This window comes from Paenibacillus sp. OAE614, assembly GCF_040546645.1.
In the GTDB taxonomy this organism is placed as follows: domain Bacteria; phylum Bacillota; class Bacilli; order Paenibacillales; family Paenibacillaceae; genus Paenibacillus_AQ; species Paenibacillus_AQ favisporus.
This window is the reverse complement of record NZ_JBEPOD010000001.1, coordinates 2,665,379-2,723,049: the sequence shown is the minus strand read 5'-3', so window position 1 is coordinate 2,723,049 and position 57,671 is coordinate 2,665,379. Positions and strand designations below refer to the sequence as shown.

Annotated in this window: 48 protein-coding genes and 1 pseudogene (1 of these 49 cut by a window edge); 8 read left to right on the top strand and 41 right to left on the bottom strand. The window is 54.4% G+C overall.

The genetic code is table 11. The features are described from left to right. Positions 1 to 305: 305 nt before the first annotated feature. The 8 genes from ABIE48_RS12665 to ABIE48_RS12630 form a co-directional block, all read right to left on the bottom strand. A complete protein-coding gene (locus ABIE48_RS12665; RefSeq protein ID WP_192714384.1) occupies positions 306 to 2,570 on the bottom strand; it encodes an FkbM family methyltransferase in 2,265 nt (754 codons plus the stop codon). Further along, complete coding sequence (locus ABIE48_RS12660) at positions 2,554 to 3,636, bottom strand: glycosyltransferase (protein WP_192714385.1); 1,083 nt, start codon at positions 3,634 to 3,636, stop codon at positions 2,554 to 2,556. The genes ABIE48_RS12665 and ABIE48_RS12660 overlap by 17 nt, the downstream gene beginning before the upstream one ends. 66 nt (positions 3,637 to 3,702) lie before the next feature. Beyond that, complete coding sequence (locus ABIE48_RS12655) at positions 3,703 to 8,028, bottom strand: collagen-like protein (RefSeq protein ID WP_354518986.1); 4,326 nt, start codon at positions 8,026 to 8,028, stop codon at positions 3,703 to 3,705. Between the two features lie 374 nt (positions 8,029 to 8,402). Continuing rightward, entirely contained in the window at positions 8,403 to 9,527 is a 1,125-nt protein-coding gene (locus ABIE48_RS12650; protein ID WP_354518984.1) for a glycosyl transferase, read from the bottom strand. A 13-nt stretch (positions 9,528 to 9,540) separates the two neighbouring features. Beyond that, positions 9,541 to 10,707, bottom strand: coding sequence for a glycosyltransferase family 4 protein (locus ABIE48_RS12645; RefSeq protein WP_192714386.1), 1,167 nt, complete (start codon positions 10,705 to 10,707; stop codon positions 9,541 to 9,543). After that, positions 10,704 to 11,753: a sugar phosphate nucleotidyltransferase gene (locus ABIE48_RS12640; protein WP_192714387.1), complete on the bottom strand. Its 1,050-nt coding sequence runs from the start codon at positions 11,751 to 11,753 to the stop codon at positions 10,704 to 10,706. The genes ABIE48_RS12645 and ABIE48_RS12640 overlap by 4 nt, the downstream gene beginning before the upstream one ends. A gap of 394 nt (positions 11,754 to 12,147) precedes the next feature. After that, positions 12,148 to 13,089, bottom strand: a complete 942-nt coding sequence (locus tag ABIE48_RS12635; RefSeq protein WP_192714388.1) for a DUF1861 family protein — start codon at positions 13,087 to 13,089, stop codon at positions 12,148 to 12,150. A gap of 108 nt (positions 13,090 to 13,197) precedes the next feature. After that, positions 13,198 to 14,199 carry a BadF/BadG/BcrA/BcrD ATPase family protein gene (locus tag ABIE48_RS12630; protein WP_192714389.1) on the bottom strand — a complete coding sequence of 334 codons (1,002 nt, stop codon included), beginning with the start codon at positions 14,197 to 14,199 and terminating at the stop codon, positions 13,198 to 13,200. 422 nt (positions 14,200 to 14,621) lie between these two features. Here ABIE48_RS12630 and cypC point away from each other — a divergent pair, with 422 nt between their 5' ends. Then, positions 14,622 to 15,878, top strand: coding sequence for a CYP152 family fatty-acid peroxygenase CypC (gene cypC, locus ABIE48_RS12625; RefSeq protein WP_483312685.1), 1,257 nt, complete (start codon positions 14,622 to 14,624; stop codon positions 15,876 to 15,878). A gap of 161 nt (positions 15,879 to 16,039) precedes the next feature. Here cypC and ABIE48_RS12620 read toward each other — a convergent pair whose 3' ends face one another. Beyond that, positions 16,040 to 16,309, bottom strand: coding sequence for a YrhK family protein (locus tag ABIE48_RS12620; RefSeq protein WP_145020359.1), 270 nt, complete (start codon positions 16,307 to 16,309; stop codon positions 16,040 to 16,042). Positions 16,310 to 16,637: 328 nt separating this feature from the next. Between ABIE48_RS12620 and ABIE48_RS12615 the strand changes: the two genes are divergently transcribed. Then, entirely contained in the window at positions 16,638 to 18,374 is a 1,737-nt protein-coding gene (locus ABIE48_RS12615; RefSeq protein WP_192714391.1) for an ABC transporter ATP-binding protein, read from the top strand. Between the two features lie 81 nt (positions 18,375 to 18,455). Here ABIE48_RS12615 and ABIE48_RS12610 read toward each other — a convergent pair whose 3' ends face one another. The 7 genes from ABIE48_RS12610 to ABIE48_RS12580 form a co-directional block, all read right to left on the bottom strand. Next, the gene (locus tag ABIE48_RS12610; protein ID WP_076166519.1) at positions 18,456 to 18,719 is read right to left on the bottom strand and encodes an HPr family phosphocarrier protein; all 264 of its coding nucleotides are present in this window, start codon (positions 18,717 to 18,719) and stop codon (positions 18,456 to 18,458) included. A 3-nt stretch (positions 18,720 to 18,722) separates the two neighbouring features. Continuing rightward, on the bottom strand, positions 18,723 to 20,447 hold the full coding sequence (gene ptsP, locus ABIE48_RS12605; RefSeq protein WP_192714392.1) for a phosphoenolpyruvate--protein phosphotransferase: 1,725 nt from the start codon (positions 20,445 to 20,447) through the stop codon (positions 18,723 to 18,725). Positions 20,448 to 20,510: 63 nt separating this feature from the next. Next, complete coding sequence (locus ABIE48_RS12600; protein WP_192714393.1) at positions 20,511 to 21,650, bottom strand: mannitol-1-phosphate 5-dehydrogenase; 1,140 nt, start codon at positions 21,648 to 21,650, stop codon at positions 20,511 to 20,513. After that, on the bottom strand, positions 21,647 to 22,084 hold the full coding sequence (locus tag ABIE48_RS12595; RefSeq protein WP_145157181.1) for a PTS mannitol transporter subunit IIA: 438 nt from the start codon (positions 22,082 to 22,084) through the stop codon (positions 21,647 to 21,649). Before ABIE48_RS12595 ends, ABIE48_RS12600 begins: the two co-directional genes overlap by 4 nt. A 5-nt stretch (positions 22,085 to 22,089) precedes the next feature. Further along, a complete protein-coding gene (locus ABIE48_RS12590) occupies positions 22,090 to 24,261 on the bottom strand; it encodes a BglG family transcription antiterminator (protein ID WP_192714394.1) in 2,172 nt (723 codons plus the stop codon). An 85-nt stretch (positions 24,262 to 24,346) separates the two neighbouring features. Beyond that, on the bottom strand, positions 24,347 to 25,822 hold the full coding sequence (locus ABIE48_RS12585) for a PTS mannitol transporter subunit IIBC (protein WP_145157179.1): 1,476 nt from the start codon (positions 25,820 to 25,822) through the stop codon (positions 24,347 to 24,349). A gap of 534 nt (positions 25,823 to 26,356) precedes the next feature. Next, the gene (locus ABIE48_RS12580; protein ID WP_145020383.1) at positions 26,357 to 27,106 is read right to left on the bottom strand and encodes an SDR family NAD(P)-dependent oxidoreductase; all 750 of its coding nucleotides are present in this window, start codon (positions 27,104 to 27,106) and stop codon (positions 26,357 to 26,359) included. A 138-nt stretch (positions 27,107 to 27,244) separates the two neighbouring features. Here ABIE48_RS12580 and ABIE48_RS12575 point away from each other — a divergent pair, with 138 nt between their 5' ends. Next, positions 27,245 to 28,138, top strand: a complete 894-nt coding sequence (locus ABIE48_RS12575; protein WP_145020386.1) for a LysR family transcriptional regulator — start codon at positions 27,245 to 27,247, stop codon at positions 28,136 to 28,138. A 99-nt stretch (positions 28,139 to 28,237) separates the two neighbouring features. Further along, positions 28,238 to 28,894: an NADPH-dependent F420 reductase gene (locus tag ABIE48_RS12570; protein WP_192714395.1), complete on the top strand. Its 657-nt coding sequence runs from the start codon at positions 28,238 to 28,240 to the stop codon at positions 28,892 to 28,894. 108 nt (positions 28,895 to 29,002) lie between these two features. Here ABIE48_RS12570 and ABIE48_RS12565 read toward each other — a convergent pair whose 3' ends face one another. From ABIE48_RS12565 to ABIE48_RS12475, 19 genes are all read right to left on the bottom strand, one after another. Next, positions 29,003 to 29,512 (bottom strand): GNAT family N-acetyltransferase, encoded by a 510-nt coding sequence (locus ABIE48_RS12565; protein ID WP_192714396.1) that lies wholly within the window; start codon positions 29,510 to 29,512, stop codon positions 29,003 to 29,005. Between the two features lie 36 nt (positions 29,513 to 29,548). After that, positions 29,549 to 29,860 carry a Dabb family protein gene (locus ABIE48_RS12560; RefSeq protein WP_200630752.1) on the bottom strand — a complete coding sequence of 104 codons (312 nt, stop codon included), beginning with the start codon at positions 29,858 to 29,860 and terminating at the stop codon, positions 29,549 to 29,551. Between the two features lie 112 nt (positions 29,861 to 29,972). After that, on the bottom strand, positions 29,973 to 30,977 hold the full coding sequence (locus ABIE48_RS12555; RefSeq protein WP_354518977.1) for a LacI family DNA-binding transcriptional regulator: 1,005 nt from the start codon (positions 30,975 to 30,977) through the stop codon (positions 29,973 to 29,975). A gap of 13 nt (positions 30,978 to 30,990) precedes the next feature. Further along, entirely contained in the window at positions 30,991 to 31,881 is an 891-nt protein-coding gene (locus ABIE48_RS12550; protein ID WP_145020400.1) for a CehA/McbA family metallohydrolase, read from the bottom strand. A 34-nt stretch (positions 31,882 to 31,915) separates the two neighbouring features. Continuing rightward, positions 31,916 to 32,824: a carbohydrate ABC transporter permease gene (locus ABIE48_RS12545; protein ID WP_116230771.1), complete on the bottom strand. Its 909-nt coding sequence runs from the start codon at positions 32,822 to 32,824 to the stop codon at positions 31,916 to 31,918. 17 nt (positions 32,825 to 32,841) lie between these two features. Then, entirely contained in the window at positions 32,842 to 34,566 is a 1,725-nt protein-coding gene (locus ABIE48_RS12540; RefSeq protein WP_192714399.1) for an extracellular solute-binding protein, read from the bottom strand. A gap of 114 nt (positions 34,567 to 34,680) precedes the next feature. Beyond that, the gene (locus tag ABIE48_RS12535; RefSeq protein ID WP_105443214.1) at positions 34,681 to 35,631 is read right to left on the bottom strand and encodes an ABC transporter permease; all 951 of its coding nucleotides are present in this window, start codon (positions 35,629 to 35,631) and stop codon (positions 34,681 to 34,683) included. Between the two features lie 611 nt (positions 35,632 to 36,242). After that, positions 36,243 to 36,968 carry a substrate-binding domain-containing protein gene (locus tag ABIE48_RS12530; protein ID WP_354520625.1) on the bottom strand — a complete coding sequence of 242 codons (726 nt, stop codon included), beginning with the start codon at positions 36,966 to 36,968 and terminating at the stop codon, positions 36,243 to 36,245. Between the two features lie 28 nt (positions 36,969 to 36,996). Continuing rightward, positions 36,997 to 37,242, bottom strand: coding sequence for a LacI family DNA-binding transcriptional regulator (locus ABIE48_RS12525; RefSeq protein ID WP_354518974.1), 246 nt, complete (start codon positions 37,240 to 37,242; stop codon positions 36,997 to 36,999). A 78-nt stretch (positions 37,243 to 37,320) separates the two neighbouring features. Then, a complete protein-coding gene (locus ABIE48_RS12520; protein WP_145020412.1) occupies positions 37,321 to 38,787 on the bottom strand; it encodes a CoA-acylating methylmalonate-semialdehyde dehydrogenase in 1,467 nt (488 codons plus the stop codon). Between the two features lie 21 nt (positions 38,788 to 38,808). Continuing rightward, positions 38,809 to 39,810, bottom strand: a complete 1,002-nt coding sequence (gene iolC, locus ABIE48_RS12515) for a 5-dehydro-2-deoxygluconokinase (RefSeq protein WP_192714400.1) — start codon at positions 39,808 to 39,810, stop codon at positions 38,809 to 38,811. Then, positions 39,807 to 40,631: a 5-deoxy-glucuronate isomerase gene (gene iolB, locus ABIE48_RS12510; protein ID WP_192714401.1), complete on the bottom strand. Its 825-nt coding sequence runs from the start codon at positions 40,629 to 40,631 to the stop codon at positions 39,807 to 39,809. Before iolB ends, iolC begins: the two co-directional genes overlap by 4 nt. Positions 40,632 to 40,645: 14 nt before the next feature. Next, entirely contained in the window at positions 40,646 to 41,557 is a 912-nt protein-coding gene (gene iolE / locus ABIE48_RS12505; protein ID WP_192714402.1) for a myo-inosose-2 dehydratase, read from the bottom strand. A 24-nt stretch (positions 41,558 to 41,581) separates the two neighbouring features. Continuing rightward, the gene (gene iolD, locus ABIE48_RS12500; protein ID WP_192714403.1) at positions 41,582 to 43,444 is read right to left on the bottom strand and encodes a 3D-(3,5/4)-trihydroxycyclohexane-1,2-dione acylhydrolase (decyclizing); all 1,863 of its coding nucleotides are present in this window, start codon (positions 43,442 to 43,444) and stop codon (positions 41,582 to 41,584) included. A gap of 66 nt (positions 43,445 to 43,510) precedes the next feature. Next, positions 43,511 to 44,536 carry an inositol 2-dehydrogenase gene (gene iolG / locus ABIE48_RS12495; protein WP_192714404.1) on the bottom strand — a complete coding sequence of 342 codons (1,026 nt, stop codon included), beginning with the start codon at positions 44,534 to 44,536 and terminating at the stop codon, positions 43,511 to 43,513. A 333-nt stretch (positions 44,537 to 44,869) separates the two neighbouring features. Next, positions 44,870 to 46,003 carry a Ger(x)C family spore germination protein gene (locus ABIE48_RS12490; RefSeq protein ID WP_192714405.1) on the bottom strand — a complete coding sequence of 378 codons (1,134 nt, stop codon included), beginning with the start codon at positions 46,001 to 46,003 and terminating at the stop codon, positions 44,870 to 44,872. After that, entirely contained in the window at positions 46,000 to 47,103 is a 1,104-nt protein-coding gene (locus tag ABIE48_RS12485; protein WP_354518970.1) for a GerAB/ArcD/ProY family transporter, read from the bottom strand. The genes ABIE48_RS12490 and ABIE48_RS12485 overlap by 4 nt, the downstream gene beginning before the upstream one ends. Before the next feature lie 26 nt (positions 47,104 to 47,129). Then, positions 47,130 to 48,554 carry a spore germination protein gene (locus ABIE48_RS12480; RefSeq protein WP_192714407.1) on the bottom strand — a complete coding sequence of 475 codons (1,425 nt, stop codon included), beginning with the start codon at positions 48,552 to 48,554 and terminating at the stop codon, positions 47,130 to 47,132. Between the two features lie 160 nt (positions 48,555 to 48,714). Then, a complete protein-coding gene (locus ABIE48_RS12475) occupies positions 48,715 to 50,595 on the bottom strand; it encodes a WG repeat-containing protein (RefSeq protein ID WP_192714408.1) in 1,881 nt (626 codons plus the stop codon). A 139-nt stretch (positions 50,596 to 50,734) separates the two neighbouring features. Here ABIE48_RS12475 and ABIE48_RS34460 point away from each other — a divergent pair. Then, a pseudogene (locus tag ABIE48_RS34460) lies at positions 50,735 to 50,872 on the top strand (manganese catalase family protein); the annotation flags it as partial. 316 nt (positions 50,873 to 51,188) lie between these two features. Here the strand turns inward: ABIE48_RS34460 and ABIE48_RS12465 are convergent. Next, entirely contained in the window at positions 51,189 to 51,380 is a 192-nt protein-coding gene (locus ABIE48_RS12465; RefSeq protein WP_105443220.1) for a hypothetical protein, read from the bottom strand. A gap of 323 nt (positions 51,381 to 51,703) precedes the next feature. Between ABIE48_RS12465 and ABIE48_RS12460 the strand changes: the two genes are divergently transcribed. Further along, positions 51,704 to 51,859, top strand: coding sequence for an aspartyl-phosphate phosphatase Spo0E family protein (locus ABIE48_RS12460; RefSeq protein ID WP_076166611.1), 156 nt, complete (start codon positions 51,704 to 51,706; stop codon positions 51,857 to 51,859). 63 nt (positions 51,860 to 51,922) lie between these two features. On the opposite strand, the gene ABIE48_RS12455 is transcribed toward ABIE48_RS12460, so the two are convergent. After that, on the bottom strand, positions 51,923 to 52,675 hold the full coding sequence (locus tag ABIE48_RS12455) for an SDR family oxidoreductase (protein ID WP_192714409.1): 753 nt from the start codon (positions 52,673 to 52,675) through the stop codon (positions 51,923 to 51,925). Between the two features lie 197 nt (positions 52,676 to 52,872). Between ABIE48_RS12455 and ABIE48_RS12450 the strand changes: the two genes are divergently transcribed. Continuing rightward, positions 52,873 to 53,742 carry a pentapeptide repeat-containing protein gene (locus ABIE48_RS12450; protein WP_354518967.1) on the top strand — a complete coding sequence of 290 codons (870 nt, stop codon included), beginning with the start codon at positions 52,873 to 52,875 and terminating at the stop codon, positions 53,740 to 53,742. A gap of 73 nt (positions 53,743 to 53,815) precedes the next feature. Here the strand turns inward: ABIE48_RS12450 and ABIE48_RS12445 are convergent, their stop codons facing one another. The 3 genes from ABIE48_RS12445 to ABIE48_RS12435 all read right to left on the bottom strand — a co-directional run bounded on the left by ABIE48_RS12445 (position 53,816) and on the right by ABIE48_RS12435 (position 56,823). Next, entirely contained in the window at positions 53,816 to 54,127 is a 312-nt protein-coding gene (locus ABIE48_RS12445) for a hypothetical protein (RefSeq protein ID WP_076166622.1), read from the bottom strand. Positions 54,128 to 54,394: 267 nt separating this feature from the next. After that, the gene (gene proP, locus ABIE48_RS12440) at positions 54,395 to 55,894 is read right to left on the bottom strand and encodes a glycine betaine/L-proline transporter ProP (protein ID WP_145020445.1); all 1,500 of its coding nucleotides are present in this window, start codon (positions 55,892 to 55,894) and stop codon (positions 54,395 to 54,397) included. Positions 55,895 to 56,064: 170 nt separating this feature from the next. Then, the gene (locus tag ABIE48_RS12435; RefSeq protein WP_145020448.1) at positions 56,065 to 56,823 is read right to left on the bottom strand and encodes an arylamine N-acetyltransferase family protein; all 759 of its coding nucleotides are present in this window, start codon (positions 56,821 to 56,823) and stop codon (positions 56,065 to 56,067) included. A gap of 216 nt (positions 56,824 to 57,039) precedes the next feature. On the opposite strand from ABIE48_RS12435, the gene ABIE48_RS12430 reads away from it, so the two are divergent. Continuing rightward, on the top strand, positions 57,040 to 57,468 hold the full coding sequence (locus tag ABIE48_RS12430) for a hypothetical protein (protein ID WP_145020451.1): 429 nt from the start codon (positions 57,040 to 57,042) through the stop codon (positions 57,466 to 57,468). A gap of 24 nt (positions 57,469 to 57,492) precedes the next feature. On the opposite strand, the gene ABIE48_RS12425 is transcribed toward ABIE48_RS12430, so the two are convergent. Further along, positions 57,493 to 57,671: the end of an extracellular solute-binding protein gene (locus ABIE48_RS12425; RefSeq protein ID WP_260869177.1), read on the bottom strand. It continues 1,495 nt past the right edge of the window; the window shows 179 of its 1,674 coding nt (coding positions 1,496-1,674); the start codon falls outside the window, past its right edge; it ends in the stop codon at positions 57,493 to 57,495.

The following is a 57,671-nucleotide window of genomic DNA, read 5'->3' as shown; positions in this document are numbered from 1 at the left end:
TCGAACGCTGACAAGACCTCCCCTTTCCTAAAGCGCTTACAAATAACCTTCAAAAAACTCAATGCATCAGTGCCGCATCGCTTTTTTTGGACCTGAAAACAAAAGACCGGAATATAAATGGTGAGGCAGGTCAGAAGAAAATTGGAATACTAGTATAACTAGTATGGTAGTTGAGCTGTTTTTATTGTAATGGACCTTTTCCTGGATTTCAATATTTTTCTTTCGAGAACTTTAAAAAAGGTTATACGGACAAGGACGCAAAAAAACAAAGCCTGTTGGTGCAGGCTTTGTTTGACCAAATGAATTTACAGCTCCATGCCATCAGGGATACAGATGTAATCCCCCTCAAATCCCGGCGGATCGGATTCAGTTGCAGGTCGCCATTCCCCCGTCCACGCCTGCAGCTTATAGAACCTGTACCCGGGCAACAACGGGAAAATATCTTCTAACCGGTGCGTTCCGTAAGTATGAAATTCAAAGGCGATGACCGGCTTGGACCGGGTAATGATGTTCTGAGCACCTCTCAAAACCTCGTATTCATAGCCCTGGGTGTCGATTTTCAACACTCCGACTTCCATCGGATTGAGATACAGCGCTTCATCCAACGGTATAACCGGAATGCGGCAGGCAACAAATTCCTCAGGATCCACACCGGGTCCCAGGCTGGCTCCGGAAAGACCACGGTTATACGCGGTTTCCCTTTGCATATAAAATTCCGTTTCCCCTTCTGAATCGCCAATAGCTTGGCATATAGCCTTAATATTCATGAAGCCGCTCAACTTCACGTTTTCGTCTAAAGAACTGAATATTTCCGGGTTCGGTTCATAAGCAATACATTGTATTTGCTCACTGCTGCTCGCTATGAACAGGGTGTGATAACCGATATTGGCACCAACGTCAACAAACAGCCTCCCTGGTTGCAAAAACCGGATAAGCAGTTTGGCGAGGCCGGGTTCCCACGCACCCTGGTCACGAATCGTCTCCTCAATAAATCCCGGCAGACGCAATGACATACGAAACAAGCTGCCATTAGGCCCTGTAAGTTCCTTCTCGAATCGGTCCACCGACGACGTAATACCGGAAGAGATATGAAGCAGGGATTCCAGAAAAGTTTTGTTATGCTCGACCAATTGGTCTTCCGGCACATACTTGCGTGCCTGCTCATTATAGCGATAGGCCCCTTCGGGATCGCCTAAACGGTAACTGCATACACACAACTGAATATATGGAAGCCACGTCCAACACGATTCTATGTAAAAGCTCCTGTCTTCAGGCCGCTCGATTTGGGTAGCCAACCGATACCAATAGGAAGCTACGGCATATTCTTCCAGCAGCATATACAGGTAGCCAAGCCTGCAGCAGAACTCGGCTCGCGGCGGGGCCAATTCGAACGATCGGAAAACATAACGTTTTTCCTGCTCTTCGTTTCGTCGCAGCCGCCAGATCTCGGCGGCTTCATTGCAGGCATGGAGACGGTCCCCGAGTGACACCTTTTCACTGTCGATAACTGCGTCGCATGCTTGAACCGCCAAATCCTCGCGTTTCAGCTCTTTCCAGCGGGAGATCCCCGCATACTGGATTACATGGGAATCGGAGAGGCGGAAGTACAGGCCCAAATACTGTCTTGCCATTTTCTCATGGGAAAACCGGTCCAATACATAGTTCCGAAGCGCTTCTGCCCCAGGAAATTGACCCGCGAGCAATTTATCTTTCATTTCATCCACGGTACGGCAAACCAGTTCAGGAAACCCGCTTAACACTTCCGGAACGGCTCCGTTGTCCAATGCCAGAACCGGGGTTCCACTGATTAGGGCTTCAATCATCACGAGCCCAAACGCCTCCTCGCAGCAAGTCGGAAACAGCATACAGCTGGCGTCCCTCAGCAGCTCCTTCTTTCTGTCTCCTCCTACTTCGCCGACGTACTCGATATGCGGGTTTCGTTTAAGGACCGGCTCAATGTCAGTCCGAAAATATTCGCTGCTGAATATCGGTCCGGCAAGAATCAGGCGCTGTCCGGTCTCTTCCGCGATTCGAAGGGCGTGCTGAACGCCTTTATGGGGACTGATTACCCCCATAAACAATAAAAATTGCTGTTTGGCTGCAGCATACTCATATTCATTCGGGTCAATGCCATGAAATACGAATTCCCCTTCATTCACACCTGCATGATTGCGTGAGCTGTGGCTGCCGTACACCGGATGCTCGACGCCGTTATCCACGGTGGCGTGCAGCGTGCACAGCGTCGGGACGGGCAGTTTTTCCCGGCCGATCACCGATGTATGCGTATGATCATGAATCACGTCGACGCCTTCGGGCAGCAACCGGATGACGGTATCACGAATCGACTCCGGATGTCCGGGTATATGATGGTATGGAATCAGCTCTGCTCGAGTCACGCTGCCTTCCCGGGCAAACAGGATGACGCGGTGTCCTAGCCGGACCAGCTGTTCTGTCAGCGTATGCACCATGCGTTCGATGCCTCCGTATGCCGGTGGGGGCACGGAATAATAATCCGGTGCCACCTGAACGATGGTCAGTTTGCGATGTTCTTCGTCAAAGGGCTTCATCATGCAGCACACCTTCCAACAATTTACGGTTATGAAGGATATGAGGGTCCTGCGGACGGTACTTGGCGGCCAACTCGTTATGATAGAAAGCTCTGGAATAATCCCCGATTCTGTAATAACAAACGCAGAGCTGAAGGTTCGGAACCCAAGTCCAGTAAGCGTCGTGTATAAAACCCCAACACTCTTCAGGTTTTTCCAGCTTTGCGACGAGCCTGTACCAGAAGATCGCCTGCTGCCACTGCCCCCTTTCCATAAAATAAGCCCCCAGCCTGCAGCAGCATTCGGCGCGCGGTTCCCCATGATCAAAGGTTTGCCATAGGAAGGACAACTGCTTTTCCGGCCGGTTCAGCTGTCCATAAATATCTGCAAGTTTTAGCAGGGATGAAATGATATCCTCTACCCACCCTTGTCCGGTCTGAATAAATCTTTGAAACATTCCGGCCGCCTGCTCCCATCGTCCATGATCCATCAGCTCATTGCCGTAATAATACAGGTCGCGCGGGGAGAAGGATTCTCCCCGTCGCATCCTGGCTTCAAAAATCATCAGATTCCGATCGGACTGGCGATGCACTCTGCGGTGCGTCACAATAATGTCGCTCATGACAATCGATCCGTCCACCGCAAGGTATTCATGGACCGGTCCATGCCAGCAGAAATGCTTTTCCCGTTTGACCAGGCGGTTTCGGCGCAGACTGAGCGTGACGTTACCGTACTCATCGAACGCGTAGTGGTAAATCATCGAGACGGCATCAACGGTTTCGGGAAGCCCTTCCTTCAAACCAATCAGCATAAGCCGGTCCTTCTCCAACAGCACATCGTCCGCATCCAGCCACAGAATATAGTCCCCCGTCGCCTGACGGAAGGAAAAATTCCGGGCTGCGGAAAAATCGTCAACCCATGCAAAATCCAAGATACGGTCGGTATACCGTCGCGCAACAGCCTGGGTGTCATCCGTAGAACCGGTGTCGACGATGACGATTTCATCCACGGCACCTTGGACGGAGTCCAGGCAATTTGCAAGTACAGACGCTTCATTCCTGACGATCAGGCACAAACTGATAGTTGGCATGGCAGATCCACTCCTCCTCCGGCTCCGCTTCAAAACGGACGGCATCGAATGTAGCTTAGTTTTCCTTTATATGGTTGTGCTCAAAAAAACGGAGTAAACCGCGCTTTGACTCGCGTTTGGAACCGAATATAAAGATATGGCGTCGTTACGGGCAACTGGATTTCCAGGAATGTTGCTGTTCCAGCTAATGGTTGCCGGGGCGAGCACATAGGGACTGTTGTTCGAGATGAACACGTTATTCGTAGGGACACCCTCTCCGTCCGTAGGACGGGTTGTGAATTTGACGGTTCCGGTTAAGGTTGCGCTCGTAGTCAGTACGATCGTCGTAACTACATTACCGGCAGCGGGAATGGCCAGGTTGTTCGGTACATTGCTGCAGACCTGGAACGAGTAATTTCCAGCCGCCAAATTGTTTACATTGATGGAGCCGGAAAATCCGACGACGCTTCCGCTCCCCGTAGCTACATAAGGGATGACATTGGATGCAGCTCCGGGAGACCCGGATATGCGCTGAAATCCGGTGTTCGCCCCGCCGAATAGAATCGCTTTGGTGGCCGTCGTAGCCACGGGCCCGGTTGGCCCTGTGACTCCCGTTGCTCCCGTCGCACCCGTCGGGCCGATCGCACCCGTTGGACCCGTCGGACCTGCAGGACCGGTCGGACCTTGCACGCCGGTCGCTCCGGCTGCTCCTGCCGGACCGGTCGGACCCTGAATGCCGGCAGGACCCGTGGCGCCGGTAACGCCGGCAGGGCCTGTGGCTCCCGTAGGGCCAAGCGGTCCTGTCGGACCCGCGGGACCGGTGGCACCGACCCCGGTCGGCCCCGTAGCTCCCTGCGGGCCTGTGGGGCCAAGCGGCCCTTGCGGTCCCGCCGGGCCGGTAACGCCGGCTGGACCCTGCGGGCCGGTCGGTCCGATTGCCCCGGCTTCGCCAGTCGGACCTGTGGGGCCGGTCGGGCCCGGAGCACCTGCCGGACCGGTGGCTCCCGGTCCTCCGGTCGGGCCGGTGGCACCTTGGGCTCCTGCGGGTCCGGCAGGTCCCTGAATCCCCTGCGGGCCAGTCGGGCCTGTCGGACCCGGCGGACCGGCGGCGCCCGGAATGCCCGTGGCTCCGGGCTCTCCTGTCGGTCCGGTCGGCCCTTGAATCCCCTGCGGTCCGAAGGCTCCCGTCGGGCCGATCGGGCCGATTGGACCGGTAGGGCCCTGTTCTCCCGTCGGGCCCTGAACGCCCTGGAACCCGGTCGGTCCCGTCGGGCCGACGGGGCCTTGCGGGCCGGTGGGGCCTACGCCGCCAACGGGGCCAGTGGCACCTGTCGGACCTGCGGGTCCCTCCGGACCGGCCGGACCGGGTTCACCCGTGGGCCCGGTCGGGCCAATGGGGCCTTGCAGGCCCGCTGGACCGGTAGGGCCGGCGGGCCCGATCGCTCCCGCGTCTCCCGGAGGCCCTGTCGGTCCGGTCGGTCCCGTCGGACCATCCGAGCCGTCGGGACCGATAGGACCGGCAATGCCTTGGGGTCCGGCCGGGCCGGTGGGGCCCGTATCGCCGGCTGGGCCGGTCGCACCCTGCACGCCTGTGGGTCCGGCCGGACCCTGCGGCCCTGTCGGGCCCGTGACGCCGGCGGGGCCTTGGGGCCCCATTGCCCCTGTCACGCCCGTAGCTCCCGTTGGACCAGCCGGTCCCGTCGGACCCGTTGCCCCAGCCGGTCCCGTCTCTCCTGCCGGACCCGTCGGGCCGACCTCTCCTGCAGGGCCCGTTGGCCCGGTTGGACCCGTTGGGCCACCGGCCGGACCTGGCGGTCCCGTCGGACCGGTCACGCCCGTAGCTCCGGTTGGTCCCGGGGGACCGCCGGCAGGGCCCGTCGGCCCCGTCGGGCCGGTTGGGCCGGTGTCGCCTTGGCTCCCGGCTGGTCCGGTCGGGCCGGTAACCCCAAACCCCGTGGGGCCGGTCGGGCCGGTCGGACCCGTATCGCCTGGGACGCCCGTAGCGCCGATCGGGCCGGTCGGACCCGTTACGCCAGCCGGCCCCAATGGTCCGGTCGGGCCTGGCACGCCGGTGGGGCCGGTTGGACCCGGGTCTCCTTCCGGTCCAACCGGACCGGTCACGCCAATGGGTCCGGTCGGACCCGTGGGACCCTGCTCCCCGGTCGGGCCTTGCGGACCGTCTGCACCCGCAGGGCCCGTTACGCCGGCTGGACCGGCAGCCCCCGTCGGGCCTTGCGGGCCGGTCACACCGATGGGGCCCGTGGGGCCGGTCGGGCCGATGTCTCCTTCCGGCCCGGCCGGACCGGCAGCCCCCGTCGCTCCCGCGGGACCGGCAGGACCTACAGGGCCAACTGGACCCGCAGGTCCAATTGGCCCTGTAGGGCCGGTGATCCCCTGCGATCCTGCTGGCCCTGTTGGCCCCTGCGGGCCGGCGGTTCCCGTCGGACCTGCTGCCCCTTGAGGGCCAGCGGGACCCGTTGGGCCTGCATCTCCTTGTGGACCGGTCGGGCCCGGGTCGCCTTCAAGCCCTTGAGGGCCGGTTGGCCCCTGCAAACCCGCCGGCCCTGTCGGGCCAGGGACCCCGGCGGGACCTTGCGGTCCGGTTGCCCCTGCATCGCCCGCAGGGCCCGTTGATCCGGCAGGGCCAGGCAAGCCGTTTTCACCGGTCGGGCCTGTCGGCCCCACAGGACCTTGCAGGCCGGTTTCACCGGTTGGACCGGCGATGCCCTGCGGCCCCGTTGGTCCGGTTGGGCCGGCAGTTCCTGCGGGACCGGTTGGGCCCTGCAATCCCATCGGCCCCGTTGGCCCTGCGGCGCCTTGAGCGCCGGCCGGACCGGTTACACCGGCCGGTCCTGTCGGACCGAGGCTGCCTTGTGGACCTGTTACGCCCTGGGGACCTGCAGGGCCGATCTCACCCTGAGTCCCGGTCGGGCCGGCAATACCCGTAGGTCCTTGAGCTCCCGTCGCTCCGGCGCTACCCTGCGGACCTGTCGCGCCTGCTTCGCCCATCGGACCAACCGGACCTGCGGAGCCTGTCGGGCCAGCCGGCCCAACTGGCCCAGCTGCACCCGTGGGTCCTTGGGGGCCGGGGAGCCCTTGCGCTCCAGGTGCTCCCGTTGGGCCGGTGGCTCCGGTGGCTCCGGCTGAGCCTGTTGGTCCTGTAGGGCCAACAGGACCTGCCGACCCTACCGTTCCCGTTGGACCGGGCTCGCCCTGGGGTCCGGTTGGTCCTTGAATCCCCGTCGGTCCTTGAATACCAGGCGGTCCCGCCGGGCCAGTTGCTCCAGCCATTCCCTGGGGACCGACCAGTCCGGTCGCTCCCGCAGGTCCGGCGGGACCCGTTGCACCTATGGGACCCTGTTCACCCGCCGGACCTTGAGGTCCGGTCGCTCCTGCGGCGCCTGTAGGGCCCGTTGGACCCGTTGGACCGCCAGCAGGTCCTGGTGGGCCTGTTGGTCCCGTTGGTCCTGGTGGGCCAGGCGGGCCTCCCTCAGGCCCCGTTGGCCCTGTCGCGCCCATCGGACCTTGAAGCCCTTGTGGACCGGTGGGTCCCGTCGCTCCGATGCCGGTCGGACCGGTCGGTCCGGCCGGTCCCACAGGGCCTTGAACACCCGTGGCTCCGACAATTCCAGCCGGTCCAGTCGCTCCTGCGGGGCCAGGCGGGCCGGTCGGACCCTGAACACCGATCGGCCCCGGCGGCCCAACTGGTCCTTGGGCTCCCGCAGGTCCGATTGGGCCCTGTACTCCCTGCGGTCCTGTCGCTCCAGCGGGACCGGCTGCCCCCTGTGGCCCGACATCCCCTGGAGGGCCTGATGGACCAATCGGCCCCACTTCCCCGGTCGGCCCCTGAGATCCGGTCGGCCCCGGTGGGCCCGTCGGACCCGTCGATCCTGCAGGTCCCGTCGGCCCAAGCCCACCTTGAGGTCCCAGGCTCCCTTGGGGCCCCGTTACGCCTTGAACCCCTGTGGGGCCGGCAACACCTGTAGGACCAGGATCTCCTTGAATGCCGGCCGGACCCGTTGGACCTTGCAGCCCAGCTGCTCCCGTCGGACCTGATTGCCCCGTCGCTCCGGTCGGTCCCGTTGGTCCAGGCGGACCGATGGGGCCGGTTACGCCGGGTAGCCCAGCCGGCCCGGTCACACCCGTCGGCCCGGAGGGGCCGGTCGGGCCAATGCCGCCTCCCGAAGGACCTGTTGGACCTGTTGGACCGGAAGTTCCAGCTGGTCCCGGTGGGCCTTGAATGCCCTGTGGACCCTGGACGCCCGAAGCTCCGGTCATTCCCGCAGCTCCGGCCGGGCCTGGTTCACCGTGAGGGCCGCCTGCACCCGGTACTCCTGCCTGTCCGGTCAATCCGGAAGGGCCAGGCGGTCCTGGTGGTCCGGTTGGACCTGGCAATCCGATTTTTGTGATCACTCGATGCACGGTCCGGATTTTTCGTTTGCCGCTCTTTTTACCCCCTCTAACTGCTGACCGAAGTGACTTTACGGATCTTCTTAAAGTCGAAAACCGTCTCCTTCTTTTTGATCGGGCTAGCTTTTTTCTTCTCCACTTATCGCTTGAAGTCGGCATCCCCGTCACCTCCGCTCAGTCTGCTCCTTTATTAGATATGTCATCGGGAAATGCTAAATTCCTAATACCAACCGTAAAAAAGCGTCAGCCGTGACATATCACAGCTGACGCTTCATATGAAACATTCGCATATTCCTGCTTCTCTTCGGCATGATTACCTTGTTCGTTAACCTGGGATTTCCATTCCAGATGGAGACTATGGATTTGCAATCAAATGTCTATAGATTTAAATTTTCCAGCACCTCGACACGCTTTTCAAAATCGATTTGACCAGAATTCAACTCGGCATACATATACTCTGTCATCAAAAAAGAAATCGTGGATTCCGCCCCCTTGTTCCGGTTCGGCCCGTTCGGCGTCAGTCCGTCGCAGCAGCTGCCGTCTGAAGGATCGGCGAGCGGACGGCGGCAGTCATTTTCTCCGTGGAACCACTCCCGGCAGCGCCGGATAAGCTCCTTATATTCCTGACTGCCTTCCACACGATATGCCTCCATGGCGGCCAAAGCCAGTTTCATCACTTCGAGCGGCTGTTGATCCCACTGGCTGCGGTGGCCGCGGTCGGCCCAGCCCCGGTTGCCGATCGGCCGGATCCATCCTTCCTTTGCCGTCATTTGTTCGGCCAGAAAATCCAGGGATTCCTTAGCCACCCGCCGGACGGTTTCGCGTCCCGTTGCTTGATAGGAGGAATAGAGTGCCCATGGAAGTACGCCGTTTCCGTAGGTCATCTGCGGCTCGAACCAGTGCCAGCCCGGTTCAGCCGACGTGGAGTAGAGGTCCATCAAATTTCCCTCTAGACGCTCGATCACCGTCCACGCCTGAAGCTTCTCGAGCAGCTCCGGCCTTGTCATTCGGAGCGGATAGCATTCCTCCACTGTCCACAGCCGGGAGTAGGCCGCAAGCGTATACGCCCATCCCCGGGGGAACTGCAGCTGCTGCGCGGCAGCGGCCGACCGGAGCAGGATCGTTTCGGCAGCCCACCTGCTTCCCTCATCCGGCAGCTCTGCCCATGCATTCACCGCAGCCCATACGGCGCGGCCGTGGCAGTCATCCGATGCCGTTTCCGGTTCTGGAGAACGGTCATAAGCAACATTGTTATGGAACGTTCCGTCCTCTTTTTGAAGCCACAGCAGAAAAGCCAGGTAGATGTCTGCCAGCTTCAGCCAGCGCTCGCTGGCATCCGGTTCCATGCGCTGAATAACTGAACAAGCCCAAAGGGCACGGGCATTGTCGTCTGTTGTATATCCTTCCTGTCTCCGGGGAACCGAACCCAAGGCATGCTCGAGCAAACCTGTATCATCAGTCATCCTTTCCAAATGTCTAGGACAGATGCGGTAACTATTCAAGGGTCCCCCTCCCTCAGTTCGCTTTCATGATTTCCGGAACGGAAGCGGCCAATCCGTTGAACAGCTCCAGATGGAGCTGACCGACCTTGGACCAATGCATGTCCGCTCCAATCCGCCCCATTTCCCGCTCCCATCTTTTCGCCGTTTCCTCTTCGGAAAGAATAGCTCCCATTTGCTCCGACCATCCCTGTGTATCATCAAAAGGAATCAGCAGCTCCGGATAATCCCCCAGCAAGTCCTTGGCATAGGCATACGGCGTCGTCAGAACCGGCCGGCCCAAACCGACCGCATAAGCGAGCGTTCCGCTTGTAATTTGCTGCATGCCCGGATAAGGCGTAACGTACAAGTCGGCGGCCGATAACAACCCGGCCAGTTCGTTCTCTTCCACAAACCTGTCGATCATGACGACATGGCCATCCACTCTCAGCTCACGGGCAAGTAATTCGAGCTCCTGCCGATATGCCTCGCCTTCCCATTTGCGCACTTCAGGATGCGTCTGCCCCACGATGGCATACAAAGCGTTCGGAACTTTTCGAACGACATCCGGAAGAGCACGAAGGATCAGCTCAAAACCTTTCCCCCGGCTGAGAAGGCCAAACGACATCATGACCTTGCGTCCGTCCCAGCCCATGGATTGCCGCGTCCGTTCGCGCACACCGGCCGCAGGCTCCGGTGTTCCATGAGGCACGCAGCGGATTTTATCCATCGGCACACCCATCGATCGGTGGAGGTAGCCGGCAGCCAGCCGGTTCATAACCAGTATCAGATCGCTCCGCTGGGCAATCCGCTTTTGAATGCTTAAATACGGCTCTTCCGGATGTTCAAATACGGTATGGAAGGTAACAGCAAGCGGCTTATCGAGATGATCGACCAAATCAAGCACATATTCTCCGGCTTCCCCGCCGAAAATTCCGAATTCGTGCTGAAGCGAAACGACGGAGACGTCGCTCCGGTTCAACCGCTCGGCAAGCTTTCGGTATGCTTTGCGGTCCTCCTTCTCGACTTCATGGATCATCGGATCCGTATCACCCAACAAACTGAACGCCGGCTTGACGGCGTAAACCTCATCTTGGCCCTTCCAGCCTCTGGCCCCGTTCACGCTTTGCCGCAAGTGATGCGTATAGGTGGCAATCCCGCATTTTTGAGGCACATAAGTGCCTATATAAGCGATCCGATTCATACCGTAATCTCCTCCTCCTCTTTGATGCGGTGCGCAAAAGCTTCGTAAAGGATATGCCGGGATCCGATTATCGAGCCGAACCCGAATACGCATTGGTACAGCTGTGCTCCTTCCCTTACGTGACAGCCGTCCCACAGAATCGTCTCCGATAACCGGGTGTTATTGGCAATCCGGCAGTCGTCCCCGATGACCGTATACGGTCCGATGATGGCTTTATCGCCGATTTGCACGCGGTTTCCGATCACGACCGGCGGGATCAAAAGGGCACCGTCGCCGATCCGGCAGCTGTTCCCGGTCCAGATTCCCGAAGTCTTCTCTTTACCCGGCAAAGGCAGCTTCAATTTGCGATCCAGAAGGTCCCAATGAACCTGCCGATAACGTTCCCGGGTGCCCATATCGAGCCAATATCCGGTCATCGTGAAGCCATACACGCCTTCCCCTGCTTCGATGAGAAGAGGGAAGGTTTCCCTTTCAATCGATACCTCTCGGCCTGCCGGTATGTAGCTCAAGGCTTCTTTGTTCATGATATAGATTCCGGCATTGATCAGTTTCGAAGGTGCTTCCCCCGATTTCGGTTTTTCCACAAACCGGGCTATGCGGCCTGTTTCCGAGATGTCTACAACGCCAAAAGAACTGGGATCCTCTACCTCGGTCAGCCCGATGGTAACGGTCGCCTGCCGTTCCTGATGATATTGAATAAGCGGTTTAATATCCATATGCTGCACGATATCGGCGTTAAACACCAGGAAGCAGTCGCCAAGCAGCGATTCCGCGTTTTTAATGGCGCCGGCAGTACCCAGCGTCTCGTCCTCTATAACATACTCGATGGAGACCCCCCATTTTTTGCCGTCTCCCAAATGGTTTCGAATCAGATTCGGGTAATGCTTGAGCGCCAGGACAAATTCCCTCACCCCTTGATCTCTAAGCTGCCTTACCAAGTGTTCGATCCAGGGACGATTTCCTACTGGCGCCATCGGTTTCGGCATTTGTTCGGTTAACGGCCGCAGACGTGTGCCCAGTCCCCCGGCCAACAGCAACGCTTTCATCGGTTGATCACCCTCCAGTTCGGTTTTCGGTCATAAAAAAAGAAGCCGGCGCATGGCGAACCTTTTCTCGATCATGGCACCATGAGCGTAAAAAATTCATTCATCAACGACTTCTGTTTTGGAGTTGTCTGGTCTTCAGCCGCTATACGCTAAAGCCCGTCCACTATGACCTTTTGCCCCTTGGCGGGATCAAGTGCCGCATCATCGAAAAGAATGGTCATATAAATATAACCCCCTCCCGCTTCTGATTATTAGCACTCACCTAAATAGGCTGCTATTAATACTAATAACGAATTTTTCCCTGGCTTTCAATAGCGAATACTCGCGGAAGTGAATGAGTATCCGCCATGAAAGCCAATACATGGGATACTTTCGCCAGTTTTTTCAAATTTCCTCATTCATACGCCAGATATGGATCGGGGATGACAATATAATGCGCCTCCGCATCACTGATCCCTGCATAAAGAGCTGCCGTACCATCGGCTAAGCGAAGGATTCCCCCGCTGAACACGACGTCCTCAAGGTCAGTCCGTTTCGCGGGACCCGGGGCGAAGCTGGCTCGAACTGCGATTACTTTCATGTCGGTGTACTGTCCTGAATTCGGATCCCGCGCAAATACCATAGGATAATAATGACGCATGCCCTTCCCGTCGAAACGGGCGATGTGGCCCAGTACGCCCACCCATCCGTTCGACAGTATTCGAGCCTCATTGACCCCACCCCATTCGTCATCCGCGAACTGCTCCTTAAGCAAAGGAGCGTTGGCTATAGCCTCCACCGTAAGCCTGTCCAGGGACGGAATCCGAAAGAAGCCGATTTTACCCAGCCCGCCGATTTCGCCCTGCGGTCTGGTAAAAATACCGATGTCCCCTTCCGGGAGGCCGACCATTCGGACATCCTTCATGCCGTCCGGTCCGGTAAAAAAAGCTTCCAGCTGGTCAAGACGATCCCCTTTATAGAACACCGTTCTCCACGAGAGCCTGTCCTTGCGCAGCGGATCCGGAAAGGTCTCTACGCCTCCTATAATGAGCCGGTTCCCTATTCTTGTCACGAACGGATCCTGAAGCTTTAGAATCGGAGCCCGGTCCAAAGGATGCCATACGCCGTCCCGCTCGGCAAAAAACATCACCTGCGATTGTTCGCTGTCACGTGATTCTACCCTGCCAGCCAGTACCTTCACGCCTTCATCTTCAAAAGGAGCCGTTATGTTGTATACATCTTTACCGTTAACTCCTGTAAAAATCAGCTTTTTCCTCTCTAGGACAGGCACTTCCTTCACATGAAATTCCCTGAGGAGCACGTCACATGTTCGTATGGTACGCTTCTCCACATTCATGCTGATAAGTCTCCTTTCCTATGCTGCCTTGATGATTTCCGAATCCTATTATTATCAAAACGCTCAAAAAATCAATAGAGTATTGTAAACTCGATAGGGAACGAGTATTTATGGTTCTACGATGACCCTATTATTTACGCTTAAAGTGCGCTCAAGCTTGCTGAGGACGCTGTCTGTAACCGGAATTCCCAGCTGCTCCATTGCATACAAGAACGAGCCTACAGCGGGAGGAAAATGCGGATCCACCAAACGGAATGGTCTTCCCGGATCATCTGTAGAGATACGCTTAAGCTTTCCCTGAAAATAAGTGCTGTTCGCCACGCTCCCGATGCACGCGACCCGCAGCGTTTCGGCCTGAAAATGCCGTCCGAGCAAGCGGATGCCAACCACGATCTGGTGAATGGACCGGTCGCAAACCGCTTGGGCTAATGAACTGCCTGCCGCTGCCGCCTCCGTAACATAAGGAGCAAAGGCTCCAAATACCCGGTCCCTTTCGCGGCGGTCATCATGGAAACCGTTCCTGCCCAGGAGTGCAAGTTCCCCAAGATCGGCTGCATTCCAATGCGAGAGCATATCATGAACCAGACGCCCGTCAGTTTCGTCCGTATGTCCGGCAATTGCTTCATAAACGGCGTCATAGGCCAGAAACCTGGCTGCGCTTGCAGCATACTGATGATAGTCGTAATTACGTATGTATTGCCCTTCTTCATTGATACCGAAAATAATTGAGCCTGTACCGGAAATCACCACGACGCCTGGCTTTGCCATCAATGCACCGTAATGGGCGGCGACCGCATCGTTTACGTGCCATTTGGGGCATGCTATTTCCGGTAAATGGGTCAGTTCCTTCACCCACTCTAAATCCTGATCCCGGTCGTAACCGGCGATGCCTGCGGCCATGCCGCAAATTTCCCCAGGAGAACACCCCGCGACGGAAAGGGCTTTGCGGATCGCCGTCTTGACATTATCCGTAGCCTGGTTATCCCGATGCTGCGATGCCGCTTTCTGATCCTCGATGTACGCAGCGATGTTTCCTTCCGGACTTGCGATGATCACTCTGGTATTGGAGCCCCCTCCGTCGATACCCATAATCAGTTTCCTTCCAGCCATATAATCCCCTGCCCCCTTATCTCTACCATCCAATCGCTAACCCGAGAAGAACTCCTGCATTCATGGAAGTTATTTACTAGTTAGGTTTAATTCGACAAAGTTCTCTATAAATCCTCCTCTGTTGTATCGATTGTACGATAGGAACAATGATCCAAGTTCCTCGCAAGGAAGCAGCAAAAAACCGACCAAAAACTCCATCAGAACGACCCAGGACTCCGGATCATTCGGGGGTCCTTGACCGCTTCCTCCAAAGCATCTTGGTTTGCAGCTGCCTTTTATCCTTCGGTGAGAATGGGAATACTTTGATTCGTACCCTTGTTTATCTAAATTCTTCTTATGTCCATGCCGGGTACGATCAATCGAGTACAGTTCGGGTATGTATATATGATGCGGTTTATTAGTAAAAGGAGGTTGCACTCATGTTGGAAGAAAACAGACCGATGCCGGCAGAAGAAGGCTTGGATCATAGTTTAGCTTTTCTTAAAGAAGGCTATTTGTACATCACGAACCGAACCCTCGGATTTCAATCGGATGTATTCGAGACGCGTTTGCTTGGCGAACGGACCATTTGCATGCGCGGGGAAGAAGCCGCCAGGCTGTTTTATGACGGGGACAAATTTATCCGGTTCGGTGCGGCACCCAAACGCGTGATTAAAACGCTGTTCGGTGAAAACGGAGTTCAAACGCTGGACGGCGAAGCCCATCGCCACCGGAAAGCGATGTTTATGTCACTCATGACCGACGACGCGATGCAGCGTATACGGGAGCTGACCCGAAAATATTGGGAGATTGCAGCGAAAAACTTTGAAACGCGGAAAGAAGTCGAGATTTACGAGGAAGCCAAGACATTGTTATGCCGGGTTGCCTGTGAATGGGCAGGGGTCCCGCTTGCACCCGAAGAAGTGCAGGAGAAAACCGGCTGGTTAGGCGCGTTGTTCGAATCTCCCGCCTCCATTGGAATCACTTATATGAAAGGCCGGAACGCCAGAACCAAGGCGGAGTCCTGGATCAGCGGCCTGATTGAGGACGTGCGCGCCAACCGTTTCACAGCGCCGGAACATTCGGCACTTGTCGTCATCTCTTTTCACCGGGATCTGAATGGCCAGCTGCTCGACTTAAAAACTGCCGCCGTAGAAATGCTGAACATTATTCGCCCGATCGTCGCCGTTTCCATCTACATCGCCTTTACCGCACTGGCCGTCATTCAGCAGCCTGAAGAGCGGGAAAAGCTGGCCGGATCAGATGAAGTGCGGCTTGGCCACTTTATCCAGGAGGTCCGCCGCTTCTATCCTTTCTTCCCCGTGACGGCAGCACGGGTGGCAGAGGACTTTGTCTGGAACGGCTATCGGTTTGAGCAAGGGACGTTAACCATGCTGGACCTGTACGGCACCAATCACCATCCGGACCTGTGGGACAAACCGGAGAAGTTTATGCCGGACCGTTTTCATCATTGGAGAGGATCCCCTTTCAGGTTTATTCCTCAAGGCGGAGGCGATCATGATACAGGGCACCGGTGCGCCGGCGAATGGCTAACCCTGGAAATTATGAAGGAGAGCCTCGACTTCCTGGCCAACCGGATGAGCTATGACGTGCCACAGCAGGATTTAAGCTACAGCTTCAGCGATATTCCGTCGCTGCCCCACAGCAACATTGTCATTCAGAACGTCCGAAGTGTTTAGATATGAATTTCCTTATGTTCCACAGCCCATGCTTTCCCTGAACAGAGAAAAAGCCGCAGCAATGCGGCTTTTTAACTTGCATCGAAATGATCACTTTTTCGGGATCCATGCACAAGGACCTGGATTCACATGGCAGCCAGACCTCTTTTTTGCGTAATGACTTAACGCTGTTTCCAATCGATTTTGCCCAGAATGCGCAGCACGCTGCGGACAAGCATTTGGCAGCTGCCCATGACGAACAGCCACACGCCCGCCGTTTGCGTCGACTCCTGAAAAAACAGCATGCTGCCGCCGATGTAGCACAGCGAAATGATGATGTCGCTTGCGATCCGCAGAACCTTGCCGGGTTCATGGACCACAAGCCGGTGGTGCCGGAACTTGACCACCCAATGCCAATGATGTTCATCCGTCTTAAGCTGCTCAAACTCCATGAGATGATGGCGGATAATAAATCAGCTCCTTTCGTAACACAAAGAGGACTGCCTGCACAGGAGCCCGCATCTTTTTATAAGAAAGTGCGTTTTATTTCATTACCCGCCCCATCCTTCATGAATCAATCCCATGAGCCGTTAATAAAACGTACCCACACCGCAGTAATTTTTAGATATAGGCAAATTTTACTCCTAAATGGAAATCTGTTCGGATATGATGAAAGTAATTCTTATGGAAAGGGTGTTTTCTATGAAAAAAATCGCCGTCTTACCTACAAACGGGAGGGCGACTATACTTTAACCCTCCTGCACTACGGGAGGAATCCAATTGAATTCCAGAATCAAAAAATTCATTTCCTACTATAGACCCTACAAGGGACTGTTTGCCGCCGATATGGCATGCGCTTTTATTTTGTCGGCGATAACGCTTGTTCTTCCGCTCGGCGTCCGCTACATTACCTCCGAGCTGCTTGACGGTGCTCATTCTGACTCGCTGTCCCAAATCTATGAGGTCGGTGCAGGGATGCTCGCATTGGTCATTCTCCATATTGCCTGCGAGGTGTTCGTGGATTACAAAGGCCACATGATGGGCGCGATGATGGAAGGCGACATGCGAAGCGAACTGTTCGAGCATCTGCAGAAGCTTTCGTTCCGTTTTTACGACGAACAAAAAACCGGCCAGCTGATGACCCGGACCACAAACGATATTTTATCCCTTGCCGAGCTGTACCATCACGGACCGGAGGACCTGCTCATCTCGCTCTTGAAATTTACCGGTGCGTTTATCATTTTGATCGCGATCGACGTTAAGCTGACCGTGATCGTCTTTCTGTTTTTGCCGGTGATGGCTGCGTACGCGTTTTATTTTAACCGGAAAATGAATGCGGCCCTGCGAATCAGCCGGGACCGGATCGGGGACATCAACGAGCAGGTGGAAGACTCCCTCGCCGGTATCCGTGTGGTCAAATCGTTTACGAACGAGCACGTGGAGATCCGCAAATTCGCCCGGGCCAATGCCCGCTTTCTCCAGAGCCGGAGCGACGGGTACAAGAGCGAAGCCACTTTCTCCGGCGGAATGATCGGCTTTACACAGCTGATTACCGTCGCCGTTATCGTCTTCGGCGGTGCCGCTATCCTCCACTCGTCGATGCAGCTTCCGGACTTGCTGACCTTCTTTTTATGCATTAGCATTCTGATCGAGCCCATTCAGCGGATGGTGAATTTCGCAAGGCTGTATCAGGAAGGTATGACGGGGTTTGACCGGTTCATGGAGATTTTGGAGGTAGAGCCGGATATCTGCGACGCGCCAAGTGCGGCAGAACTCGGCCATGCCGAAGGCAAGGTGGAATTCCGGCAGGTCTCCTTCAAGTATAAAGATGATCACCGGGAAGTGCTGACCGACCTGTCTCTTACCATCGAAGCCGGCGAATACGTAGCCATCGTCGGTCCTTCCGGCGTCGGGAAAACGACGCTGTGCTCCTTGATCCCCCGATTTTATGAAGTCAGCGGAGGAACCATTCTTCTGGATGGCAAAGACATCCGCGGATTAACTTTGCGGTCCCTCCGGCGGAACATTGGCATCGTCCAGCAGGATATCTATTTATTTGCTGGCACAGTTATGGATAATATACGTTACGGCAATGTGGAGGCGACCCGCGAGGAAGTTATCGAGGCGGCGAAAAAGGCCCATGCCCATGATTTCATTATGGGGCTGCCGAACGGCTATGATACCGACATCGGCCAGCGCGGAATCAAGTTATCCGGCGGTCAGAAGCAACGGCTCAGCATTGCACGCGTGTTTCTCAAAAATCCTCCCGTGATCATCTTTGACGAGGCCACCAGTTCCCTTGACAACGACAGCGAGCAGGCAGTACAGTCGTCGCTGGAGAAGCTGTCCGACAACCGTACGACGTTGGTGATCGCCCACCGGCTGTCTACGGTCCGGAATGCACAGCGGATCATCGTGCTGACCGATGACGGGATTGAGGAACAGGGAACGCATGAAGAGCTTTTGGCACTGGGCGGCACCTATGCGCATTTATACAACATGCAGCTTAAGTTGTGACCAGCTGCTCCCCTACAATAAAACCATCCAGTCCAACAGGGATTTCTCCCTGAGGCTCTGGATGGTTTTTGCTGCTTCAGACTACTCTTCGTAAATTTTGGTGAGCATTTGGCCCAGCTCCTGCAGCGCCTGCTCTTCCTGCTCACCGTCGGCTTCCAGCCGGATTTCATCGCCAGCGGCGATGCCCAGGGTCAACAGCCCGAGGGAGCTTTTGCCGTTGGCTTTTTTCTCGCCTTTGAACAGCGTAACTTTACAAGGAAACGTATTTGCCTTCTCTACGAACAGTTTCGAAGGTCGGGCATGAAACCCTTGCGGGTGGATGACGGTAAAAGTTTGGGATACCATAGCTTATGCTTCACTCCTTAGTTGTTGGTTGACAAAATCAAGCACCTCTTGCTGGGTGCTCATGCCGATCGCCTGCTCGGCCAAGCCTGCCCATTCCTCTCTGGACAAGCGGGAAATCAGTTCTCTGGCCGGGAGTACGGACGAGGCGCTCATGCTGAATTCGTACAGTCCGAGTCCGAGAAGAAGCGGAATCGCTGCTGAATCTCCGGCCATTTCACCGCACATGCCGGCCCATTTGCCGTGGCGGTTAGCTGCCTGGATCACAAGCTGCACCAGACGGAGAATCGACGGATGATGAGGCTGATACAGATAAGCGACCGATTCGTTCATCCGGTCCGCCGCCATCGTGTACTGAATCAGGTCGTTCGTGCCTATGCTGAAAAAGTCCACTTCCTTCGCCAACACATCGGCGGCGATCGCTGCAGCGGGAATTTCGATCATAATACCGACTTCAAGCGTATCGGACACCTTCGTGCCCTCCTGCTCGAGCTTGGCGCGTTCTTCCGCCAGAATCCGCTTCGCCTCACGAAGCTCGCCCAGGACGGCGATCATCGGGAACATAATGGCTAGCTTGCCGTGCATGCTGGCCCGAAGCAGCGCCCGAAGCTGGGTGCGGAACAAATCCTCCTTGTCCAGGCATAAACGGATGGCACGCTGGCCCAGAAACGGATTCATCTCTTTCGGCAGCTGAAGGTAAGGCAGCTCTTTATCGCCGCCGATATCCAGCGTACGGATGACGACGCGCTTGCCGTTCATTTTCTCCAATACATGCTTGTATACGGAATACTGCTCTTCTTCGGAAGGAAACGAGCTGCGTCCCATATACAGAAATTCGGTACGGAACAAGCCTATGCCGTCCGCCCCGTTCGCCAGCACCTTCTCCAGATCGTCAATGCCGCCGATATTGCTGGCCAGCTCTACCTGAACGCCGTCTCCGGTGACCGACGGCCGGTCCACGTAGCTGCGCATGCGGGTCTTATACTCTTCATATTCTGCCTTACGAGTGGAATAATCGCGGAGCTGCTCATCCGACGGATTGACGATGACCTGCCCGGCCGTAGCGTCAAGAATGATCATATCACCCGTCCGAATCGCAGAAGCATCCGCACCGGTCCCGACGACGGCAGCCAGCTCCAGGGAGCGGGCCATGATGGCGGAATGCGACGTCCGGCTTCCGATCTCCGTGACGAAGCCCCGGACGAATTCCAGATTTAACTGGGCCGTATCCGACGGGGTCAAATCTTTGGCAATCAGAATCGTTTCGTCGCTCAGCTCGGACAGCGCGCTGTGCTCCCGTCCCTCCAGCTTGCTGATGACCCGTCCCGTGATATCCTTAACGTCCGCCGCGCGTTCCCGCAGCATCTCGTTATCCATGGACTGCAGCGCTTCGATGATGCTGGAAGCCACTTCGTACAAGGCATATTCCGCGTTGACGCCGTCGCTCTCAATCTGGTCCAGCGTCGTGTCGATCAGGTCCGGGTCGTCCAAAAGAAACAGGTGAGCTTCGAAAATCTCGGCCTTCTGCGGTCCAAGCCGCTCCAGTGTCGTTTCCCGAATCCGGTCGATATCAGCCTTGGCCTCATCCACGGCGCTGCGAAGACGCTGTATCTCGGCCGCAGAATCATCGACCTTTCTCTGCTGCGGGATGGACTCCTCCGCTTCCAGTCGGTACGCTTTGGCAATGGCGATGCCCGGTGATGCGGGCACGCCGGTCAGCAGTTGGCTCATGGGCCATACCTCCTTATTTTACGTTGGAATTCGTCTATCGTGAACATGCTAGTTTTCGATCGATTATTGATGATTGTAGGCCTTCAACACTTTCTCGGTCAGCATATGGTCTGGATCAAGACCGCTTACTTCGGCAAAAGCCTGGCGGGCGCCTTGATCCGCGATCAGGCTCTGCAGCTTCACGGCCTCCGGATCTTCTGCGAAGTCGAATTTAAGAGCCAGCGCCATGACCTCGGTCAAATGCTCGAAGCCACCGCCCTGCTCCCAGGCACGAAGCGCCGGCCGGACCAAGCGGTCATCCGGGGACAGCTTACGGATCGGCGACCGGCCGACCCGGACAACCTCGTCGCTCAAATACGGATTGCGGAAGCGGTCCATGATCGTACGGATATAGTTCTCATGCTCCGCAGGATCAAAGCCGTAAGCGCGCACGAGCATGCTTCCCGTTTCCTGAAGCGCACCGGTAACCAGCCCGGCGACTTCCTCGTCCTTCATCGCTTCCTGGATGGTCGCATATCCTTTCCGGTATCCGGCATAAGCCGCGCTGCAGTGACCGGTATTTACTGTGAAAAGCTTGCGCTCAATATACGGAATCAAGTCGTCAACGTAATGAACGCCTTGGATTTCCTGGGAGCCGGAGAACATTTGGGATCGATTGATCACCCATTCGTAGAACGGCTCCACCGTGACAGCTAGCGGATCCTCATGATGCTGCAGCGGCACGATACGGTCTACCGCAGAATCCGGGAAGGCTGCAAAAGAAGCCGCTTTTTGCTGCTCTTCGAGCGACAAATGGCCCATGACGTGTTCTCTCAACTGGGTGCTGGCGCCGATGGCGTTCTCGCAGGCAATAACATGCAGCGGAGCTGCTCCGCGTTCCATCCGAAGCTTCAAACCAGCTGCAATCCCCGGCGCGATATGTTTCAGAATGTTGACACCGACTGCCGTCGTAACCATGTCGGCTGAAGCCACTGCTTCCGCCACCGCTGCGGGATCCCGGCCGTCAATGGCGTTAACGCCCTCTACCGGGATTTGCTTCCCGCTCTCGTCGGCAATGGTGACCGTGTAAGAACCGCGCTGCTGGATTGTTTGCACCAATGACTCGTTCACATCGGAAAATACGACCTCGTAACCCGACTGCGACAGCAGCAAGCCGATAAATCCCCTTCCGATATTTCCTGCGCCGAAATGTAGAGCCTTCATTCTTCCATCCCGCTTTCAAAGATGCTCAAAATTTCCTCGGCGGTCTTCGCCGTACGGATGCCTTCCATGCTGTCCTCATCCGAGCAAACCATGGCGACACTGGTCAGAATATCCATATGCTCACCGTTCTGGGCGGCAATCCCGACGACGAGTACCGCCGGCTCATCCCCGCCAAAATCGACCCCATCCGGAATTTGCAGCACGGCCAGTCCGGTCGACTTGATCATTCCTTTGGCTTCGTTGGTCCCATGGGGAATGGCCAGGCCTGCGCCCATATAAGTGGACAAGGCGTTTTCGCGTTCAATCATCTTGTCGACATATTCCTGATCCACATGTCCGGCATCAACCAGCATTTGTCCGGCAAGGCGAATGGCCTCATACTTGTCGGATACTTTAACGTTCACTCGAATTTGATCTGCGGATAAAATACTCATGGTGATCACTCTCTTTCCAATTTGTTTTTTAAGTAAGCACGGAGATGGGCGGACAATAGTTCCCTGATGCGCCCTTCATCCCCCTCCGCAAGGGCTTCAATCATATCCGTGTCCAGCAGTGTTGCGCTGATTTCGCTCAGCACCTCCAGGGTTTCCCGCTCGAGCTGCCGCGGAGCCAGCATCAGCAAAAAGCGCGACAGCTCAACGTCACCTGAGTCATCCAGCCTGAGCCGCTGATCCAGTTCAAAGAGCATCAATGCCGGCCGTTTCACCGCATTGCTGCGCGTATGAAACAGCGCCAGCTCCGTGCCGGGAATCAGCTGGGTCCCGTGCTGTTCCCGCTGCAGCAGCAGAGCCGCGACCGCTTCCGGGTCGATGATCACATCCCGGAGCATCGGCGCTGTGCAGGCGGCAAGCAGCCATTGATCAAGGCTCGGCTGCCCTTCGATCCGCAGCGGCAGCACGCGAAAAGCTTCCAAGAGCTCAATGCTTTGCTGGAGGGTTTGGTGTAATGAACGCAAGCCGTCGATGTCGGCTGTGCCGGCGGCTTCCCTGCTTCCGGCAGGCCACTTTCTCAGCTCCGGTGCCAAATCCTCCAGCAATCCTGGCAGCGGCTCGGCATCCGCTGATAACGCGTCCGGCAGCGGCTTCACGCCGCGGTGCCGGATATAATCCCGGAGCTTCTCCGCTTCGGATGGGGTAAGCAGCGGGCTCAGCTTCAAATATTGTTCCTCCGGCAGCGGCAAATCGACGGTACTGATGATTAAATCGTAGTCCGTTCTCGGTATCCTTGCAGCCTCATACCATGAAGCTTGTTCAACGATTTGGAGCTGCGGAAATTCTTTGCGCAGCCGAACTGCCAGCATTTTCGAAGAGCCGATTCCGCTCGTGCATACGATCACCGCACGCATATGCTGGGGGATCTGGCCGATACGCTCCCGCGCGGCTCCAAAATGCATCACCAGAAAAGCGATCTCCTCGTCCGGGATGCGGGCGGAAGGAAAAACGGCGTCCGCTGCCTGCCGGACCCGGCCGAACAGCTCGGCATAGTCCTTGCGGATCGTATCCAGCAGCGGATTCCGGATCCGCTGCCCTGCTGTGATTCGTTCCATCGCCGCTTTCAGATGCATGAACAAACCGTCCCGAAGGGAGCGGTCAGCGGTGTAGTCGTTCGCATCCAGTTCCCTCATTTTGCGGATGAGTGACCGGACCGTGCCGGCAAGCTCCAGATCGTCCGCCGGAAGCATTCCTGTCGAGTGAGCCAGGGCTCTTTCAAGAAGTTCTGCGGTATACCTCACTTCAGGCAGCGAATATTCCATGTTCAGAACTTCACTCAACTCATCGCATAAAAGTTCAGCAGACTTCATTTTATGGTCTTGAGCCGGCATAGCGGATGGCCGGTCAAACCGCCGCAGATTGATGAGGCGGTCGGCTTCCGCTTCAGTGACTGTGATGCCCTTGCGAATGCGGGCTGCCGCGATGGACAGCCGGATCAGCAGATCGGTATAGGCTTCCTCACTGAAGGATTCTTCCTGATGCCGTTCCTCCCACTTCCATAAGGTTTCTTCGATCGCCGAAATGCGGTCCGCCCCCGCCATGGAGGCGATTCGGGCATCCACAGGATGATGCGGATTCTGCTCCGAATACCCGATAAGCGACAAGTCATCCAGCCGGAAGCGGACGAGCGTACGAATCGCCTCGCGGATCAAGGGTTCCGAGCCGGTAATTTCCACTCCATAGCCTCGCCGGCGGATCAGCAGCAAGCCTTGTTTGCCAATCCAGTCGGTCAAATCGTCCAGATCCGCTCCTACAGTCGGTACCGTGACCTTCATCTCGTGGGCAAGCGTAAACAGCTTCACCGGTTCCCGCGAACCAAGCAGCCGGGCAAGGAGGTATACCTGCCGCTCATCCGCCGAATATTCGATCTCGGCGGGCATGAGCAGCTCCGAGCGGACTTGTTCAATTTGAGAAGGGTCACCTTCTACACTGAGGCCGGAACCAGCTTTCCGGTGAAGCGTAATCCCGTGCCGATGCAGATAACTCTCGACCGTGTCCAGCTCCCTGTGCACCGTCCGCGGGCTGACCCGAATGCTGCTGGCGATTTCGGCAACCGTACTCTCCGAAGGGCTGCGCAGCAGCACATCCAAGATCTGTCTTACACGGTGTGACAATTCCATGCCCCTAAGCCTCCATAACGGCCGCAAAAGGCGCTTGGATGCCGGCCCATATGCCCGCATCCATTCGCCTCAAGCGTTTTTATAGTTATTTCAAGCGTTCGACCAGCTCGTCATATTCCGGACTCTTCAGGAAGTTGTCGATAGAAATATGCTCTGCTTTCGGCGCTACGCCGCGAGCACGGTCTGTCAACGTTTTATGCGTGACAACGATATCCGCGTCGGACGGAATGTCGCTGATCGCCGTGTTCGTGACCTCGATCGGCGATCCGGCGGCTTTCATCTTCTTGCGAAGGATGGAAGCACCCATGGCGCTGGAGCCCATGCCGGCGTCGCAGGCGAAGACGATTTTGTGAACCTCGTCTTTGCTCTTCTGCCCTTCAGCAGTGCTTGCCGCCGAAGGAGCCGTTGCTTCTTTCGCCCCTTCTTCCGCAGCGGCCGCCGCAGCAGCCGGAGTTCCTGCAGCTTTCATGTCTTTCATACGTTTCGTTGCTTCTTCAAGATCGTCCTGGTCTTCTTCCGTCTTCTTGCTGGTTTTCAGCAGAAGCGCAGCCACGACGAAAGATACGATCGCAGCGGTGATGACCCCGCTCAGTACGGGAAAAATTTCTCCCCGCGGCGCCATGGCCAGGTAAGCGATGATGCTGCCTGGAGATGGCGGGCCAACAAGCCCCGCGTTCAGCAGCGAGAACGTGAATGTGCCTGTGACGCCGCCGGCCATTGCCGCCAGAATGAGGCGTGGATTCATCAGAATGTACGGGAAGTAAATTTCATGAATCCCGCCAAAAAAGTGAATGATCGCCGCACCCGGAGCAGATTGACGTGCGGATCCCCGGCCTACGATCATGTAAGCAAGCAGGATGCCGAGTCCGGGACCCGGGTTCGATTCGAGCATGAACAAGATGGATTTGCCTGCGCTCTGCGCTTGTTCAATCGCGATCGGGCTCAACACCCCGTGATTGATGGCGTTGTTCAGGAACAGCACCTTCGCCGGTTCGATCAAAATGTTGACGAGCGGAATCAGGTGGTGATGAACCAGAAACTCGACGCCGGAGGAAAGCACGTTCGTGACGGCTTCGATGATGCGTCCCACGATCGAATAAGCGATCAGGACGAGCACACCGCCGATAATGCCGAGCGAGAAGTTGTTGACGAGCATTTCAAAGCCGGACTTGATTTTGCCTTCGACAGCTCTGTCAAACTGTTTGAGCACCCAGGCAGCTCCTGGACCGACGGCCATCGCGCCGAGGAACATCGGAATGTCGGTTCCGATAATGACGCCCATCGTGACCAGGGCGCCGATCACGCCGCCGCGCTGCTTGTGCACCATCGTACCGCCGGTGTATCCGATCAACAGCGGGAGCAGGTACTTGATCATCGGGTCGACCAGCTTCGCGAGATACTCGTTCGGAATCCAGCCGGTCGGTATGAACAGTGCCGTGATCAAGCCCCACGCGATGAACGCTCCGATGTTCGGCATGACCATGCCGCTCAGGAAGCGCCCGAATTTTTGAACTCCGACCCGGGCGGCACCGGATGCGGAGGAAGATGTGGATTGGGCCATGAGGATAACCTCCTTGTAAACTTTTGTCGAACGGTATTTTGCAATACGTCGTTCGTCCTATATCCATCCTAGCCGACATCAACCTGACACTCAATAAAATGAAAACGCTATATTGTCAGGAGCCCTGATGACAAAACTTTATGAATCCTGCATAAACCCTTGATGTATCAGGCTTTTGCAGACCCAGTGAGGATGACATGCGGGGGAAACATACAGGCTAAGTTCACTCCGGTCAGCTGTGACTGCATTCGTTTAATCTGTAATTTTCCCAGATAAAGTTTTCCTTTCTGGAACCTGATCATGGGTAGCTTTTCCCATTAAGTGGACCTGATTCAGAAATTACCGATTTTTCACAAAATAACAAAAACGTCTTTCGACGTACCTTCACAGAAGACAGACCGCCTCTAAAGGAAGTTTTTCTTGCAATATCAGGAAGCCATGGTTCTGGAGTTTATACTTTCTGATATTAAAAAAAGCGCCCTGGTTTAAGGCGCTAGCGTGCGTATGTGTTGGCCATATCCGGCATAAAAGACGTCATCTCCCAAAAAGCCATCCGCCATTGACGTTCAGAATTTCTCCAGTGACATAAGATGCATCCGGCGAAATCAAGTATAAGACCGCGGCAGCTACCTCGTCCGGCGTCCCCGGACGCCCGGCGGGAATATTCGGGATCAGCTGCTGCAGTTTATCTTCACGGTGGCCAAAACCGGTATCCGTAATCAAGCCTGGAGCCACGGCATTAACCGTTATCCCTTTGACGCTCAGCTCTCGGGCTGCAGCGTACGTAAGGCCATGAAGCCCGGATTTCGAGGCGGCGTATGCCAGGGATCCGGGGCCGCTTCCACCTGTAAACGCCCCGATCGAGCTGATATTGACTATCCTGCCGCCCGGACTTGCCAGGTATGGCGCGGCGGCAGCCGTCATCAAAAATGCCCCCTTCAAGTTCACGCCAATAATGTCATCCCAGAACCGTTCGGAATCTTCAAGAGGCACTCCGGTAGAAACGGCATCACCCATAAGCCCCGCATTGTTAATGACTATATCTAAACGTCCGTTTTGGTGGACTACCTCCTCGACGGCCCGCTGTACATCTTCACGGCGGCGTACATCCGCTTGTACCCATGAAGCGCCTTCGCCCAGCCGCTTACATGCTTCCCTCAGGGAAGCTTCGTGTCTCCCTAGGATCATGACACCGATTTCTTCTTGTATGAGCCTTTGAGCAATCGAGAATCCGATTCCACTGCTTCCGCCAGTTACGATCGCTGTACGTTTCATTGGAGTCATCTTGATCACCTTTCCCTTCGCCATGTGTGTGACATTGGATGAATTCTATTGTAATATCAATCCGTTCATAAGCGAAATATCGGTTTTATATTTCTGTAATAAGTTTTAATTATTAAAAAAGGGAATTGGAGGATCGTTATGGAACTGCGGCAGCTCAAATATTTCGTCACTTTGGCCGAAGAACTGCACTTCGGACGGGCAGCCGATCGGGTGGGAATCGCCCAGCCTGCTCTTAGTCAGCAGATACGTCAGCTCGAACAGGAGCTTGGCGGGGCCTTGTTTATCCGTACCAAACGAAGTGTTTCGCTGACATCGGCCGGAATTTTATTTTATGAGGAAGCCAGAAACTTGCTCCACCACGCGGATCGTGCCGTGGACAAGGTTAGAAGCGCATTTTCGGGGATGATCGGAGAACTCAGGATCGGATTCGTGGAATCCGCAACTTGGGACATTCTTCCTCAGGTCATTTCTGCGTACCGTCAAAGATATCCCGAAGTCCAAATCACACCATGCCATTTACATTCATCTTCCCAAATCGAAGCTCTGTTGGATGGCACGCTTAGCATCGGTATTACAGGCATTCCCGTGAACGAGCCGCTTCTTATGTCATACTCCATCCGGAGCGAGCCTTTCTGGGTCGCACTCCCTCACGAACATCCTTTGGGTAACCGCCATACTGTGCATATCGGCGAATTAAGCAGGGAATCGTTTATTACTACCAACCGGGAAGTAGGAAAGGTTTATTATGATACCATGATTCAAATATGCATGGAGGCAGGGTTCAGTCCAGCCATTGTTCAAACAGCCGACGAAATGCATACGTTGTTGTCGCTCGTTTCATCGGGTCTCGGCATTGCCCTGATTCATGAATCTGCCCGGCATTTACGCACCGATCTCACATATAAGCCTGTACTTGGAGTTAGCCAATCCGCATACAGGATGTCTTTTGTATGGAAAAAGGACCACATCTCTCCTCTATTGCGAGGCTTCTTGGATACCATGCAAAAGCTCTACCCGCAGCAGGATCATTAATTTGGAAAAAAATAGTTTGCAGCGCTTTACATCGATAACTGTTTTTGTTACAGTTTATTTGATGATATACAACTAATTCGGGAAAGGAAGTCGGAATAAATGAAAATTGCGATTATCGGTGCCGGAAATATCGGAGGAAATCTCGCCCGCCGCCTGACCAAACTCGGACATGAAGTGTCCATCGCCAATTCGAGAGGCCCACAAACCTTGGCTGCACTTGCCGAAGAAACTGGAGCAGTACCCAAGGAAGTCACGGAAGTGGCTCAGGGTGCAGAAGTGGTCATTGTGACAATTCCTCAGAAAAACATTCCTGACCTTCCTGCCGGAATCCTCGACCATACCGCACCAAATGCTGTGATTATCGATACGGGGAACTATTACCCTCGCCAGCGCGACGGGCTCATTGCAGAAATTGAAGCAGGCCTGCCGGAGAGCCGCTGGGTGGAACAGCATTTGAAGCGCCCGGTGAACAAAGCTTTTAACGGCATATCCGCCCAAAATCTGCTGGAACGCGGCCTGCCGAAGGGCAGCCCTGGACGTTTGGCGCTGCCGGTGGCTGGAGACGATCCCGCCTCTAAGCAGGTTGTGCTTGACCTGATTGAAGAACTTGGCTTTGACGCCATCGACGCCGGCGGACTGGATGAGTCCTGGCGCCAGCAGCCGGGTACGCCAAGCTACCGCGAGCACGACGCCGACAGCCTTCGCCAAGCGCTGGCGGAAGCCAGCCCGGAGCGCACAGCTGATTTTAAAGCTTAATCGCCATATAAGCAGAACAATAAACAGTACAAAAATCCCCTTAGTCTCCACCGTACGGAGAAAAGGGGATTTTTTCTTTATGCCGGTATCGGATTACCTTGCCGAAGACTATACAAACACTTTTTCAAAAGCCGGAAAGCCCGCTTCCCGTCCCGGGTAGTTCACTTCGCCCCGCTGATCGTAGCCGAGTCCCCGGTACAGCTTGAGGGCCGGCGCGTTCTTGGCGTATGTATCGAGCCGGATGCTCTTGTATCCATTCTCTTGGGCAAACTGTTCCGCAAAAGCAACCAGCTTACGCGCGATTCCTTGTCCTTGGGCCATCGGATCCACCGCGATCCGGTGCATCATCAGATGCGGCCCCTCGGTCTCCGTCCAATCGATCTTGTCATACTGCTCGTCTTGATGCTGATCCAGCACCATGATGCCAAGAATCCGTCCGTCGTCTTCCGCTGCGAACAGCGTCCCCCGGCTCAAATCTTCCCCGATGACATCCCGGTTCGGATACTCCTCGTCCCATTGGTCGCTGCCGCCTTCCTGCATGACCTGAACGCATCTGGAGATCAATTGCATGATCTCTTCCATCTCATCTCTCCGGCCTGTTCGAATTTGAATACTCAAAGCTTGCACCATCCTCGTCCTATCGAAAATCTAACCTCAATGCTCATATCCGGCATAATCGATCTCGAGAAACTGGATCACTTCCGGATCCCAACGGTCCCTCACAAAAGCCACGTGCTGCGGATGAGCGTTATAGGCTTCATAATCCTCACGGCTGTCAAACCTCATGGAAAAACCAAAGTCATATGTATTCTTGGGACTGATTTCCCGGAATACTTGAAATTCCTTTACCGTAGGAATCGAGCTGAGTGCAGCCCTGCCGTCCTCCAGAAATCGCTGTTCAGCGGACGAACCCTTTTCATGCTTCAGCGAAAAGATGACCGAATGGATGATTGCGCCGTCTTTCACGTTAACACTCCTTTTTTTCATCGAAATGACAAACGAGTCTTTTACTATTATAAAGGCTAACCAAAGAGATGGACAGCTTCAAAGCACCCCGGTTCTTGGTTGTTCACAACCTTCACAGAGGTCTGCAGCTGTCGCGCACCGCTAACCGATGACCCAAAATGATATCTTCCGCTGTTCGCTTTTCTCCTGCAATGAACTGAAGCAGCGTTTCGACCGTCACCTCGCCCATGCGCTGAATAGGCTGCTCCATAGACGTGATCCGCGGCCGGACGAGCTCCGTCATCTGGCTTCCGTCAAAGCCGATCACCGAAATATCCTCAGGAACCTTCAGGCCGTGATCGATGATGCAGTTGACTGCCCCGATCGCCATATCGTCGCTGACGGCAAAGACCGCAGTCGGTTTATGTTTGTAACGCAGGAACTCACCCATCAGTGCATAGCCGCTGTTCACCTTGTAATCACCGAAACGGACAAGTTCATGGACAAATCTAATTCCATGGTCCGCCAAAGCATTCCGGTACCCGCTGTATCGGTTTTGGCCGGAAGTCATATCCCGCATGTCCCCGCCGATAAAAGCAATCTGCTGATGCCCGAGTCCGATTAAATATTTCGTTGCGTCATACGCTGCGGCATAATCGTCCACGATGACCGATACGAAGGATTGGTCCATCGGTTTCACGCTGGAGAAGATGACGGGGATTTTTAATTTCTCGATAAAATTCCGGATATCCTCATTGATCTTCTCGTGCATGATAATAATGCCTTCCACGCGCATTTCCTTGAAAATGTTCAGGTATTTGAACTCCTTGTCAATGTCCTCGCTGATATTGCAGACGAGTAGATTATAATGATTGGAGGCAGCGGTCTGCTCGATGGAGCTCAGAATGGTCGAATAAAAGCTGGAGGTCAGATCCGGCACGATGACCCCCAGCAGATTGGTTTTGTTCCTGACCAGGCTTCTGGCAATATGGCTGGGCGCATAACCCAGGTCTTCAATGGCCTGGTTAACGCGGTCCTTCAGTTCTTCCCTGACGTATTTTTCCCCGTTTAAAACACGGGAGACCGTTGTCGTAGAGACACCGGCCCGTTTGGCAACATCCTTGATTTTAACGCTCATACCCATCTCATCCCTAACGTTGATTAATGAACAAGGGTTGAGAGAACGCCGCATAGCCTCCTTCAATATAGGCGCTGACGCGGACATACCCTTCGTCTCCCATACACGAATAAGTCACTTCCGTAATCCGTCCCGTTTCCTCATGCAGCACCCTGCCGTCTTTCCCAAACAAGGTCACGTATTTATACATCCGGTCCAGCAGTTTGTTCGACTTCAGGCGGATGCAGATCTGACGATCTTCGGTCTGAATCGATTCAAAACCAAAACCAGTGGAGACATAAAAACTGCCGCTTCGGATCGCGTCGAGAATGGACTGCTGCGAATTTTCTTCGGCAAGCACGACGTTCCAGGCCTGCTTCTCTTGTCCGTACACATGGGAATCGTCGTTTCCGAAGCCCCATACCCGCCGTCCAGCCGAAAGCATCGCATCCCATTTATCAAACGCGATATCGTATTCGATGTTCCCGTCCCCGTTGTAAACCTCGATTCCGGTCACCCGCTCCATCCGCAGCATGTCCTCCAGGTTCCAGTAATTCGAAAAATACCGGTTCGGGTGCACGAGAACGCAGATTCCGCCATTATCCAAGGTCACATCAGCCAGCCTTTGGTAATTTCCTATCGAAAACTCACTGCTGTAGCCCTCCATTATGGAACGTGGAGGTGCTACGAGAAGCATGTGAGGCTGGCGGCTGCTGACCTCGATCGCTTCAAAAACCGTGGGGATGCTGCATTCTCCAGCCAAATCAGTAATTTTGTCATGATCCGAAATCGCGAGAAAATCATAATCGGCGTACATCCGATATACCGTTTCCAGCGGAAACCAGCCGTCGCTGTTGTTGGTATGATTATGAAAACTCCCGCGAAGCCACGTTCCTCTTTTATCATAAGGGTTTTCGATGCGCATGCCAAATCCTCCCTAGTTGATCATCGTTCTGCAATTATTCCTTAATCGAACCGATCATGACGCCTTGGGCGAAATATTTTTGAATGAACGGATAGATGATGATGATCGGCGCTACGACAATGATGATCGTGGCCATCTTCATGGAATCGCCCGTTACCTGCATTTTCTCCAGCGCGTCATATTGGTTCATGCCTGCGGCGGATTCCAGCTTGCTGCGCATCGCTTCCGCCCGCGTGAGCATCTCTTGCAGCAGTGTCGATAGCGGCCGCAATTTTGCCGAACGGACATAAAAAGCGCCCGTAAACCAGTCGTTCCAGTGACCGACGGCGTTGAACAGCGCGATGACGGCGATCACCGGCTTGCTGAGCGGCATTATGATCCGCATAAAGATGGCGAAGTCATTGTAGCCGTCCATCCGCGCAGACTCTTCCAGGCTGGGATGAATTTGCTGAAAGAACGTCCGCATGATGATCAGGTTCCAGGCGCTGTACAAGCTCGGGATAATATATACCCAGATCGTATTGGTCAAATGCAGCGATTTCAGCAGCATATAATACGGGATCATTCCCCCGCTGAACAGCATCGTAAAGAAGATCAGCAGCGTGAAGAAGCGTACTCCGGGCATCGTCCTGCTCTTCAGCGCATAGGCGCCCATCGCGGTCAGAAATACGCTCGCGACCGTGCCAACCACGGTTCGAAACAGCGAGATGCCGAAAGCCGTTACGATATTCGAGGAGGCGAACACCTCCTTGAAATTTTGGATCGACCATACACGGGGCCAGAAGTAAATCCCACCGCGCTCAGCATCCTTCCCTGCGTTGAAGGAGAGCGCCAATATGTTCAAAAACGGCAGGACGATGGACAGGCACAGCAGCGTGATCAGCAGGTAGATTACGAAGATATATACTTTTTCACCCAGCGGCGTCCGGTAAAATGGCTTCATCCGCATGATCCTCCCATTTAGAATTTCAAATGCGTTTTGGCGTCGGCATTTTTCTGCTTCAGCAGATCAAGGAACGCCTGCAGTCCGGAGGCGTCCAGCTGCTTGGAAGCGGAGTCCAGGATCTTCTTCGCCTCATCCAGGTTTTTTGCGTAATACGCCCGAATCAGACTGTCGTCATAATTTTCGAACGCCGCCTTCAGCTCGGTTCCCTGATCAAATTCTCCGATGAAAGATAAAGGTGTGTAGCCGTCCACAACATTCGCACGTTTGCGTTTGTCATCCCAGCCCCAGTAATCGGCGATTTTCAGCGCGCCCGCATTCACTTCCGGAGCAACCGCATCGCCGTACTCCATTTCCCCGAAGTCGGCCATCCGGTCAATATCCGTCGATCCCAGCAGCTCACCCCAATAGTTGCCGACACCCGCAAAGCCAAGCTTCTTCGCTTCCTCGGGATTGCTTTGCTTCAAATCCAAAATATCTTTGTTGGCCAGAGGGTTCCCCTTGGCATCCAGGGTGTAATCCCTCCCTTCAATCCCGTACTGCCACAGCAGCTTTCCTTCCCGGCTTGCCAGGAAGTCCGCCAGCTTCATGATGTCTTCCGGATCTTTGGTCGTTGCCGGAATCGCCCAGGCCGAGTATCCAGATTTATAATCGACCTGCATTTGGTACGGACGGTCAACGTAATTGATCGGTCCCAGCGGCAGGTAATGCATATCGCGGTTAAATTCCTGATAATTGTGCATATCTCCGATAATTCCCCACGTTCCATTCAGGGCGCCTTCCGTCGCCCGGCTTTCGTCCATCGTGAAAAATTCGGGATGCAGCAGTTTCTCGCTCAGGAGCTTTTGCACATACTCGACTTTTTTCAGTGCATATTCGGTCTGGCTTTCATGCAAAATGTTACCTCCTGCATCCTTATTGATCCGCTGGTCGGCGCTGCCCCACTCCAGGTCGTTAAACAAGGCGCCGACCTCCTTGCCTCCCCAGTAAGAAGGACCGATCGGAACGACGTCCTTGCCGTTCTTGTCCTTAAACCCGCCTGCCTTGATCTTTTCCGCCAGCTCATACAGCTTCTGGGTCGTATCGATGGTGCGCGGATCCACATGTAGGGCGTCGGCAATATCCTTACGGATATAAGGACCGCCGGCATATTTACGCGTCGAGTACCCGCCTTGTCTGGCGATGTTCATATGGATGAAATAAGACGATCCGCCGAACTCCGGCCGGAACATGACGCCATACTTCGTGTCAAGCGGGAGGTAGTCGTCCTGCAGATATTTGCTGTAGATCTTCGTGTCCTTCATCAGCGGCGTAAGGTCCGTAAACATTTGCTCTCTGGCTGCTTTCAGCACGACCTGCATTTCGGGCCGGCCGCTGTTGTTAAGATAGAACGTTATAAAATCGGGCAGATCGTTCGACGCCAGCCCCGCAATGAGTCCGTCGATGGAATGGTCCGCCACCATGATTTCGATCTCCAGGTCAATGCCTGTCATCTCCTTCAGCTTGGCTTTGATCTCCGCATTCATATCTTCCGTGTAGTCATCCGTCCCCATAAAGACAAGCCCTTTGACTTTGCGGTCCGCAATCCAAGTCGCAGGGTGAATTGCCGTATCCGTATCCTGATTAGCCGCCGTCGGTTCGCTGTTTGGACCGCCTGAATCATTTCCGCTGCACCCAACCAGAAGCATGGAGGCGATCAGCGGCATGGACAACATTTTGAACCACGTTTTCCCTTTCAGCATTTCGGCATCCCTCTTTTCAAATAATTGGTCAATGGCCTTTCCCCTGTCTTTACATGGATGCAATCATAGATTCGATATGGATGCAATAGCATTGTTGCAAAGCATATGGTATCGCTACCATACCGATGTGTCAGAAACTCTTCTTGAGATACGGTTGGCAGTAACGACAAGGATCAATCCGATCAAGCCCTGCATTAATCCCACGGCCGTTGCATATCCGTATTGGCCGCCCTGAAGACCGATGCGAATGACATAAGTATCCAGAATTTCAGAGAGCTGCATGTTTCCCGGAGTTCTCAGGAGGTACAGCTGATCGAATCCGGCGGACAAAATATTGCCCAGTGAAAGAATGAACAAAATGAGGATCGTTGGGCGGATGGAAGGGAGTGTGATGTACCAATGTTCCTTCCACTTGTTCGCCCCGTCGATTTTGGCCGCCTCGTACATATCCGGGTTGACGCCGGCGATCGCCGCCAGATAGATAATGGAGTCCCATCCGATTGTCTTCCATAAATGGCTGCCGAACATAATGGAATAGAAATAATTCGGTTCCATCATATAAAAGGTGCTTCCGTCTCCGCCGAAATAAGACACGACTTGGTTGAGCAATCCGTTATCCGGAGCTAGCAGGCGTTGAGCAAGCCCCACGACCACTACCCAGGACAAAAAATGCGGGAGATAGGCGATACTCTGGGCGATGCTGCGAAAATAACGGTTGCGGATCTCGTTGAACATCAAGGCCAGAAGGATCGGAAAAGGCAGGCCGATAAACAGCTTCATGCAGGAGATGATCAAGGTGTTCTTGATGAGCATTGCGCTCTGATAATCATTGAAAAAACGCTCAAAGTACTTCAGACCGACCCACGGGCTTCCAAGGATTCCCGTATTGAACTTGTATTCCTTGAAGGCCAGGATCAGGCCGACCATCGGTATGTAGGAAAATACGATAAAAAAAGCAAGGCAAGGAAGCAGCATGATGTAGAGGTATTTATGCAGAAGAATGTTTTTCCATCGTTTGCCGGGTGTCTTTCCAGGTACAGCTGCTGTTTTCACCTGGGTTTGCATGGACTGGGATCACCTTCTTTTTTGTGGATGATTGCTGATGAACCGAAGCGGTGTCTTGCATGCCGCCCGTCACTCTTAACCGATGTCATGATCACTTTATATCTGTTATCCTAGGGCTGAATCCCCCCTTTTTACTAAAAGAATGGCTTTTCATTTCGGCTTTAATTGGAATATAGTCTCTCAAGATGAGGTGTAAATCAAAAATGGTTGCACTTTTTGTAAAATATTACATTTCTGTGGTTGAAACCAAGAGCCGAATCCGATCCCGATACGATTGTTAGCATCAATATCTAAATCGTTATTCAGTGCGTATGGTATCGATACCATATTAAGACTCTTCTCTTCTTCTTAAAGCTTAGTAACATAAACTCGAGGCGAAACAGGTTTTAGACTCTCCCTATATGTCCTGTGTCGTAACATGAGGCTGGAAATATGAGGTAAGCGCTTTACCTTGATGAAATTATAATCTACTCCGGTATGAAAGCGCAATCATTATTTTTGTAATAAAATGTCTTCGTTTGTAAAATGGTTGAAACTCCCTCATTATGTCGGGAAAAGCGATGAAATCATCGGGTGATCCACAATGGGAATCAACAACAAAAAAAGCGCCGTTACACGGCGCTGGTTGTTCCACGGACCACGAGTTCCGGCAGCAGAACCAGGCGCTGCTTGGAGGGCTTGCTTCCGTCGATTTCGCCTGTGATCAGCTGGACGATTTCTTTTCCCATTTGCTGAACGGGCTGGGCCACTGAAGTGAGCGGCGGATCGATAATCGTCGCCAGCACCGTGTTGTCAAAGCCAACGACCGAAACATCCTCAGGTACGCGCAGGCCAAGCTCCCGGGCAGCCTGCACGACTCCGATCGCCAGCAAATCGTTGCATCCGAAGATGGCGCTTGGCGGGTTGGACCCGCTGAGCAGCTCCTTGGCTGTCGCCTTCCCTCCCTCTACATGAAACGGACTGACAGCCACCAAATTCTCGTCAAAGGGAATCCCTGCTTCTTCAAGGGCTTTCTGGTAACCGCGAACCCGTTCCTTCGAGCTCATCACAGCCAAGTCCTCCGCAATCACGGCAATATTCCGGTGTCCGAGCCCAGTCAAGTGAGACGCAGCCAGATAGCCGCCTAAGTAATCGTCCACGAGCACTGTATCCACTGCAAGCAGCGGCATTTCCCGCGCGATGACGGCAACCGGAAGCTTGTATTTCATCAGCTGCTTCATCATGGCGTCGTTGCGGGCGCCAGTGGCGATGATGATCCCGTCGGCGCTCTTTTGCCGGAGAACGTTGACATACCTTTCTTCCCGGGTCAAATCGTTGTCCGTGCTGCATATGACCAGGCTGTATCCAAGCTCGTGGGCATGATCTTCAATGCTGCGGGCCAGCTCGGCTAAAAAACGGGTTCGCGATATCCGGGATCAGGAGCCCGAGCGAATACGTCCTTTTCTTGGTCAAGGCGGATGCGACGACGCTCGGCTGGTAGTCGATCCGCTTCATCACGTCCTGCACATGCTTTCTTGTCTTGTCGCTGATCCGGCCGGTCTGGTTGATGACCTTGGATACCGTGGCAATGGACACGCCGGCTTCCCGGGCGATATCGTATATCGTCGCCACCCTCGTTCCCCCTTCCTTAACGCTGCTCTGTACTCTAAGTATAGGGAAAGTTCCAGTCTGTGGCAATTTGCTCCATGATCAATAGCGGGCCACAACCATTTTCTTTCGGGTGTAGAATTCCACCCCGTCTTTGCCGTTGGCGTGAAGGTCTCCGTAAAAGGATTTTTTGTAGCCGGAGAACGGGAAAAATGCCATGGGTGCCGGTACGCCTACATTGACCCCGAGCATGCCGGCGTCGATCGATTCCCTAAACTCTCGAATCGCTTTGGCGCTGTCCGTGTAGATACAGGCCCCATTGGCAAACTCGGACTTGTTGGCAATCGCTACGGCTTCCTGAAGGCTGTTTACCCGAACGACCTGAAGTACAGGCGCAAAGATTTCGTCCGTCCAAATGTTCATACCGGGAGCGGCGTGGTCAAAGATCGTCGGGCCAAGAAAATAACCTTCTGCGTTGGCCAAGGCATGATCCCTGCCGTCCAATACAAGCTGCGCCCCCTCCTGTATCCCCTTCTCAATATATCCAATGGTCCGGCTCTTATGGGAGTCCCGGATCACGGGTCCCAGGAAGGCATCCGGTTCCATACCGTCGCCTACGGGGATATTCTTGGCGGCCTCGGCAAGTCCGCTCACCAGCTCGTCGGCGATATCGCCGACGGCCACGACGACCGAGCAGGCCATGCAGCGTTCGCCTGCGGAGCCGAAGGCCGCGCTCGTGATCTCTTTCACCGCGAGCTTGAGATCGGCATCCGGCATGACGATGGAATGGTTTTTTGCGCCTCCCAGCGCTTGTACCCGTTTACCGTGAGCCGCTGCCGTCTTGTACACGTACTCGGCCACAGGCTGGGAGCCGACAAACGAAATCGCCTTGACGTCTTCGTGCTCAAGCAGGCCGTTAACGACGTCATGCGCACCGTGAACGATGTTGAACACGCCGTCCGGGAGCCCAGCTTCCTGGAGCAGCTCCGCCAGCCGGTTCGCGAGCAGAGGCGTCCGTTCGGACGGCTTCAGCACGAAGGTGTTGCCGCAAACGATCGCTAGCGGGAACATCCAGCTCGGCACCATCATCGGAAAGTTAAACGGCGTGATGCCGCCGACGACGCCGATCGGATAACGGTACATGGCCGACTCCAGTCCCGAGGCAATATCCGGCAGGTTGCTGCCCATCAGCAGTGTCGGAGCGCCGGCTGCGAACTCCACACATTCGATACCGCGCAGCACCTCGCCATATGCTTCCTGGTAGCTCTTGCCGTTTTCCAGCGTAATCATCCGGGCGAGCTCTTCCCAGTGTTCCGTCAAGAGCTGCTGGAACTTGAACATGATCCGTGCCCGGCGCGGCACCGGGGTGCCGCTCCAGGACGGGAACGCCTCCGCCGCCGCGGATACGGCGCGGTTCAGATCGTCCAGGGTGGATAAGGGGACGCGGGCGATCTCTTCCCCTGTGGCCGGATTATAGACCGGCTCCGATCTTCCTCCGCCCGAAGGAACCCACCGGCCCCCGACGTAGTTGTGAAGCTGCTGCACTTGATCTTGCACTTGATCCGTCATGTAGATACCTCCATCGTTTGGTCAAATTCCTTGCTGCACAAAGCGGTCGATCCGCTCCTGGATTTGCGGGGCTGTCGGCATCGCGTCGGAGCAGCTGTGGCTGGAGACCACGATCGATGCTGAGGCACTGCCGAACTGCTGGCACCGGTCGATACTCCATCCCTGCATCAAGCCGTAAATAAAGGCACCTGCAAAGGAGTCACCCGCGCCGAAGGTTTTCACCACCTGTGCCGGAAAAACGGCACCTACGTGCTTCTCTCCGTCCGCCGAAAATGCCGTCGACCCATCGCCGCCCCGTTTGACGACCACCAGCTTGGCCCGGTGCTTGAACCACTGCTTCGCGGTGGCTTCATCGTCCTCCACAAGCGGGCCGTCCAGCGCTTCGATCAGGTCGAACTCTTCGCGTCCGCCGATAATAATATCCGATTTCTCGGCGGCTAGACGGTAATACGTGCCGATCTCATCGGCCGAGGTCCATGTATACGGACGGTAATCGATATCAAAAACAATGACGACTCCGTGTCTTATGGCCAGTTCCATCGCTTTAAAAGCCGCTTCTCTGGACGGGCTCTTTGCAAGGGCTGTACCTGAAATGAGCAGCGCTCTGGCATTTTGGATATAATCCTCGCTTACGTCGCCAGGCTCCAGTTTGAGGTCCGCTACGTTATCCCTGTACATCAGGATGCTGCAGTCCGTCGGCGACTTGATTTCCGTAAACGTGAGTCCCGTGACGCTGCCCGACCGGTCGACGATAACGTGTTTGGTGTCGATGCCTGCGTCCTGCAGGTACCGGGTGATGAAACGGCCGTGGGCGTCATCGGACACCCTGCCGATGAAACCGGTTCGCAGCCCCAGCTTCGCCATGGCGATCGTAATGTTGGCCGGGGAACCGCCGACATATTTCGTAAAGGTGACCGTGTCCTCCATCGGGCGATGGATTTCGTTGGCGTTCAGATCGATGCACAGCCGGCCCAGTCCGATAAAGTCCAGGGAACGATCGTCTGGAAATGAAATCGTGGTCAACGCTTAGACACCTCCTGTCCAGGGGTCATCAGCCATTCATGCTGAGGGTCGTTATGGAACTTCCATGTGCGCACCGGCCCAGCCATGACGTTAAGGTAATACACGTCGTACCCGGGAGGCGCCGATACCGGATGGTAACCGCGGGGAACGAGGACGGCGTCCCCGCTCTTCACAGCCAGCGTTTCATTCAGCGACAGGTCGTCGGTATATACGCGCTGCAGAGCAAACCCCTGACCCGGGGACACCTTGTGATAATAGGTTTCTTCCAGCAGGGACTCATGCGGGAGATCGAGTTGGTCATGTTTATGCGGAGGATAACTGGACCAGTGCCCGGCCGGCGTAAAGACTTCCACGACGAGCAGACTTTCCGCTTCCTCCTGCTCCGGCAAAATATTGCGGACGGTCCGCTCCGTATAACCGGAGCCCCGCTGCTCCGCCCCGATCTTCTCCGGCGGGATGAGCCTTGCTTCGAGCCGCCCTTGGCCGGGAGCGCTGCATACGGCCACCTCCGTTAAGGTAACGGCTTCCAGCCGGAAACGGTCGTGCGCAGGAACGTATACCGCATAAGGGGCAACCGGCTCAAACACGCTCATCCGGCGGCCGATCCGCTCATAGCTTTGTCCGCCTGCATCCACATTCGCCAGCCCGCTGAGCAGCACGAGGCAGACTTCACGTTCTCCCGTCTCCTGCTCGATTGTTTGACCGGGTTCCAGCCGGTACGCTTCAAAACCTACGTACTCCCACCCCGCCGATTCGGGCGTGATGCTGAGCAATCTGCCGTTCTCGTCCGGCTGTCCGCCGGGTACGATAAGCTTGGACATGTTCCTTCCTCCCTTCAGGCGTTCAATTCCTGAACAATTTGAGCGAGATACTGCTTGGACTTGCTGGCGTATTCATAAGGATTCGCTTGGCCGGGATCCTGCTCCGCCTCCAGAATCATCCAATCGTCATAACCATGCCGTACGAAGCTGCGGAAAATCGGCGCAAAGTCGATGCATCCGTCGCCAGGTACGGTAAACACGCCCTGGATTACCGCTTGCTGAAAAGGGATCCCCTCCCTCTTCACCCGATCCAGCACATCGTCCCGGACATCCTTCAAATGAACGTAGGCAACGCGATCCGCATATCGTTCATACAGCTCCAGCGGGTCGGATCCGCCGTAATAGGCATGCCCCGTATCAAGCAGCAAATAAACCAGCTCGGGATCTGTCGTCTCCATCAGCCTTTGAATTTCATCCGGCCGTTCGACCACAGTTCCTATGTGATAGTGGTATACGAGTTTCATCCCGTTTCGTTTGCATATTTCACCGGCCTGATGCAGCCCCTCGACCATGTGGCTCCATTCCTCGTCTGACAGGGGATGCACGTCCTGCACACCTTTCGGTCTTCTCGGGTCGCCGATGATCGAACCCCCAAGCTCGCAGGTGACGACATGGCGGCTGCCCATCGACTTTAAAAATTCAACATGCTGCCGGTACGATTCCAGCTCGGACGCCCTGCGGCGCGGCTCGGAGAACAAGACGCCTTTCCACTGTGAAGCCATCTGGAGTCCATGCCCAGCCAAAGCCTTCTTGAGAACGGCGGCGTCCTTCGGGAATTTCCGGCTGTTTTCCGTTCCGGTGAACCCGAGCTGCGTGAAATCCCGCATCAAGTCGTCGAACGTATAATGGTCGCCCAGTTCAAGCACATCTTCATTAACCCAATTGATCGGTGAAATGCCCAATTTAATCGATCGGATATCCGTCATCTACGTCGTAACCTCCCTTTGGACTTAGATTTTCAGCGCCTGCTGCACATGTTCGTTCATCGTTTCCCTCGCGGCTCGCACCTTATCGCTGGTCGACACTTCCGGAACATCCACCCTCCACCAGGATTCGTATCCGCCCGACTGGGTGCCCGGCAGCACCTTGATTTCGATCAGGGTAGAGCCTTTCTCCTCCCCGGCCTGCCGGAGGGCTTCCTTCAGCTCATCCACACTGGTGGCGGAAAATGCCTTGATTCCCATACTTCGCGCATGGGCCGCATAGTCGACTGGCACGTAGTCCCCCGTCAGGCGCCCCGTTTCCGGGCTGCGCAGACGGAATTCGTTGCCGAAGCCGTCGCTCCCGTTTTCACGCTGCAGGCTGTGTATGCACTGGTATCCGTGATTGTCCAGTAGGATCACGTTCACCTTTGCGCCTTCCTGGATGCTGGTTAAAATCTCCGAATGAAGCATGAGGTAGCTTCCGTCGCCGACGAGCGCATAAACTTCCTTGTCCGGCTCGGCGAGCTTCACGCCTAAGGCCCCGGCAATTTCGTACCCCATGCAGGAAAAGCCGTATTCCATGTGATAGGATTTGGGCGCTTCCGATCTCCACAGCCGGTGTAAATCGCCGGGAAGACTCCCGGACGCCGCAACGATCACTTCGTTTGCCATGGAACGGTTCAGCTCACCGAGCACGCGGGTTTGCGCCAAGCCTTCTTCCGACTCCAAGCCGTACAGCCTGTCGACCTCCCGGGTCCATTCGGCTTTCAGTTTGGCAAGCTCTGGTCCATTATGAGCAGACATGTAGCTCCTTGCCTGAAGTGCGGAGGTTAATTCTTTTAACCCTGTTCCAGCATCTGCCACCACCTGGCACGCATTCAGCTTCGACGCGTCAAAACCGCTCACATTGATATGAATGAATTCTGCTTCGGGACGCGTAAAAGCGGTTTTGGACGCGGTCGGAAAATCACCCAGCCGGGTACCCACGCAAATGACGGCATCCGCTTCTCTGGCAAGCCGGTTCGCGGCAAGGGATCCGGTCGCGCCGATCGCTCCCATATTCAGCGGATGGTCCCATGGGATTGCGCTCTTCCCTGCCTGGGTCTCGGCCACGGGAATGCCGAACGCTTCCGCGAACTGCCGCAGCTCTTCATAGGCCAGGGAATAATGAACGCCGCCGCCGGCGATCAGTAGCGGCTTTTGCTTGCGCGAAATCAGCTCCGCAGCCCGCTCGATCGCTGCCTGGCTTGCCGGCTTGCGGTCAAGGTAATGCACCCTTTTCCGGAAAAAATCCTCAGGATAATCGTACGCCTCCGTCTGCACGTCCTGCGGCAGGCAGATGGTGACCGCGCCGGTTTCGGCAGGGTCAGTCAGTACGCGCATCGCCTGGATCATCGAGCTCATCAGCTGTTCGGGACGCGTAATCCGGTCCCAGTACCGGCTGACCGGTTTGAAGGCATCGTTGACGGACACGGTATAATCCATCGGATGCTCCAGCTGCTGCAGGACCGGGTCCGGCTGCCGACAGGCGAAAATATCGCCTGGAAGCAGCAGCACGGGTATCCGGTTGACCGTCGCCGTCGCGGCGGCCGTGACCATATTCAGCGCCCCCGGGCCAATGGAGGAAGTACAGGCGAAGATTTCCAGCCGGTTCTTCTGCTTCGCGTACGCAACGGCGGCATGCGTCATGCCCTGCTCATTTTTTCCCTGGATGAACCTGAGGCTGCCCGGCTCCCGCTCTAATGCTTCACCGATGCCCAGAACGTTGCCGTGACCGAAAATACCCATGACACCCTTAACGAACTTATGCTCCTTTCCGTCCAGCTGTACATACTGCTGGTCCAGGAAGCGAAGCAAGGCCTGAGCCATCGTTAATCGAAGTACGCCCATTCATAACCATCCTTTCGCAGAATATTTCATTAGGTTAATCGCTTACCCTAAAGACAAACAAAAACCTCATGATGTAGACATCGAATACTCGGACAAGCTGACGGGTCTCTTCTCCAGCCATGACTTCCTGGCCGCATCCGCCAGCAGCTCCGCCTGATACCCGTCCTCTCCGCTGACAGGTACGTCCTCATTGTTCACGATCGCTTGGACGAAGCTCTCGATTTCAAGCCGGTACGCTGTTTCATAACGCTCCAGGAAAAAATGCTTCGGCTTATCCCGGTACACGCCGCCGGCTGTGCTGATTTCCGCCGAGTTCGGAAAATCGTTCTGCACGTTGACCTGGCCAAGCGAGCCGAACACTTCAACGCGCTGATCGTACCCGTAAGCGGCCTGCCTCGAGTTGTCGATGACACCGATCGCACCGTTCCGGAATCTCAGCATGATGACCGCCGTGTCCACGTCTCCGAGCTCTCCGATGACCGGATCCACCAGAACCGCCCCTTGGACATACACCTCATCCACCTCGCTGCCGCTCAAAAACCGGGCCATGTCAAAATCGTGAATCGCCATGTCCATAAACAGCCCGCCGGATACCTTGATGTAGTCATGTGGAGGGGGGCTTGGGTCGCGCGAAGTGATCTTGATCAGATGGGGATCTCCAATCTCGCCGGAAGCGACGATTTCCTTGACTCTGCGGAAATTCGGGTCGAATCTGCGGTTGAAGCCAAGCTGAAATTTGACGCCTCCGTCGGCAGCGGATTGCAGCGCACGAAGGGTTCCCCTGACATCGAAGGAGATCGGCTTTTCGCAGAAAATGTGTTTGCCTGCCTTGGCGGAGCGTACGATCATGTCAATATGGGTATTGGTCGACGTGCAGATAAAGACGGCATCGATGCCCGGATCGCCTAAGATTTGTTCCGCATCCTGCGTCAGCATAGGGATCCCCAGCCCTTCGGCCCAAGCCCTGGCATGATCGATCTGCAGGTCTGCAATCGCTTTCACTTTAACCTGAGGATGCTTGAGCAGATTTTCGGTATGCAGCCTGCCGATCCTTCCTGCTCCGATCACGCCGATATTCAGTTGTTTACTCATGGACATTCCACCTTGTTCTCACGATATCATTTCAATAAATCACTTTAGGGTAACCGCTTTCCTTGATCGGATTATAACACCGCTCTGGACCTTTGCATACCCTTTTTTGTTATTTAATCCCACATATTTTTGCCGGTCACTATATGATTGGCTCTAAACCCTGCTTTCTGTCTGGTCATCAGAATCACGGTTTCCATGACATATATATGAGTTTCCGCAAGTTAACATTCTATTTCCAGTGAATTGGAAAAATAAAAAATGCGGTTGGCCGCAGACGGCCAGACCGCAAAATACCGTTCATTACCGCATCCCAAGCGGCATGGACATCAGCTTTTATTGAATGACCCCGGTATCGATAATGGATACCTGGACCTGGGTATGAAACTGAACGTTACGGTACTCCTTGTTCCAATCGATCCGCTTCCACAGTTTGGGATGATAGGCCATCAGCTGCCTGCCTACCCCAAAAATGTCGCAGTTCGCCTGCTGCAGCTCCCGCACGACCTCCCTGGCTTCCTGAGTCATGATGGACGACAGCTCCCGGTTCACCCGCGTCACGGCCTTTTCATCCAGCAGCTGCGGTCCGGTGAATTCCTCGATGACCGCTTGAAGCTTTAGGCTCAGCGTCACGTGAACATCGCCGTCCCGGGCGACGCTCACGTGAAACTCACGCTTCCTCTTTTTATTGCCGACGTTGTAGCTGATCGATCCGCGAATCGGCTTGGTTGTATCCAGATTCACGGTTTTGGTAAATCGGGCATTGCCTCCCGACTTTCCTTTCATCAGAACCAGCATGATCGACTGATCCTTGCCTAGCGATCCGCTGAAGCTCTGATCATGGAACAAGGCGACCCCCTTCGCAACGATCTCGGAGCCTTGTACCCCGATATAAGGCAAAGCAAAATCCTGGCCTGGGTCTGTCAAGGAGCGGAAAACCGTATTCACGGTTTCGGGCGGGTAAAACAGGCTCATTTTCTCCAGGCTGCTGATCTTCTGCGTCAGGAATTCGCCGATTTGCAGCTCGCCTATTTTTTTCATTCCGATAATTTCGGATGCATCATTCTCCGTCACGACCAACCTTACGTCGGAAGAGGGGTTTTTGGGGTCTCTAAAATTGACGTCCATGGGTGCCTTGATCCCTTCTTCGGCCAAGGATCTACCGATCAGCTGCACGCTGTTCTTGATCACCCGCATATTCCCTCTTACGCGAGCCCGGAGGATGTTGCTCGCCCCGCGTGTTGACAAACCCACTGCCGAATGAATTTCATTTGTCGTGGCGCTCTGTTCGGTTTTCGGGGGAATGATTAGCTCAACGGTTTCCTTGATCTTATGATCCTTGGTCAGATCAAAACCTGCGCTGTAGGCCAAATTCAAGTCTTTCAAATATTCCCGGTCCCAGCATCCGGTCAGCAGCGCCGTGCTCAGACCCAGCATGGCGCAGCAAAGTGCCCCACGGCATCGTTTCATACGGCTCCACCCGCTTTCTTTTTGACAAATAAAGAGAACAGCATTAGCAGGAAGGGAATGCCCGCAATGAACACGTACGCAGCATATTCGGAAATCTTGTTGATCCGGTCGATCGCCATCGGCGTGGTCGGCAAAAGAGCGATTAAAAAAAAGGCTACACTAACAAAGGGGTCAAACATTTGATGGATCTTTTTTCTAAACAGGACCGCAAGCCCATCGGCAGCCGCATAAAAGTAGCTGGTGATGGAACATACCAAGGTAATCGACCAAATCGACAGGAACAGGATGTCCGCCCGGTCGATGATATAAAAATTTAGCGATTTGACCAGGTAAATGACAGGTTCCGGGATCATCGCCAGCTGCGTCTGGTTAAACACCATGAGACAGGTGCACACGACAAACCCGTAGAACAGTGTAACGAACAGATTCGACAAGCTGATCATTTTCAATTTCTTGGCGTCAGATGCATCAATGAACGGAAAGATGATCAAGAACATTTCGAACCCGTACATCGAAATCGTCGTATCCTTGGTTCCCTTCAGGATGTTGATCAGGCCTGCTTCGGTTAACGGCAGCATATATTCGATCCGTGCTTGTGTCAGGCCGTAGCTGACAAAAATGATCAAAGGAATGAACAGCATCGATGACAGGCTGTAAAACCTAGCCAAAACCGTGAGCTTTTCCTTGGCCAGGTAATACGTCATGATACAGAACAGAAGGAGTACCACCCACTTTGGGGTGGATTGCAGAATCCAGCGCTGGAGTACCATGTAGGCATTCAGCAAAACATTGCTGCCGAGCAAAATATAATATCCGACGTAGCATGCGATCAGCAGCCTGCCTATAACTGGTCCGCCAAGCCGGGAACAGATCTGAAAAAGGTTCATCCCGGGAAACTTACGCAGAAGAGTCCACATCATCAAAATGATGATTTGGGTAATCACTCCAGCGATCACAACCGATATGCCCCCGCCGCCTTTCGCCGTCTTGGTAAGGTCATAAGGAATCGAAAGCACGCCGACCCCGATTTGAGCTTGGATAATGAACAAAAACAGCTGTTTCGGGGACATTTTTTTCTCAGCCTGTACCACCTTGGCCACCCCTCCCGGATCCGTGTCAACTGATGTTAGTTGTGCTTTTTCTCGCCATGCTTGCCGCGGATCGTCCAGATCGGAAACCGAAGAAACGCATCCTTGAAGCCTTTTATTTTCAATGGGGCCAGCGGCGACAGGTAAGGCTTCCCGAACGACTCCAGCTTGCACAGATGAATGAACAGGATCGTTAGTCCGAAAGCAATGCCGATAAAACCGAAAATAGATGCGCATATCATCAGCGGGAACCGCAATATCCGGATCGCCGAGCTCATCTCATTGGACGGTATCAAAAACGACGAAATGGCGGTTAAAGCCACAACGATAATCATCGTATACGACACGAAACCCGCCTTGACGATCGCATCCCCGATGACCAGACCCCCAACAATGCCGATCGTTTGCCCTACTCGGCTTGGCAGCCGGAGCCCTGCCTCCCTCAGCAATTCGAAGATCAGCTCGAGCAGCATCGCTTCAACGAGCGGGGGATACGGTACCCGGGTCAATGAACCCTGCACAGTAAAGAACAGCTGAATAGGCAAAATATTCGAATGAAACGCTACGATGGCGATATAGAATGCCGGCAGCTGAAAAGCGGTGATGAAGCTGAGCAGCCGGATAAACCGCACAAACGATGCGATCATCCAACGGTTGCTGTAATCGTCAGGGGTTTGATAAAAGCAGAAAAAGCTCACCGGGATGATCAAGGCCGTCGGATCACCTTCGAGCATAATGACCACATGCCCGTCGAGCAAATACGCGCCCGTATGGTCCGGCCGTTCCGTATTCAAAAACTGGGGAAAGATCGAAAACGGCTGATCCTCCATATATTCTTGGATAAAGCCGGTCGAAATGACGGAATCGAGCGTGATGCCCTTCAGCCTGCCTTCCACTTTTTTGATTACGGCTGGGTCCGCCAGGTTATTCATGTACATTACCGCCACTTTGCGGGGAGCCGTATTGCCTATATTGTGATAATGCACCTTCAGATCCGTAGAGCTGATCTGCTGGCGAATCTGATACAAATTGACCGTTAAATCCTCGATAAAACCGTTGTGTGCCCCGCGGATAATGCCTTCGTTTTCCGGCTCCGTAATGCTGCGTTCATATTTGGCCGGCGTGGTCAAAACGTAGAACTGCTTCATATCATCCTGGGTGAAAAACAAGCAATTGCCCGACAAAAGGGATTGCGTCCCCTGATCCAGCTTGTGTTCGGTTTCGAGCCGGAGCGTCAGGAACAGCTGGGACAAGTCCTCGTCTCCTCCCTGCCGCAGAGGACGGATGACGTTACGCTCGATCAGGGTTGGGTCCACCGTAGATTCCAGATATACCAGCGCCGAAGATTGTCCGCGGTAAGTTAGGTGCCTGACCTTCAGATCGTCGGTGTGACACAGCTTGTCCCGGATGTAAGAAATGTTCCCGTCAAGCGAAGGATAGATCGTTTGCTCGGATGAGGTCACAGCCTGCCCTCCTGCCATAACTAGTTAGATTGCGGTTAATTTCCCCCATCTCATGTAAAATTATTCCCAATCAACCCTGAACCTTCCAATCCAAAAAACCGCTTGCCTTCACGGCAGCGGTTCTTCGAATTCAAGGTTTATTGTGATTGGCGAGCTGAAGTCATTTGGGAGGATCCTGGTCCCGCCAAATGGTTCTGCCGTCACGAGTTACATACGACATCCGCCGGTCAACTTGGACTTCAATTAGGCCGTCTCCCTTCAAAGTCAGGCTGCCGCTGCCGTCCACCTTTGGAAATCCGGGCGCGGCTGCACCGCTAGAATCAATTAAAAAGGTGTTCTGCCCATCCGTGACCGATGCCAGACGATCCTGATAGGCCGACACGCGGGTATACGCAAAGTCTGTCAGCAGCCTGCCCTCCCAATCCGCAATCGCATAGTTCAAGCCGATGGACGGCTGCTCCGGATTCACGGCGTGTGCGAGTGCCAGCCTTTCCTCACCGAGATCACGAATCTCGTCATATACAGGTGGAACGACGAATTGACCTGATTCATCGATGACGCCGTATCTCTTCGTGCCGCCCTCCCCCATGTTGACGATCGCCCGCTGACGGCGGAAGGAGGACGCCGAGGTAAAAGCGGGCTGTATACGGACTTGGCCGCGCAGATCGATATAGCCGTATTTTCCGCCGGCCTGCTGCTGACAAACGAGCAATCCGCCGCCGGGAGGACCGGCATACTCAAACTCATATTCGTATAGACTGCGGCCGTCCAGCCCGATTAGCGCGTACGCACCATCCTTCATTTTGACCCAGGCTCTTCCACTGCCAAAATCGCCGGCTTCCTCATATCTTGCCGGGATGATCTCGTATCCCTGGGAATCCAGATAGCCGTAACGGCCGATATGTACCGTTTCTCCCTGATGGCCCTCTCCACGAAATACGGATCTGCCTTCCCGCATATCGGCGATATACGAGTACCCGCATTTCGTTACCACCTTACCTTGTTCATCGATCAGCTTGCAGTCGCCGCCGTCCGTGACGACGGCCCGGTGTTCCGAAAACGGTGAAATCGAATCATACACCGGGGCAACGACCCACATCCCGGCTTGATCGATCAATCCGTATTTTCCTCGTTCCCGGACAATGGCAAGGCCGTTCCTCTGAAATTCCGCCGCCTCTTCGTATCTGGCCGGAAGTACCATCGTACCGCTCGTGTTGATATACCCCCACCGAATCCCTTCAGCGGTTCGGGCCGAAAACCGCAGCAGCTCCGCCACGCGAGGCAGCTGCAGGATCTTCCTCTCCAGCGTCAAAAGGGTTTCCCGGGAAGGATATGGCTGGGCAAATCCTAATGCTCTTCGTACCGAATGCAGTGCCGCCTGCGGGATACCGGCCCGATACTGCGCCTCGGCCAGATAGTACCAGTAGAACGGATAATCCGGATAGGATTCGGTCATCCGTTCATAGTAGCGGGCTACTTCAGGGTAATAGGCGGGGTAAACATCTTCTGCCGGGTGAAAACTCCCGTCCCGCCAGCGCAGCACCTCCGTCCGGTAGGCTTCGCCCGTATCGTGGATCCAGAGTGCGAGCTCGGATCTGCCGTCTGGACCTCCGGGGCCCGGCCAATCCGCCACGTCAATATAGCTGTAACTCATTTCTGCAGGCGCCACATCCGTCAAACCATACTCCGTCCACTCATACACGGACAGCTTCGACCAAATGGAACCGATCTGCCAGCCTACGAGCAGGTTGTTCCGCCCAGGCTTGGTTACCGGTGCAGCGGTCAAGAGCGTGACTCCATAGCCTGGGCCTTGGATCCTGGCCATCGTTCTCCATGCCCCTTCGCTAAACTGGAGCACAAGCAAGTATAACGCATCATTCAACCGATAGACGGCGGAAATCTCCGGGACCCGATCCCCAGTTAAATCCTCGGCAATCACGGCAGGTTGTCCGGCTGGAGTATTCATCGTAACCAGCTCAGCCCCTTCCGGCAGATGCGTGCTGACCAGCTGTACCGGACTTTGCGGTTCAATTACGTTCATCCGTATCCTCCCTCTCTCTTTGCTTTTGCCTAATGGTATGCCGAGAGCGGGAAGATATGCCAGGACTGAGACAGAAAGCCGGCAAACTTGTTCTTTATCCTATCCCCGACATTGATGATCCTGTTTGTTTTATTTTTGTCTCCCAACGAGCTCGACCGGCGTCCCATGGAATGCCGGATACATTGTGGCAAGCGGCAATTTGCTGGCCGACATGCGATCCAACCTGCATGCGGAAAGCCAGGGGCGGCTTCAGGTTGCCCGCATATACCATATGACATAAACTTATTATCCGAAGGCGTAGAGTCCAGCGAGGGGCTGTGGGCCAAAGGGAGCGCCCCGGACGGCTCCGGGGACTTTGTCTACTTGGCCGATCCGGAACCGCAAGGTCAGGTCTACAAGCCATTGAAGCCGGCTCCCCCTCTGCATCTGGATCTCGATGACAAGGTACTGCAGAAGTAAGTTTCGATATATGCAAAGAAAGCCTAGCCCTTTCTGGGTTAGGCTTTTTGGTTCTGCTCTCTTCGAGGAATCAATTTATTGATGAAGCGGTTCGCACGAATAATGCTGCGTCAAGGACGCCGTCCTAACCGGTCCTAGGCAGTTCTTGCGACCTGCCATGCCAGAATCCGATCCCGCCGGAAGGTTCTTGGGGCACCTGTCTTCAGGCATACTGCCCTGACGGTGTTCCCGCGCATCTCTTTCACTTCGATTTTACGCTGCGTAATGTTACCGGCCTGGTCTAAATAAACGATCTCCACGGTTTGCCCTACATATTTCTCTGACATGACAGACCCTCCTAACCGAACGTATGTTTTTATTATATACGAACACGCGTTCTTTGAACCATGTAAATTTTACCCATTTAAATCGAATTTCGCTGCCCTGGCCGGAAGGGTTTTACGAACCTAAAAAAAAATTTCATCTTCGGGTAACATTTCGATAATATGTCAGCTTCACGGAAGGGATTTGAGGGGAATTTAGCGAAAAATGTAGTATCATTCTTTTTCAAAAATCATGTGCTGGATCGAAAAAATGTGTTGGCGCATCTGTCATTGCGGCATGCTGCGAGCGCAAAGAGGATGCAAAATTTCTAAGGAGCTGTTCAACCATGGATAAAATTATTCGTAAAATTGAAGAGCTTCGGTTGGAATTGAATAAACTGTCCGTATGCAGATGTCTCACCGATCCGGAGCTGATCAAGGCCAGTCAGAAATTAGACCGGGCATTAAACGACTACGACAAATTTTTAAAAGAAAACATGTAACCCAAAGAGAACCTGCTGATCCTGTCAGCAGGTCCTCTTCCTGTTCTGCATCCTGTGCCGGATTTATGTACCTGACCGGAAGCCATCGTACATCCGGGCTGCCGTTTCTCTTGCCTGTATCGCCGACAGATTCAGCCTCTCCTCCGTACCGCCATAACCAATCTCCTCTTTACCGGTTTGCAGGTCCCTGAATACCGAGTCCGCAAACTCGTCAAGAGGCGCGCCGAAGGTATGAAGTCCCGCCCCGCCAAGATCGGTGTTGACCGCAGGCGGCAGCACTTCGATCACCTTGGCGTTCGTTTGAGCCAGCTGAATCCGGAGACTAACGGTAAAGGAATGGAGCGCGGCTTTGGTAGAGCTGTAAATCGGAACCCAGGCTCCCGGCGTAATGGACAACCCCGAGGTGACATTGATGATGACCGGATCCGGTTGTTTTAACAAGTGAGGCATAAACAACAGCGTTAAATGAATCGGCGCATCTACATTAATTGAAATTTCCTGTTGGTAGTACACCCACTCTTTCTCCGCTTCGAGCAAATGAACCCGCTGCTGAATGCCTGCATTATTGATGAGAACGTTTAAACCCGGAAATTCGGACGTCACCTTACGGAACAATTCAAGCCGGTGGGACTCCACAGATAGGTCACATGCCACCGTATGTATATCCGGATAGCGTTCCTTCAGCTCCTGAAGCTTGTCTGCACGGCGCCCGCAAATGATCACGGTGTTACCCGCCTGAACGAACCGCTCCGCCAAGGCCAGCCCGATTCCGGATGCGCCGCCGGTAATGAGTATCGTATTTCCGCTAATCTTCATTTCTCCATCACTCCCGTTGGATAAATTAGTTCACGATGATAAGATGTCCAATCTCCGCTCGATTCCATGTATCAATAAATCTGGCGAAAGCTTCAGGCTGATAAGCATCACGTCATCGATAAATGCTTCGATTTATTGTAAGATAACTATAGGTAAAAAGAAAACCGGACTGATTTTACATGAAGGAGATATCAACATTGAGTGCACCAAACCCATATCATTTTGAAGTCTTAGGAGACTTCGGACGAGCTGCCCTGAAGGCAGACTGCGAGAAATGCTTCGGTCTCTGCTGCGTTTCCCTTCCTTTTGCCGCCTCATCCGACTTTGCCATGGACAAGCAGGCGGGACAGCCCTGCCGCCATCTGCAATCCGATTTCCGCTGCGGTATTCATAACAGCCTGCGCCAAAAGGGATTTCGCGGATGTACCGTTTATGACTGTTTCGGGGCCGGACAAAAGGTTTCCCAGTTAACTTACAGCGGCATAGACTGGCGCCAGGCGCCGGAGACGGCGAAGCAAATGTTCGAAGTGTTTCCCGTCATGCGTCAGCTGCACGAGCTTCTGGCATATTTAAGCGAAGCGCTAAGCCATGCAGACGCCCACCTGATCCACGAGGAGCTTAGAACGCAGCTGCACGAAACGCAGCGTCTCACCGAACTTCCGCCAGAGGAAATATTGAAGCTGGATATTCCCGCTCACCGGGCCGAAGTAAATCTCCTGCTCCTTAAGACCAGTGAACTCGTTCGGGAGGAGGCACGCCGACGTTACAAGGGACCGTCTTCTCGTAAGAACCTGAAGGGACGCGGGGCGGATCTGATCGGAGCCAAGCTGAAAGGCGCCGATCTCAAATTCCAGAGCTTTAGAGGCGCATATCTAATCGCGGCGGACCTTCGGGATGCAGACCTCCGGATCACGGATCTGATCGGCGCCGACTTCCGGGACGCGGACATTCGCGGCGCGGACTTGAGCGGAAGCCTTTTTCTGACCCAGTTCCAGATCAATGCCGCCAAAGGGAACGCAGCTACCAAAATTCCGGCAGCTTTGGAGCGACCTTTTCACTGGACCTAGAGCCTGCCAAGAGTGCACAAAATAAAACAACCGCTGGAACCTCGTTGTCCCAGCGGTTAATTATTATTGGATATTAGGCGCGTTCTCCACGCAAATCGGGGAGGGACGGCTCAAAGGAACTGATAAAAACGTCCTTCTGCTTCTTCTTGTTGTTCTTCTTCATGACACCAAACAGCGTAATGACAGCATACATCGGCACCACGTAGTAGAAAATCAGAATCAGATAGAACAAGCCGCCAGAGCTCAAATGCATTCCGGACGCAATCGCAAGACCCGTGAGCAGCAATGTATTCATGACGTTGGCAATCAACACCTCGTGCTTCTTCCCGAAGAACAACACACCGATCAACGCAGCGGTAAACACACTCAGCAGTAAAAAGGTCATGATGAATTCCTCCTTAAAAACATTGGATGCTATATCATACGCTATGGATCAGCGATGATTCACAATTCCGACAAATTGCTTTCACAATTCCGACAAATTGCTTTCACAATTTAGACACAATTAGATTACCTCAAAGATAACACATTTAAACACAATTGAAAAGGCTTTCACAAAAATATTTGGAAAAAGAAGCAAAAAAGACGCCGGAACCCTTGTTCCAGCGCTTTTTTTAAGATTTATATATTTCATCACGCAATCCTTATTTCCTTAACGTGTCGGATCTGAATCGGACAGCTGATCGTGGATGGCCGCCTGCTCCTCATGCCACCACAGCGCTTCCTCCGGCTCTTGAAGCACCTCATGAACTTCGTGCGGCTTCTCCACCGCCGGCGCAGAACCGCGCAGCGATCGGCCCGAGGTCTCCGTAAACCACATGGTCACGATAACGAAGCCGATAAGTGAAACCGCGATCAAATAATACGCCGGAACCAGGGGCTCCCCAGTCAGATTGATCAGCCAAGCCATGACAAGCGGAGTGGTCCCGCCGAACAGAGATGCTGAAATATTATAAGTAATCGCCAGGGCTCCATATCGGACCTTGGTAAAAAACAAGGCCGGAAGCACCGACGGCATGGTGCCTTCAAAGCAGGTCAGCAGCACGGCGAGGCATAGCAGACCAAGAAATACCATCCCTCCCTTACCGCTCCCGATCCACCAAAACGCCGGCAGCGAGAGCACGATCAGCCCCAGCAGACCGCCTTGGATGATGCGTTTGTTCCCGATCCGGTCACTGAAGTAACCCATAAACAGCACAATCGGGATCATGATAAACATGACAATAAGAATGAGCAGCAGCCCTTCCGTCTCTCCATAACCGAGCACCGCGGTAAGATGCGATGGCATGTATGACAATACCATATAGTCAACGACATTGAAGGAACACACCATGACGATGCAGAGCAGGACGACTCTCCACTGAACCTTTAGCAGTTCCCGGAAAGGCACTTTCTGCCTCCCTTCATCCTGGGCTGCTTTCTCCATCGCCTCAAAGGCGGGAGTTTCTTCGAGATGATTCCGCAGGTACAGGCCGACCAAGCCGATCGGAGCCGCGATAAAAAAAGGAATCCTCCAGCCCCAAGCCAGCATCCGGTCAGGTCCGAGCAGGTAGCTTAGCAGTGTCACCAACCCGGATCCGGCAATGTATCCCACCAGGGTGCCCACTTCCAGGCCGCTCGCCATAAATCCGCGGCGCTTGTCGGGCGTGGATTCGGCAATGAAGGTCATGGCGCCCGAATACTCTCCCCCGGTGGAGAAGCCCTGGACCAGGCGGGCCAGCAGCAGCAGCACCGAAGCGGAAATGCCGATCGATGCGTAGCTCGGGATGAGGCCGATGCACAGCGTAGACACCGCCATCATAACCAACGTGATGGTGAGCACTTTTTTCCGGCCAAGCCTGTCCCCCAGCCTCCCAAAAAACAAACCGCCGAACGGCCTGACGAGAAAGGCGATGGAAAACGTGGCAAAGGTATAAATCAGCTGGATGGAACCCGTCATCTCCGGGAAAAACACCTTGCCCATAATGACGGCCAAATAAGAGTAGATTCCGAAGTCGAACCATTCCATGGCATTTCCCAAGGCGGTGGCGACGACGGCCTTCTTGGCGTTGCCGGTGTCCACGACCGTGATATCGTCCTTATGGAGCCGGGGTCCGGATTTTTTTCGGAAAGGCAGCGCCCATTTACTTTTCTCGTGATTGTTGCTGTCCATAAACGAAGACTCCTCTGCAAGCGAAAATACCTTGACCAAACTAGTATTCGCCCGAAGCCTTACACCAATTCATCGAAGAGCCGGCAGCCCCCCTTCGTTAACGAAGTTAGTCTTCTTGGCCTCAATACGGGCTACCTAAGAGGGCGCCTGATAATGAACCGTCATTCCTTCTATTCAATATGGAATAGCTCGCGCAGCACCTCACCAATCCGTTCCGGCTCGACGTCCTCTTTAGATTTCATCTCTCCGTTTACCCGGGTTAAAGAGTTTCCGCTCAGCGTAACGCGTCCCTGCTCCGTCTGAATCATCGCCACCCGTATTTTATTGAACTTCGATTCGTGCCCGTACTGCGTCATATCGAACACCGCTTTGAAATCTTCCAGCAGTCGCGGCTCCCTGTCCAACTGGTACAGCATCTCCCACTCATCTGGGGTTTCCTTCTCCAAAACAAATCGGTCCTGCTCTTCTGTATACGGACGTATGCGCCATTTTCCATCCCAGTCCTCAGTCAATTCGCCGTTCAGCGGAACCGGTACTCGGGGGCTTCGGCCGCCAAAACCAACATCCACGAGGTAATCTCCACCCGGAAGATGAACGACATTTACGGCATGGGTTCCGTCGTTAAACCAACCTTCCTCCTGCTTGACGGTACAAGCAGCCATCGATACGCTGAATCCAAGCGCTTTGAGAAGGTTGTGAAACAACCCGTTCAATTCGTAGCATACGCCTCCGCGCCGGCCTTCAATGATCTTGTTGAAGAGAATGTCCGGATTCATCGATAATGGGACCCCATCCATGATATCTAGGTTTTCAAAAGGAATATGCATGACGTGCCGATATTGCAGTTCACGCAGGAGCTTCAGATCGGGAATGATGTCGATTTGATAGGTCATACCCAGTTTGCTCATGTATTTTTGCAGGTTAAACATTCTTCTCTCCTCATTTCAGAATGTGAAATCTTGATTAGAAACGCGCCTATTTATATGCGATTACAAAAAATCCATTACTAATAAGGTACAGGGAGCGATCTGCCGGGACAATGCGAATTTATCACAGCTGTACCGGTACAAATTAGATTCAGGTATAATGGTAATGAATGGCAATGAAGCCCAGCGAACCGCTGGACTGATGGGAGATGAACCTTCATGCGCTATTTTTTCAAATTGAATGTGATGAGCTGTATTTACGCTTTCCCCTTTTTCCTCCATGCTGAAAGTTTGGTCAACGTGTACAGGCTGGAGAGAATCACGAATTGGACTGGCATCTATAATGCATTGAACTGGGCGAATCTGGCCCTGCTGGCCGTATCACTGATCCTCTGCTATTGGCTGAGCAAGCGTCTCGTTTCCGGCCGCAAATCCGTTTATGCCGCTGCCGTTCTGTGGACCCCGTATTTCATCCTGTGGATTTGGGGCTTCAGCATGCTGTTTCCGCTGACGAATCCGGGAGATGATCCCGCTCCGGTCACCGGCTTGATATTAATATTCGAAATGATCGTGTTTCCGTTCTATATTGCCTTTAACACATTCTTGTCTGCAGCGGTTCCGGCTTTCAGGAAAGGCATAAAATCGTAGGTTTCGGGACAGCCCGTTCCACGGTCAACCGGTGGTGTTCCCGCCTGTATTGGATACGGATGCGCGATAACGGTCCAGCGCCTGCTGCTCAATGCCGATGGCACGCTGGATATCCATCAGCCGGATTTTTTTCACGTATTCATCAAAAGCGGATACCGGCTCCATGCCCATAATGATTTTCAGCGACATTTCGGTTACGGCCT

Excerpts from the sequence above, each read along its gene's own strand:
- ABIE48_RS12665 (WP_192714384.1), bottom strand. The coding sequence starts at position 2,570 with ATGATGAAGCCCTTTGACGAAGAACATCGCAAACTGACCATCGTTCAG.
- ABIE48_RS12660 (WP_192714385.1), bottom strand. The coding sequence starts at position 3,636 with ATGCCAACTATCAGTTTGTGCCTGATCGTCAGGAATGAAGCGTCTGTA.
- ABIE48_RS12645 (WP_192714386.1), bottom strand. The coding sequence starts at position 10,707 with ATGAATCGGATCGCTTATATAGGCACTTATGTGCCTCAAAAATGCGGG.
- ABIE48_RS12640 (WP_192714387.1), bottom strand. The coding sequence starts at position 11,753 with ATGAAAGCGTTGCTGTTGGCCGGGGGACTGGGCACACGTCTGCGGCCG.
- ABIE48_RS12635 (WP_192714388.1), bottom strand. The coding sequence starts at position 13,089 with ATGAATGTGGAGAAGCGTACCATACGAACATGTGACGTGCTCCTCAGG.
- ABIE48_RS12630 (WP_192714389.1), bottom strand. The coding sequence starts at position 14,199 with ATGGCTGGAAGGAAACTGATTATGGGTATCGACGGAGGGGGCTCCAAT.
- ABIE48_RS12620 (WP_145020359.1), bottom strand. The coding sequence starts at position 16,309 with ATGGAGTTTGAGCAGCTTAAGACGGATGAACATCATTGGCATTGGGTG.
- ABIE48_RS12610 (WP_076166519.1), bottom strand. The coding sequence starts at position 18,719 with ATGGTATCCCAAACTTTTACCGTCATCCACCCGCAAGGGTTTCATGCC.
- ptsP (WP_192714392.1), bottom strand. The coding sequence starts at position 20,447 with ATGAGCCAACTGCTGACCGGCGTGCCCGCATCACCGGGCATCGCCATT.
- ABIE48_RS12600 (WP_192714393.1), bottom strand. The coding sequence starts at position 21,650 with ATGAAGGCTCTACATTTCGGCGCAGGAAATATCGGAAGGGGATTTATC.
- ABIE48_RS12595 (WP_145157181.1), bottom strand. The coding sequence starts at position 22,084 with ATGAGTATTTTATCCGCAGATCAAATTCGAGTGAACGTTAAAGTATCC.
- ABIE48_RS12590 (WP_192714394.1), bottom strand. The coding sequence starts at position 24,261 with ATGGAATTGTCACACCGTGTAAGACAGATCTTGGATGTGCTGCTGCGC.
- ABIE48_RS12585 (WP_145157179.1), bottom strand. The coding sequence starts at position 25,822 with ATGGCCCAATCCACATCTTCCTCCGCATCCGGTGCCGCCCGGGTCGGA.
- ABIE48_RS12580 (WP_145020383.1), bottom strand. The coding sequence starts at position 27,106 with ATGACTCCAATGAAACGTACAGCGATCGTAACTGGCGGAAGCAGTGGA.
- ABIE48_RS12575 (WP_145020386.1), top strand. The coding sequence starts at position 27,245 with ATGGAACTGCGGCAGCTCAAATATTTCGTCACTTTGGCCGAAGAACTG.
- ABIE48_RS12570 (WP_192714395.1), top strand. The coding sequence starts at position 28,238 with ATGAAAATTGCGATTATCGGTGCCGGAAATATCGGAGGAAATCTCGCC.
- ABIE48_RS12555 (WP_354518977.1), bottom strand. The coding sequence starts at position 30,977 with ATGAGCGTTAAAATCAAGGATGTTGCCAAACGGGCCGGTGTCTCTACG.
- ABIE48_RS12550 (WP_145020400.1), bottom strand. The coding sequence starts at position 31,881 with ATGCGCATCGAAAACCCTTATGATAAAAGAGGAACGTGGCTTCGCGGG.
- ABIE48_RS12545 (WP_116230771.1), bottom strand. The coding sequence starts at position 32,824 with ATGAAGCCATTTTACCGGACGCCGCTGGGTGAAAAAGTATATATCTTC.
- ABIE48_RS12540 (WP_192714399.1), bottom strand. The coding sequence starts at position 34,566 with ATGCTGAAAGGGAAAACGTGGTTCAAAATGTTGTCCATGCCGCTGATC.
- ABIE48_RS12535 (WP_105443214.1), bottom strand. The coding sequence starts at position 35,631 with ATGCAAACCCAGGTGAAAACAGCAGCTGTACCTGGAAAGACACCCGGC.
- ABIE48_RS12520 (WP_145020412.1), bottom strand. The coding sequence starts at position 38,787 with ATGACGGATCAAGTGCAAGATCAAGTGCAGCAGCTTCACAACTACGTC.
- iolB (WP_192714401.1), bottom strand. The coding sequence starts at position 40,631 with ATGTCCAAGCTTATCGTACCCGGCGGACAGCCGGACGAGAACGGCAGA.
- iolE (WP_192714402.1), bottom strand. The coding sequence starts at position 41,557 with ATGACGGATATCCGATCGATTAAATTGGGCATTTCACCGATCAATTGG.
- iolD (WP_192714403.1), bottom strand. The coding sequence starts at position 43,444 with ATGGGCGTACTTCGATTAACGATGGCTCAGGCCTTGCTTCGCTTCCTG.
- iolG (WP_192714404.1), bottom strand. The coding sequence starts at position 44,536 with ATGAGTAAACAACTGAATATCGGCGTGATCGGAGCAGGAAGGATCGGC.
- ABIE48_RS12490 (WP_192714405.1), bottom strand. The coding sequence starts at position 46,003 with ATGAAACGATGCCGTGGGGCACTTTGCTGCGCCATGCTGGGTCTGAGC.
- ABIE48_RS12475 (WP_192714408.1), bottom strand. The coding sequence starts at position 50,595 with ATGAACGTAATTGAACCGCAAAGTCCGGTACAGCTGGTCAGCACGCAT.
- ABIE48_RS12465 (WP_105443220.1), bottom strand. The coding sequence starts at position 51,380 with ATGTCAGAGAAATATGTAGGGCAAACCGTGGAGATCGTTTATTTAGAC.
- ABIE48_RS12460 (WP_076166611.1), top strand. The coding sequence starts at position 51,704 with ATGGATAAAATTATTCGTAAAATTGAAGAGCTTCGGTTGGAATTGAAT.
- ABIE48_RS12455 (WP_192714409.1), bottom strand. The coding sequence starts at position 52,675 with ATGAAGATTAGCGGAAATACGATACTCATTACCGGCGGCGCATCCGGA.
- ABIE48_RS12445 (WP_076166622.1), bottom strand. The coding sequence starts at position 54,127 with ATGACCTTTTTACTGCTGAGTGTGTTTACCGCTGCGTTGATCGGTGTG.
- proP (WP_145020445.1), bottom strand. The coding sequence starts at position 55,894 with ATGGACAGCAACAATCACGAGAAAAGTAAATGGGCGCTGCCTTTCCGA.
- ABIE48_RS12435 (WP_145020448.1), bottom strand. The coding sequence starts at position 56,823 with ATGTTTAACCTGCAAAAATACATGAGCAAACTGGGTATGACCTATCAA.
- ABIE48_RS12430 (WP_145020451.1), top strand. The coding sequence starts at position 57,040 with ATGCGCTATTTTTTCAAATTGAATGTGATGAGCTGTATTTACGCTTTC.